At 36.6% G+C, this 57,671-nt stretch carries 56 protein-coding genes; 49 read left to right on the top strand and 7 right to left on the bottom strand.

The genetic code is table 11. The features are described from left to right. Positions 1 to 250 precede the first annotated feature (250 nt). The 5 genes from FF52_RS05860 to FF52_RS05840 form a co-directional block, all read right to left on the bottom strand. Entirely contained in the window at positions 251 to 679 is a 429-nt protein-coding gene (locus tag FF52_RS05860) for a DUF6527 family protein (protein ID WP_235023017.1), read from the bottom strand. After that, entirely contained in the window at positions 666 to 1,844 is a 1,179-nt protein-coding gene (locus FF52_RS05855) for a ThiF family adenylyltransferase (RefSeq protein ID WP_008463774.1), read from the bottom strand. Before FF52_RS05855 ends, FF52_RS05860 begins: the two co-directional genes overlap by 14 nt. Continuing rightward, on the bottom strand, positions 1,819 to 2,538 hold the full coding sequence (locus FF52_RS05850) for a multiubiquitin domain-containing protein (RefSeq protein WP_008463773.1): 720 nt from the start codon (positions 2,536 to 2,538) through the stop codon (positions 1,819 to 1,821). The genes FF52_RS05855 and FF52_RS05850 overlap by 26 nt, the downstream gene beginning before the upstream one ends. Before the next feature lie 251 nt (positions 2,539 to 2,789). Further along, a complete protein-coding gene (locus FF52_RS05845; RefSeq protein WP_008463772.1) occupies positions 2,790 to 5,162 on the bottom strand; it encodes a S8 family peptidase in 2,373 nt (790 codons plus the stop codon). A 7-nt stretch (positions 5,163 to 5,169) separates the two neighbouring features. Next, entirely contained in the window at positions 5,170 to 6,261 is a 1,092-nt protein-coding gene (locus FF52_RS05840) for an AAA family ATPase (RefSeq protein ID WP_008463771.1), read from the bottom strand. A 601-nt stretch (positions 6,262 to 6,862) separates the two neighbouring features. Here FF52_RS05840 and FF52_RS05835 point away from each other — a divergent pair. The 41 genes from FF52_RS05835 (at position 6,863) to FF52_RS05645 (ending at position 46,119) form a co-directional block, all read left to right on the top strand. Further along, positions 6,863 to 7,255 carry a single-stranded DNA-binding protein gene (locus FF52_RS05835; RefSeq protein WP_008463770.1) on the top strand — a complete coding sequence of 131 codons (393 nt, stop codon included), beginning with the start codon at positions 6,863 to 6,865 and terminating at the stop codon, positions 7,253 to 7,255. A 44-nt stretch (positions 7,256 to 7,299) separates the two neighbouring features. After that, positions 7,300 to 7,662 carry a hypothetical protein gene (locus FF52_RS05830; RefSeq protein WP_008463769.1) on the top strand — a complete coding sequence of 121 codons (363 nt, stop codon included), beginning with the start codon at positions 7,300 to 7,302 and terminating at the stop codon, positions 7,660 to 7,662. Positions 7,663 to 7,685: 23 nt separating this feature from the next. Next, positions 7,686 to 8,069, top strand: a complete 384-nt coding sequence (locus FF52_RS05825) for a PcfK-like family protein (protein WP_008463766.1) — start codon at positions 7,686 to 7,688, stop codon at positions 8,067 to 8,069. After that, positions 8,066 to 9,373, top strand: coding sequence for a PcfJ domain-containing protein (locus tag FF52_RS05820; protein ID WP_008463765.1), 1,308 nt, complete (start codon positions 8,066 to 8,068; stop codon positions 9,371 to 9,373). Before FF52_RS05825 ends, FF52_RS05820 begins: the two co-directional genes overlap by 4 nt. Positions 9,374 to 9,647: 274 nt before the next feature. Further along, positions 9,648 to 10,019, top strand: a complete 372-nt coding sequence (locus tag FF52_RS05815) for a hypothetical protein (RefSeq protein WP_035690951.1) — start codon at positions 9,648 to 9,650, stop codon at positions 10,017 to 10,019. Between the two features lie 149 nt (positions 10,020 to 10,168). After that, positions 10,169 to 11,020 (top strand): DUF3347 domain-containing protein, encoded by an 852-nt coding sequence (locus tag FF52_RS05810; RefSeq protein ID WP_008463764.1) that lies wholly within the window; start codon positions 10,169 to 10,171, stop codon positions 11,018 to 11,020. Positions 11,021 to 11,034: 14 nt separating this feature from the next. Continuing rightward, positions 11,035 to 12,105, top strand: a complete 1,071-nt coding sequence (locus FF52_RS05805) for a hypothetical protein (RefSeq protein ID WP_008463763.1) — start codon at positions 11,035 to 11,037, stop codon at positions 12,103 to 12,105. 131 nt (positions 12,106 to 12,236) lie between these two features. After that, on the top strand, positions 12,237 to 12,929 hold the full coding sequence (locus tag FF52_RS05800; RefSeq protein WP_008463762.1) for a DUF3347 domain-containing protein: 693 nt from the start codon (positions 12,237 to 12,239) through the stop codon (positions 12,927 to 12,929). 239 nt (positions 12,930 to 13,168) lie between these two features. Further along, the gene (locus tag FF52_RS05795) at positions 13,169 to 13,681 is read left to right on the top strand and encodes a DUF3347 domain-containing protein (RefSeq protein ID WP_008463761.1); all 513 of its coding nucleotides are present in this window, start codon (positions 13,169 to 13,171) and stop codon (positions 13,679 to 13,681) included. 1 nt (position 13,682) lies between these two features. Beyond that, the gene (locus tag FF52_RS05790) at positions 13,683 to 14,153 is read left to right on the top strand and encodes a heme-binding domain-containing protein (protein ID WP_008463760.1); all 471 of its coding nucleotides are present in this window, start codon (positions 13,683 to 13,685) and stop codon (positions 14,151 to 14,153) included. Between the two features lie 4 nt (positions 14,154 to 14,157). After that, on the top strand, positions 14,158 to 15,468 hold the full coding sequence (locus tag FF52_RS05785; RefSeq protein WP_008463756.1) for an efflux RND transporter permease subunit: 1,311 nt from the start codon (positions 14,158 to 14,160) through the stop codon (positions 15,466 to 15,468). Continuing rightward, complete coding sequence (locus FF52_RS05780; protein WP_008463755.1) at positions 15,455 to 17,389, top strand: efflux RND transporter permease subunit; 1,935 nt, start codon at positions 15,455 to 15,457, stop codon at positions 17,387 to 17,389. The genes FF52_RS05785 and FF52_RS05780 overlap by 14 nt, the downstream gene beginning before the upstream one ends. Beyond that, complete coding sequence (locus FF52_RS05775) at positions 17,340 to 18,623, top strand: TolC family protein (protein WP_008463753.1); 1,284 nt, start codon at positions 17,340 to 17,342, stop codon at positions 18,621 to 18,623. The genes FF52_RS05780 and FF52_RS05775 overlap by 50 nt, the downstream gene beginning before the upstream one ends. Then, the gene (locus FF52_RS05770) at positions 18,601 to 19,941 is read left to right on the top strand and encodes an efflux RND transporter periplasmic adaptor subunit (RefSeq protein WP_008463751.1); all 1,341 of its coding nucleotides are present in this window, start codon (positions 18,601 to 18,603) and stop codon (positions 19,939 to 19,941) included. Before FF52_RS05775 ends, FF52_RS05770 begins: the two co-directional genes overlap by 23 nt. Before the next feature lie 3 nt (positions 19,942 to 19,944). Beyond that, positions 19,945 to 21,159 (top strand): efflux RND transporter periplasmic adaptor subunit, encoded by a 1,215-nt coding sequence (locus FF52_RS05765; RefSeq protein WP_008463746.1) that lies wholly within the window; start codon positions 19,945 to 19,947, stop codon positions 21,157 to 21,159. Between the two features lie 18 nt (positions 21,160 to 21,177). Continuing rightward, the gene (locus FF52_RS05760) at positions 21,178 to 21,717 is read left to right on the top strand and encodes a DUF3347 domain-containing protein (RefSeq protein WP_008463745.1); all 540 of its coding nucleotides are present in this window, start codon (positions 21,178 to 21,180) and stop codon (positions 21,715 to 21,717) included. A gap of 86 nt (positions 21,718 to 21,803) precedes the next feature. Beyond that, on the top strand, positions 21,804 to 24,341 hold the full coding sequence (locus FF52_RS05755) for a heavy metal translocating P-type ATPase (protein ID WP_008463744.1): 2,538 nt from the start codon (positions 21,804 to 21,806) through the stop codon (positions 24,339 to 24,341). A 28-nt stretch (positions 24,342 to 24,369) separates the two neighbouring features. Then, positions 24,370 to 25,614 carry a hypothetical protein gene (locus FF52_RS05750; protein WP_008463743.1) on the top strand — a complete coding sequence of 415 codons (1,245 nt, stop codon included), beginning with the start codon at positions 24,370 to 24,372 and terminating at the stop codon, positions 25,612 to 25,614. Positions 25,615 to 25,626: 12 nt separating this feature from the next. Then, positions 25,627 to 26,499, top strand: coding sequence for a DUF2911 domain-containing protein (locus FF52_RS05745; protein WP_008463742.1), 873 nt, complete (start codon positions 25,627 to 25,629; stop codon positions 26,497 to 26,499). Between the two features lie 148 nt (positions 26,500 to 26,647). Beyond that, positions 26,648 to 27,136 carry a DUF305 domain-containing protein gene (locus tag FF52_RS05740; RefSeq protein ID WP_235023018.1) on the top strand — a complete coding sequence of 163 codons (489 nt, stop codon included), beginning with the start codon at positions 26,648 to 26,650 and terminating at the stop codon, positions 27,134 to 27,136. A 27-nt stretch (positions 27,137 to 27,163) separates the two neighbouring features. After that, positions 27,164 to 29,779, top strand: coding sequence for a multicopper oxidase domain-containing protein (locus tag FF52_RS05735; protein WP_008463737.1), 2,616 nt, complete (start codon positions 27,164 to 27,166; stop codon positions 29,777 to 29,779). 465 nt (positions 29,780 to 30,244) lie between these two features. Further along, the gene (locus FF52_RS05730) at positions 30,245 to 30,577 is read left to right on the top strand and encodes an ArsR/SmtB family transcription factor (protein ID WP_008463735.1); all 333 of its coding nucleotides are present in this window, start codon (positions 30,245 to 30,247) and stop codon (positions 30,575 to 30,577) included. Then, positions 30,568 to 31,074: a GNAT family N-acetyltransferase gene (locus FF52_RS05725; protein ID WP_008463732.1), complete on the top strand. Its 507-nt coding sequence runs from the start codon at positions 30,568 to 30,570 to the stop codon at positions 31,072 to 31,074. The genes FF52_RS05730 and FF52_RS05725 overlap by 10 nt, the downstream gene beginning before the upstream one ends. A gap of 33 nt (positions 31,075 to 31,107) precedes the next feature. Next, positions 31,108 to 31,581 carry a DUF6428 family protein gene (locus tag FF52_RS05720; protein ID WP_008463724.1) on the top strand — a complete coding sequence of 158 codons (474 nt, stop codon included), beginning with the start codon at positions 31,108 to 31,110 and terminating at the stop codon, positions 31,579 to 31,581. Positions 31,582 to 31,623: 42 nt separating this feature from the next. Then, on the top strand, positions 31,624 to 32,238 hold the full coding sequence (locus FF52_RS05715; RefSeq protein ID WP_008463718.1) for a low molecular weight phosphatase family protein: 615 nt from the start codon (positions 31,624 to 31,626) through the stop codon (positions 32,236 to 32,238). 1 nt (position 32,239) lies between these two features. After that, positions 32,240 to 33,325 (top strand): ACR3 family arsenite efflux transporter, encoded by a 1,086-nt coding sequence (gene arsB, locus FF52_RS05710; protein ID WP_008463717.1) that lies wholly within the window; start codon positions 32,240 to 32,242, stop codon positions 33,323 to 33,325. A 6-nt stretch (positions 33,326 to 33,331) separates the two neighbouring features. Continuing rightward, positions 33,332 to 34,066: a metallophosphoesterase family protein gene (locus tag FF52_RS05705; protein WP_008463716.1), complete on the top strand. Its 735-nt coding sequence runs from the start codon at positions 33,332 to 33,334 to the stop codon at positions 34,064 to 34,066. Between the two features lie 21 nt (positions 34,067 to 34,087). After that, entirely contained in the window at positions 34,088 to 34,660 is a 573-nt protein-coding gene (locus FF52_RS05700; protein ID WP_008463715.1) for a Crp/Fnr family transcriptional regulator, read from the top strand. A 73-nt stretch (positions 34,661 to 34,733) separates the two neighbouring features. Further along, positions 34,734 to 35,297, top strand: a complete 564-nt coding sequence (locus FF52_RS05695) for a hypothetical protein (protein ID WP_008463714.1) — start codon at positions 34,734 to 34,736, stop codon at positions 35,295 to 35,297. A 33-nt stretch (positions 35,298 to 35,330) separates the two neighbouring features. Further along, positions 35,331 to 35,894, top strand: coding sequence for an RNA polymerase sigma factor SigZ (gene sigZ / locus FF52_RS05690; RefSeq protein ID WP_008463713.1), 564 nt, complete (start codon positions 35,331 to 35,333; stop codon positions 35,892 to 35,894). A 129-nt stretch (positions 35,895 to 36,023) separates the two neighbouring features. Further along, positions 36,024 to 36,197 (top strand): hypothetical protein, encoded by a 174-nt coding sequence (locus tag FF52_RS23595; protein ID WP_157498527.1) that lies wholly within the window; start codon positions 36,024 to 36,026, stop codon positions 36,195 to 36,197. 133 nt (positions 36,198 to 36,330) lie between these two features. After that, the gene (locus FF52_RS05680; RefSeq protein ID WP_008463711.1) at positions 36,331 to 36,705 is read left to right on the top strand and encodes an ArsR/SmtB family transcription factor; all 375 of its coding nucleotides are present in this window, start codon (positions 36,331 to 36,333) and stop codon (positions 36,703 to 36,705) included. Continuing rightward, positions 36,702 to 37,301, top strand: a complete 600-nt coding sequence (merTP, locus tag FF52_RS05675; RefSeq protein ID WP_008463709.1) for a mercuric transport protein MerTP — start codon at positions 36,702 to 36,704, stop codon at positions 37,299 to 37,301. Before FF52_RS05680 ends, merTP begins: the two co-directional genes overlap by 4 nt. Continuing rightward, complete coding sequence (locus FF52_RS23855) at positions 37,298 to 37,504, top strand: GDCCVxC domain-containing (seleno)protein (RefSeq protein ID WP_012025078.1); 207 nt, start codon at positions 37,298 to 37,300, stop codon at positions 37,502 to 37,504. The genes merTP and FF52_RS23855 overlap by 4 nt, the downstream gene beginning before the upstream one ends. A 563-nt stretch (positions 37,505 to 38,067) precedes the next feature. Beyond that, positions 38,068 to 38,391 (top strand): DUF6660 family protein, encoded by a 324-nt coding sequence (locus FF52_RS05670; RefSeq protein ID WP_012025079.1) that lies wholly within the window; start codon positions 38,068 to 38,070, stop codon positions 38,389 to 38,391. 73 nt (positions 38,392 to 38,464) lie between these two features. Next, complete coding sequence (locus FF52_RS05665; protein WP_008463705.1) at positions 38,465 to 40,645, top strand: TonB-dependent receptor; 2,181 nt, start codon at positions 38,465 to 38,467, stop codon at positions 40,643 to 40,645. Positions 40,646 to 40,649: 4 nt separating this feature from the next. Further along, positions 40,650 to 41,438: a cation transporter gene (locus FF52_RS05660; protein WP_035691042.1), complete on the top strand. Its 789-nt coding sequence runs from the start codon at positions 40,650 to 40,652 to the stop codon at positions 41,436 to 41,438. A 464-nt stretch (positions 41,439 to 41,902) separates the two neighbouring features. Continuing rightward, a complete protein-coding gene (locus FF52_RS23110) occupies positions 41,903 to 42,511 on the top strand; it encodes a hypothetical protein (protein WP_052017586.1) in 609 nt (202 codons plus the stop codon). A gap of 96 nt (positions 42,512 to 42,607) precedes the next feature. Next, positions 42,608 to 43,099 (top strand): hypothetical protein, encoded by a 492-nt coding sequence (locus tag FF52_RS23105; RefSeq protein ID WP_012025082.1) that lies wholly within the window; start codon positions 42,608 to 42,610, stop codon positions 43,097 to 43,099. A gap of 913 nt (positions 43,100 to 44,012) precedes the next feature. Beyond that, a complete protein-coding gene (locus FF52_RS05650; protein WP_008463702.1) occupies positions 44,013 to 44,630 on the top strand; it encodes a GNAT family N-acetyltransferase in 618 nt (205 codons plus the stop codon). Positions 44,631 to 45,333: 703 nt separating this feature from the next. Continuing rightward, positions 45,334 to 46,119, top strand: coding sequence for a hypothetical protein (locus tag FF52_RS05645; protein ID WP_157498525.1), 786 nt, complete (start codon positions 45,334 to 45,336; stop codon positions 46,117 to 46,119). A 206-nt stretch (positions 46,120 to 46,325) separates the two neighbouring features. Here FF52_RS05645 and FF52_RS05640 read toward each other — a convergent pair whose 3' ends face one another. Next, entirely contained in the window at positions 46,326 to 47,663 is a 1,338-nt protein-coding gene (locus FF52_RS05640) for a DUF1214 domain-containing protein (RefSeq protein ID WP_157498523.1), read from the bottom strand. A 585-nt stretch (positions 47,664 to 48,248) separates the two neighbouring features. Further along, complete coding sequence (locus FF52_RS05635; RefSeq protein WP_008463699.1) at positions 48,249 to 50,639, bottom strand: arylsulfatase; 2,391 nt, start codon at positions 50,637 to 50,639, stop codon at positions 48,249 to 48,251. A 505-nt stretch (positions 50,640 to 51,144) separates the two neighbouring features. On the opposite strand from FF52_RS05635, the gene FF52_RS05630 reads away from it, so the two are divergent. The 8 genes from FF52_RS05630 (at position 51,145) to arsB (FF52_RS05595) (ending at position 57,179) form a co-directional block, all read left to right on the top strand. Further along, positions 51,145 to 51,624 carry a transporter gene (locus tag FF52_RS05630; RefSeq protein ID WP_008463698.1) on the top strand — a complete coding sequence of 160 codons (480 nt, stop codon included), beginning with the start codon at positions 51,145 to 51,147 and terminating at the stop codon, positions 51,622 to 51,624. 77 nt (positions 51,625 to 51,701) lie between these two features. Next, positions 51,702 to 51,986, top strand: a complete 285-nt coding sequence (locus FF52_RS05625; protein WP_008463697.1) for a hypothetical protein — start codon at positions 51,702 to 51,704, stop codon at positions 51,984 to 51,986. A gap of 15 nt (positions 51,987 to 52,001) precedes the next feature. Further along, on the top strand, positions 52,002 to 53,468 hold the full coding sequence (locus tag FF52_RS05620; protein WP_237718530.1) for an arylsulfatase: 1,467 nt from the start codon (positions 52,002 to 52,004) through the stop codon (positions 53,466 to 53,468). Between the two features lie 611 nt (positions 53,469 to 54,079). Next, positions 54,080 to 54,412: an ArsR/SmtB family transcription factor gene (locus tag FF52_RS05615; RefSeq protein ID WP_008463695.1), complete on the top strand. Its 333-nt coding sequence runs from the start codon at positions 54,080 to 54,082 to the stop codon at positions 54,410 to 54,412. A 10-nt stretch (positions 54,413 to 54,422) separates the two neighbouring features. Further along, positions 54,423 to 54,908 carry a GNAT family N-acetyltransferase gene (locus tag FF52_RS05610; protein WP_008463694.1) on the top strand — a complete coding sequence of 162 codons (486 nt, stop codon included), beginning with the start codon at positions 54,423 to 54,425 and terminating at the stop codon, positions 54,906 to 54,908. A gap of 34 nt (positions 54,909 to 54,942) precedes the next feature. Beyond that, positions 54,943 to 55,416 carry a DUF6428 family protein gene (locus FF52_RS05605; protein WP_008463692.1) on the top strand — a complete coding sequence of 158 codons (474 nt, stop codon included), beginning with the start codon at positions 54,943 to 54,945 and terminating at the stop codon, positions 55,414 to 55,416. Positions 55,417 to 55,486: 70 nt separating this feature from the next. Further along, a complete protein-coding gene (locus FF52_RS05600) occupies positions 55,487 to 56,101 on the top strand; it encodes a low molecular weight phosphatase family protein (RefSeq protein WP_008463690.1) in 615 nt (204 codons plus the stop codon). A 1-nt stretch (position 56,102) separates the two neighbouring features. Then, positions 56,103 to 57,179: an ACR3 family arsenite efflux transporter gene (gene arsB / locus FF52_RS05595; protein ID WP_008463688.1), complete on the top strand. Its 1,077-nt coding sequence runs from the start codon at positions 56,103 to 56,105 to the stop codon at positions 57,177 to 57,179. Positions 57,180 to 57,671 lie beyond the last annotated feature (492 nt).

Raw genomic sequence — 57,671 nt, 5'->3', positions numbered from 1 at the left:
GTCATCTAACTGCAATACAACCTTACATCTACATTTATTATACAAGAACATGTACTCAAATGAGCAGGCAATTTTAGCATAATGAATATATTACAAATCTAAAATTTAAAAAATAAAAGTAATAAGTTCAATTTAATTTAAAAGAACTTATTACTTAAAACTTATAATCTGCTTCTCATTTTATGATTAACATTTCTTTTAAGTAGAAGTACCAATTATCATATTCTGCAAATGAATTTTAAACTGATTATTAAAATTTATAAAAAAAATTAAAAAAGTGCCTTAAGTTCCAATGTCTCGACTTGGGCTTATCTAATATTTCTTCTGTCTTATCTAATCTTTTATCTGCAGAAAAATAAAAATCATCTTTCATTTTCAAATCATTATCCCTGCCTTCTTGTATTTCATCCTGATTCCACTTTATTGCATGCTTAATTTCATTTTTTTTAATCCAATAATGCGATTGACAATCAAAATTCCAGTTTCCAATAGAAGGAGATAATGAGATCGATTTACCGTCAAATTCAAGTTGCCAGCCAGTAGGAGAAATTGGGGTCACTACCTTATTGCCGCAGCCACACACGCATTTGTGTATGGCTGTACAATATTCCATGGAAACATACAAGACTCCGTCTTCCAATATTTCCGGTATAAATTCAACGAATCTATACTGTAGCATCTTCATTGAAAATTTTAGAAACACCAATTGAATAGGAACTGTGATGCTCCCCCTCCAGATCGACGTAAAAACCACTGAGCTTCTTCCATTTTATTACCGCTAATGCAGCGTTAAGACAGTTCAAATCCGCGATTTGTATATTGGTGACATAATCATTATTATCATTGTCCTCGCTAAATATCCTATCGGGCAAATGATCACTTTTTTCTGCTGTTGCGGATGTTACGCGAACTGCTCCCATAAGTTTATTACCCACCACATTTACCCCTAGTCCTACATCAATGAATGATATGCCTTTACTTGCAAGATAATCAGATATAGATTTTCTGACACTGTTTTTGTCAACACAAATAAATACATAAGACATATTATCAAGTTCGCTATAAATATCTTTCCTTACATAGTAAGGGTGAGAAATTATTCTCCTGTGCATTTTAGAATAGGTTGTACCATAAAACTCTGCCTTCTTCAAATTTGCACGAAGATCTTCAATGGAGCTTGCACCAGGCGAGCGGAAAGCATTATGCTGATCAAAACTGTCACCATCATAGATATGCACTTCGGCTACTGGTGTTTTGGCTACCAAATCTAAAATATACGCTCCGGTACCGCCTAAACCAATAATGGCTATCTTTTGGTTAGAGAATGTATTATTAAGCATATCTATATTTGCTCTGCTTGAATTAGTATCCAAATAATGAAATACACCCTGATTATCATGATCAGTTATAACTTTAAATGTCTTCTCGGTAAGCGAGGGGTTTAAAAATTTAGCTGGCGCCGAAATAATATCCGCATAACGTTTTACCTTCTCATAGTAATTAGGATAACCTGCGGCAGGCTTATTAGAAAAAGAACGATTCACCGTTATTCCATCACGGAGCGTTGCATCAACGTTACTGTGCTGAATAGCCGTTATTAGGGAGCCGTCTTCATTACATGGGTTCTCACCAATGAAGTAAATCACATGATTATCAGGCACGCCAGTAGTCTCATTGTTCTTTAAGGTCAATGTACTTACCAATATTCCTAAAAGATGTTCCCTCTTATCATTCAAATAAGGTATATGGTGGACTAATAAAAATCCACCATTTACTTCAATTTCATATCCTTCGTCTCTAAGACGCTTCAGATCTACACTATGACTTATCAGTTGCTGTGACATCGAAAATCATTTTATGTTTAACCCTAACCACCGAATTCTTAACCATCGTTCCCTCTGGTTTAGGATCATGACCTCTACTGTAAGTAACCGTGTATCCCTTATTTGGATTATCATCATACAATCCAAATGCCAGCACAACAACTTCCTGAAAGGATATGGTTCTTTTTTTCCATTCTTTTGGAGCTGCATTTACAATAATTATGAAATCAGCCTTTGCTGGCTTGGAAAAAAAATGTTCCTCACCAGGGCGCGCAAGATCTACAATCTCATCATCAGTAATAAAATCATCTTCATAGCCTTCTTTGATGTCGAGATACAAATCGTCATTGGGATCAATATTGCCTAATTCCCTAATCTTGGCACCATTGATAAATTGCTTATACCAAATAAAGGGTATTTTGTTTATGGTGAAATGCAATTTCTTCTTCACAAAAAAATACTCTGTTTCTGGTCTGGCAAGATTGACCTTCGTATCGTTATCAATTAATTCATCACTGTAAGGCTTGCGTATGGACAGGTAAAGTTCTGTTTCAAGAGGAATACCTGCTTCTGCTTTTAATTCCTTACCGGTCTTATACTGGTCTTTTGTGAAATAGTCTTTTCCTTCAATTACATATTTAAGGACAGAGCCTGAGTTTTTATCCTCATGCTTATTTGGTTCTACATGACCGCTTTTATTATTGGAGTTTTCCATTGTACTTGTGTTTTATTATTTATATAAAATTTCCTCTAAAGACTTTAAGAACTTCCAAGAGGTGGAAGAACCAGACTTTTGTTGTTAAAATTTTGTTTTTGATAAAAAAACAACTTAGTTTTACACAACAAATGCAGGGATACAGAGGTGATAAGCCTCTATATAGAAGTCGAACAAACTTATTCCCTAACCCAATCCGCACCGCCAAGTTCTGATTGGGTTTTTTTATGTTTATCAATTATCTCATTTTATTAATTTTTATTATCAACTCTCACTTCAACTTCTTGTCTAATTTTAACATTGCCATGGATAAAGCTAAAACTATTCAATAGCTGAGTAACTTCATTATAAATATTACCGCGCTTCTTTGTGTCTTTTATTGTTATTATGCAGCAAAATTCCTGACTAGGTGTAAAATTCTGAGCTTCTGCCTTCGCCTCGGTATAATGTCTGAACAAACCTTCGAGTTTTAAATACCAGTTTTTAGGGCCTTTTAAATAATGCTCTTTATTGGCAGGAGTGAAATCATCAAAATTAACGCACCACTTTTTGACCGGCTGAAATTTATTTCCGTAAGAAATAAGCATACGCTCTGTTGAAAATTTATCCGTTACAGATTTATGCGTTTTTCGTGAATAAAGATTAGGCGCCAAAAGATTTTGTCGATTATCTGCTCCAATTGGGTTTTTAATCGTTTTCTGGGTAATGTCCCTGGCTACTTTAGTATCATAACTGCCAAACATAACATCTATATTACTTTGGCAGTATTCTACTCCTTGTGAAACTTCGAGAATTGGAGAAGTTACCAGCGTAACTGTAACTTCTCCATAATAATATCCATCCTCATCAATCATACTCTGAGGAAATGGAAAATCCAAAATATCAATAAAGCTTCCCTTTTCTAAGTTATCCTGCAGAATTAATGTAATCTCATTTGGTTCATTATACAAGATATCATCAATATTGGTAGGCAGACCAAATCCGGCATGATTTAATTTTTCCGCAAGCTCCATCTTCATCTCATCTGGATATTTCGCAGAATGTATGATTAAGCCCTTAAGCAGCGTTGGGCTAAACATTTCGTTTAGCTTAAAATTTAAACCCGCAGCAATAGCTGTAATACGCGGTGTCGAAAAACTTGTACCGACATTATGAGCTACCCCTCCAGAGGTCGAAAATGACTTAACAGTATTGTAAATTGCAGTATTTCTAGAATTCAAACCTGCATTTCCTCCAATATGAGTAAGATCAGGCTTTATCGTATAGGAAGGCCCGGGACCTTTTCTGGAAAAAGGCGAAGGATTATGCTTTCCTACCTGATCCGTTGCATTCTGATCATGTGAAATCGATCCCACTACCAGCCCTCTAACCGTATCAGCTGAATTAGCGATTCTTGATTTTGGTGCTTTGAATTTAAAATTTTCACAATTTCCTGCCGATTTGCAAATCAGCACATCGTTGTGATCCTGAATTTCATCCAATGCTTTTCCAAAATCTGAAAACTCATATAAATCTGCTTCTGTAGCAGTACCAAGTGAGAGATTCCAAATTTTTATATGATTATTTCTGCTTACCGCATCCCTGATGTTTTCAATGAGCTCATCTTCAGAAATAGCCTGTTTGTTTTTATCTGCAATAACGATAGCCTCATAAATTTTGCACCCTTCAAGACCGGTATATTTATTACCCTGGAAATCATCTCCATACAACAGTACGCCTGCAACAAAAGTTCCATGCCCCTTATTAATAACATCATCAATAAAATAAGTGCTGCGGTCATTCTCCAACCATGGCTCGAAATGCGGAATGTTTGCCACACCCGAATCCAGTATCCCTACTATCGGATATTCTTTTCCAGCTTTTGGATATTTTATGGGAATTTCGTCTTCACCGATCATTTCATCAAAAGTAATGTCATAAGTAGGCATTTCTGTTATCATTTGTATTCCATCGAAATCCTGCAGCAAATCAAGAGCATCTTCAGTAATAGAAGCGATACTATATATGTTGAGGTCTGCAGAATAAACAGTTTGTTCTGCATCAATATCATTGTTTTGGCAGAAAGATTCAAAGTTCTGGATAAGAATTCTATTTAATTCACTGTCTCCATAATTAAACAGCTTAACTTTTATCTTAGATTCGGTATTTGGATTAACATTAATTAATGGATGATAAACTTCAATATTCTCAATAGCATCGATACCCATTATAATTGAATCTGAAATAAAATTCTGATCTGCTTTTGCAAAATTATCGATCATCTTCTTAACATCACGTGCATTGTCCACTTTAACCAGTAATTCACTTTCTGAATTGAAACCTATTAAATTAAGTTTTTTATCCACATTGAAGATCAAAGCTATTTCTTTACGAAATCTCTTGGCAAGTGCGTCTTCGTTGACTTTAAGTCTTAAAACAGTTGGAGTATAATTATCCGAACTTACTTTTCGTTTCAAAAGCTGGTCAACCTCAATCAATTTCTCTCTAAAAATTATAGATTTTCCAGCGATGTTGTCCTTATTTACCCATTTAGGCATAGGACCTCCTCCGGCACCTTCAGTTCCGGATTCATCTTTTTCTCTTTTCTGGAAAAACTTAATTGGTAAATTTCTTTCGGTTGCCATATCTTAATTATTTATTTAGATAATTTCTTACCTGTCTTAATGAAACATTCATTTTATCTGCAATTGCTGTTTGTGAAATACCATTATCATTTAAAAATTCAATCATTTTGTCATAAGAAAAAGATCCGTGATTATTAAATTCAAAAATTTCAAAAAGTAGCTCATCATAAGTTAGTACCTCTTTCTCATGAATAATAACCTGTGACTTTGAATTATTAACTATTGTTTTTATATCTGATGGGGATTTACCCTCCAATAATTTTATTAGTCTGTCGTATTTCTTTTTATCATCAAAAAAATCAGTTTTAAAATCGTTTACAAACTCTTTTAATAATTCACTGATTTCATTTTCCTTTGGCATTCCGACCTCTATTACATGATTAAATCTTCTCCAAATCGCTTTATCTAATAATTCAGGATGATTTGTTGCCGCAATAAGTATGTTACTTGATGAAAAACTATCAATATTCTGTAATAAACTATTTATTACCCTTTTTAACTCACCAAGTTCATGCTGGTCGTCTCGTGCTTTTGCAATTGCATCAAATTCATCTAAAAACAAAATACAGGGTTTATTATCAGCAAAATCAAATATTTTTCTGATATTTTTTCCGGTATTCCCAAGTAGAGAAGATACAATTGCATCAAATCTTGCAATAACTAAAGGCAGGCCTGTCTGCTGAGAAATATATCTCGCAAGAGTTGTCTTTCCGCCTCCAGGCATACCATACAACAACAAAGTATTAGAAGTTTCGATTCCGTGTCCAATTAACTTATTCTGATGCTTAACTGCACTTATAAAATCCAAAATTTTATTGTGCATCAATGGGGGCAGCACAATTGGACTGGCGTTTTTATTTGGAATCTCAATATCAACAATACTCATTCTGCTTTCATGATCTACAGGCACAGTCAATAACTCATCCATAGTCACAGCCACACTGGGCTCTTTTTTCTCGATTACTTTTAAAATCATTTTTGACATCTTTTCATCACCGTCTTTCATGACTTTATCAGCAAGAAGCTTAGCATAACTATAAACTTTGCTAGAGTCTTTCGACAATCCTCCTTCTATGATTCTTAATATTTCAGTGTACATTTTCTGTTTTTTTATTGTAGGTTATGGTACAAATTTAATAAATTTTGATATTCAAAACACAAAAAGTGTAATATTTTTTTAAAAAATCGTATTTTTTTTACGGTTAACCGTAATATTACCACACAAACAAACCTATAAAACCTCGCTAATATTGGACTTCAGCAGTATTCAGAGCATATCTAAAAAATTTACTTAAAGATTACAATCAATTCTCTTTCAAAATAACTCCCATATAGCTAGCTGACCATAACCCATCCTAATAACGAATCCAGCCAGTACCCTAAAGATGAGAATTCAAGTCCTGCCACATTTGTTGTAGTAAAACCAACTGCATAAAACTTTAAAAATCAGCAAATAGATAAGTATTCATTTTCATTCGAAACGGCATAAAAAGGCAGCCAAGATAGTGCCCGCCGTATGCTGCATGCGCATAATGGCGCCGCTTTCGCTTGCCACCCTTCGGGACTTATAGCACTCCGCATCCTCATAACCGGTCACTTGATTCTTGCTTTCTTTTTTCCCGTTTTTTCTTTTGAAAACAATTTTTGGGAGTGCAGGGAGAAAGAAATTTTAAATAACAGTAACGCTAAAATTTAAAATCATGGAAATCACAGGACGTATTACAAAAGATGCATTAGCCCGTAAAGTGGGAAATAAAAAACAGGTCGTTAACTTCTCCATTGCCATCAATGATAGCTACAAACCCAAAGGAAGCACCGAGTACAAACAGATTACAACTTTTATCGACTGCTCGTATTGGCTCAATGCCAAACTTGCCGAATGGCTTAAAAAAGGGACGCTAGTTCAGCTCTTCGGGCGTGTGGGGCTGAGTACTTATATCGGTCACGACGGCTCGGCTATGGGGTCTTTAACCTTTCACATCAACAGCCTTAAGATTTTGGCTTTTGCCAAAAAAGAGGACACATCTGCGAGCGCAGTTTCTGCACCTAAAAAACAAAATTCCTCAGACGATCCCGATGACCTGCCTTTCTAAGGCAGATACTAGGATTGTATTTATAAACGCCAAAAAATCACATTATGAAAGCCTTAGACAAAAACGAGTATACGGACTACGATGTAAGCCATGTATTCAACGAAATCATTTTAAGCCATTTGGATAGCTATAACGGAAAGAAAAAACAGCAGTTGAAGTCTTTCCTCGAAGACTTACAGAAAGGGGGCTGTATCAGCGGTATGATAGGGGAATTTATCTACCACAACGACTGCAAAGCTTTTTACATCAAACACATTGAAGATTTGGAAGGCATCAAAGAGGACTTGGAAGAAGCATTCGGAGAGCCTGTAGCCAACCGCTATAAACTGCCCCACTATACTTTTTTATGCTGGCTCTGCTTTGAGGAGTACTGCTACGGCATTTACAGAGATGTCTTTGAACAATAGCTATTAATCAAACTTTTTCCATCATGAAACCATCTGAAGACTTTAAAACTGCTATAGAGAATTATCTCAATACAACTGCGCAGGGCGATTCAGCCTTTGCCCAAAGCCTTGCCAAAGAAACCAAAAACATCGAGAGCTGTTGCAGTTACATTTTTGGCGAGGTCAAAAAAACAGGATTGTGCGCCTTTGACAATCAGGAAATCTTTGATATGGCACTCAAATATTATAACGATGACAGTATTGGTGCGCCTGCACCAATCAACTGTAAAGTGGTGGTAAATCAGCCTGTAAAGGCTGATTTATTCAGCTCTGCTCCTGAAATGACTCCGCAGGTCGCAAGACCTGAAACTGTAGTGTTGCATACAGCGAAACCCGTACAGCAAACCTTAACACTTTTTGACTTATGAAACCGCATACCGCCATAGAAAAACAGATAGTCGCATTAAGCGAATCCCTTGCGCCCATTACCCCCGAAATACACTCATGGGCAGAAAAGACCATTTTTCTGAAATGGGGCGTTTTATCACGTGGAAAATTTCACTGTCTGGACTGTGGAAACGCTTGGAAACCCGAATCCGAAAAACAGTCTGCGAAATTTACGGCTTGCTTAGCCTGTAAAGGAAAACTTAAAATGCACGGTTGCAATCAAGTGCATTTCAAGGAAATAGAATACAGCGCAGTAGTAACTTGTCTTTCGGATTTTCAAATAGTGCGCATCATTTGTTCGACCAAACAGATGAAGAAGAACTGTCTGCCCTCCTATTCCCATACCGAAGTGATGCAGCATTGGATAAACCCAAAAGGCGAAGTGCGCACCATGTCACGCAGTACAAATGTTTTTTCGCACGCATACGATGCATGGCAGTACTATTCGCCCCTTGAAATCCGCCCAAAGGATTTTCAGAACTCTCCCAAGTACCGAATCAACCCCTACAGGTTTTATCCACGCTTGAAAGTGCTTCCCGTATTGAAACGAAATGGCTTTAAGACAAGTTTTTATGAGGTAGCACCTCAGGTGTTGCTTTCATCATTATTAAAAGACCACTGTGCTGAAACTCTGCTGAAAACTAGGCAGATTTCATGGCTCCGCTATTACCTTGAATCTCCCCATCAGCATGTCCTGCGCAACTGGCAGGCCGTAAAAATATGTCTTAAAAAGAATTATACAGTTTCCGATTTTGGAATTTGGGAGGATTATATCGAACTTTTGCGTTGGTTTAAAAAAGACATAACCTCCGCCCTGCTCGTCTGTCCTGCTGATTTACACTTGGAGCATGACAGATTGGTGGAGAAAAAACAGCAGTTGCTGAGAAAAAAATATCTTGTGAAAATGCGTGCGGAAATAGAAAAAGCGCAAGGTCTGTATGCTGAGGAGAAAAAACAGTTTTTCGGGTTATGCTTTTCAGGGGCAGGAATTACTATTTCAGTATTGGAGAATGTTTCTGAATTTATGACCGAAGGCGACAGCCTGAGACACTGTGTTTTTACCAATGAGTATTTCAAAAAGATAGATTCCCTGCTCTTCTCTGCACGCATTGACAACAAACCAATCGAAACTATAGAGGTTTCTCTTTCTAAAATGGAAATAGCACAGTGCCGTGGTTTGAGGAATCACAATTCAAAACATCATAAAGCTATTTTCAGTTTGATGAAAAAAAACCTTTATCAGATTCGCTCCCGAATGAAAAAGAAGAAAGCAGAACAATGCTAAAAGCGGAAAAACCGAAGAACTTTCGGTTTTTCCGCTTTATAACATTTCAGACACTGAAATTTTCCTTGCTGATTTATAGCAATCTTCCTCTTAGATTGTTCAAATCAAAAAAAAATAATTACTGTTCAATAGCGTACTGCCTTCAATGCAGACTATTAAACAGGGGAAGAAAAATCCATTTCTAAATAAACTATGAAAAAATAACAATTTTAACATTTCATTTATAAACAGAGATATTTTTATAATTATCTTTGTTTACGATTTTACATGTCTTATGAAAAGATTCCACATCATAGTAATTATTACCTTAGGTTTCTTCTTGATGCCAATGGCTACTTTTGCTTGTGGAAAACTTTCTGGAAAGATTTCTTATACTAAAGAAGCTTCCAAAAATCATGACAATGATTGCTGCTCGAAAGATGGCAGTCATTCCAAAAAAAATAATGATGGCTGCTGCGGTCATAAATGTGGGCACAAGTCATGCGGTTGTGTCTCAATCTGTAACGGAGGAATTACTTTCTTTAACCAACTTGACTTTAAAAACATCACTATAAGTGTTTTTTCTAAAAAACAAAAATTCCACAGTTCAGAAACCTCCATTCTCTCTGGTTTCTATACTATCTGGCTTATCCCTAAAATAAGCTAAATACCTTTTTTGACAGCCATACGTGTGTCAAAAAAGGAAGCCTAACTGCTTCATTTTTTTATTTTTCGCTTTTTGTAGAATAATTCTCTATACAGTTCTTGTATGCAATTATTTCTCAAAAGCAATATTCACTTCAAATACATTTTAAAATGAAATCAATTCAAAAAGGATTGATGGCAATCACTCTATTGCTGTCAGTCATAGTGTTTGGCGCACCTATAAAAAATGCAAAAAACATAAATGCAAAAATTTATGGTAATTGTTTAATGTGCAAAACTGCTATTGAAAAAGCAGGAAACATCAAAAATATCGCTTCGGTAAACTGGAATGAAAACACCAAAATAGCGGCTATTACCTATGATGAGAAGAAAACAAATCAGGATGAAGTCCTGAAAAGAATTGCCTTAGCAGGATATGACAGCGACCAGTTCTTAGCTCCTGGTGACGCCTATGCAAAACTTCCACAATGCTGCCAATATGAAAGAACAAATATGGCGGCTCCAATAAAAAAATCCGAAATGGATATGGGTAAAATGGATCATTCACAGCATACAGCCGCAGTTCCTGCAGATGCACAAGAAAACAGTCCTTTTAAAGCAATTTTCGACAGCTACTTTGATGTAAAAGATGCTTTGGTGAAAACAGATGCTAAAACTGCCGCATTGAAATCTAAAGAGCTCCTTACTGCAATCAATGCTATTAAAATGGAGAACCTAAAGCCAAAAGAACATACTGCATGGATGAATGCAATGAAAAGTTTAGCTTCAGATGCCACAAATATTTCTGAAAACCAAGATGTAAAAAAGCAAAGGGAATCCTTTAAAAGCCTTTCCAAAAACACGTACGATCTTATAAAAACTGCTGATCAGCCGCAGCCGGTTTATTATAATCATTGTCCAATGGTTGATGCGAATTGGCTCAGCAAAGAAAGCGGCATCAAGAATCCGTATTACGGTTCACAGATGTTAAGCTGTGGATCAACTATAGAAACAATCAAATAATCCCAAATCAAAAAATGAAAAATATAATAACCGTTAGTTCAATGCTTGGAGTTTTAATTTTAGGGACCGTTTCGCTGTTTTCTTGCAGTAAAATGGATGATATGAATATGTCCGATCCAAAACTGAATATAAACTATCCTGCCGCTTATGTGGTCAATGGTCAGGACGGCACAATTTCAGTAATCAAATTGGAAACTAATGAAGTTACAGAAACCTTAAGCCTAATGGGCAGCGGCAACGATATGATCATGTGGCCGCACCACATTTCTTTACATTCCAATCATCTGGCTATCGGTGTACCCGGAATGGACTTCTCTGCAGGCCATACCGCAGGTATGGGAGGAATGACAGGTAAACTCCTTGTAATTGACCCAGCCAGTGGGGCAACAGTAAAAAATATCAGCCTGCCAATGATGAACCACAACACAATATACAGCCCAAATGGTTCAGAAATCTGGGTGCCGCAAATGGACATCAATGGAAAAGTTCTGGTTTATGACGCCTTAACATACGCATTGAAAAGCACCATTGCAGTTGGCATGATGCCCGCTGAGCTTACCTTTTCTTCTGATGGGACTAAGGCTTATATTGCTAATGGAGATGACAATACTGTGTCAGTTATAAATACCGCAACCAAGCAGGTTACAGCCACAGTTGCTGTGGGAAAAAACCCTGTGGGTGCCTGGACAGGAACTGACGCCAGAATGTATGTTGATAATGAAGACGGGCAATCTATCTCGGTAATCAATGTGGCAACCGATGCCGTAGGCCAAACCATTGATCTAGGATTTATGCCTGGAATAGCGTCTCACAATGGAAATAAGAAAGAACTTTGGGTAAGTGATCCTGTCAATGCAAAAGTCCATTATTGGACCTGGGACCAGACTAAGATGATGTGGGTTCATGGAGGTGTATTCACTACTGGTGCCGGTGCACATGCTATAACATTTACAGCAGATGGAAATACTGCCTATGTGACCAATCAGACCGCCAATACGGTCTCTGTTGTTAATGTATCAAACCATACGGTCTCTAAAACGATTAATGTCGGTAGAAAACCCAACGGATTGGTGCTGAAAATATAAATCTGATATAAAGGCATTTAAAAGGCAAAATAGAGATTGGATTTGCAATCAAAAAAAGAATAATTCTTATAACACTCAAACAAAGGAATGTTAGACAAAAAAACATTCATTAGAGATAAAAACTAAAAAAAATGAAAAAACTAATTTTCTCAACCCTTGTAATGGCAATTGTACTTACAGCTTGTAATTCAAAAAACAAAGAAACTGCAGCTCCTGAAGCGGCTTCCGGGACAGCTCAGAATGACTCGCAATTGTATGCCTGTTCCATGCATCCTGAAATTACAGGAAAAAAAGGAGACAAATGTTCCAAATGCGGAATGGAATTAACCGAGCCAGTAAAGGAAACGGCCGGAAAAAGTGCAGAAGTAGAAACAGCCCAGACTGCTCAAGGAACATTTTCTATAAACGAAATCGTGAGTAATTATCTGTCCCTAAAAAATGCATTAACCAAAGATGATACAAAAGGAGCTGCAGATGCAGGCAAGGCATTATATGCAGTTTTTAACAGTGTAAATCCCAATTCGATAGATGCGAAATTAAAAGCAGAATATCTTGATATTGCTGATGATGCCAAAGAACACGCAGAACATATTGGAGCTAACGGCGGAAATATTGAACACCAGAGAGAGCATTTTGCCGTGTTAAGTAAAGACATGAATGATTTGATAAAATCTTTCAAATCAGAACAAAAATTGTATCAGGACTTTTGTCCTATGTATGATGGCGGAAAAGGAGCTATTTGGATAAGCGAAACCAAGGAGATCAAAAACCCATATCAAGGAAAAAAAATGTTAACCTGTGGTTCTATGAAAAAAGAACTATAGTACAGCTAAGTACTAATAAATTTATCGGGCTGTTTACATAATGACCACTCAATTTTCTCGTGACTAATGATGTTCATAATTTATTGAAATGTATCTAATTTTTTTAGACTACGCCGTGCGATACTCTTTGCTGAATATTCACTTATTTCCCATGTGTTTATTGTGTAGACAGTCCAATAGATATTTAGAAAAAAAATCAATAGCAACCTATTTTTTAAACAATTTAAAATATAATTAAAATGAAAAATACAATTCTTTCAGCCATATTAATGGTATGCGTAATGGTTTCTGGCAATGCGCAAAGCAAAAAAACAGAAGCAAAATTTTCAACTCAGCAAATTGTTGCAGATTATTTAGCGTTAAAAAATGCACTCGCAAAAGATGACAGCAACGGGGCCGCTAAAGCTGGCAAGGCACTGTATTCGGCTTTCAAAACCACAAATGTAAAATCGATAAATCCAAAATCCAAAGCTGAATATCTTGATATAGCTGACGATGCCAAAGAGCATGCAGAACATATTGGGGCCAATGGCGGTAATATTGAGCATCAAAGAGAGCATTTCGCTCTATTGAGTAAAGACATAAATGATTTGATCAAAACTTTTGGAGCTGCAAAAACACTATATCAGGATTCTTGCCCTATGTATGATGGTGGAAAAGGAGCTATCTGGATCAGTGAAACAAAAGAGATAAAAAACCCTTACTATGGTTCTAAAATGCTTACCTGCGGTTCAATGAAAAAACAATTGTAAAATGAAACGGTTCATCAGAAAGATTCTTTTTATTGGGTTAATTATTTTTCTACTGATGCAATTGTATCAGCCTGCCCGCAATTCCGATTACGGGCAGGTTTTACCAATTCACATTTCAAAAGTCTATCCCATTCCCAAAAATATACAAACGATTCTTAAGACTTCTTGTTACGATTGTCACAGCAGCAACACGCAATATCCATGGTACTCCTACATCCAGCCGGCACGTACCTTTATGGAAGGACATATCAAGGAAGGAAAAGAAAATTTGAATTTCAGCCAATGGGGAAGTTATTCGAAACGAAAACAGGAAAATAAATTAGACCGAATTGCCAAGCAGATAAAAGCCAATCAAATGCCTTTGGCTTCCTATACGCTGATCCATAAAGATGCAGTACTGAATACTGTTCAGAAAGAACAGCTACTCAATTGGATTGAAAAAGTAAGTGATAGTCTTTCAAAAATAAATTAAATCTATGGTACACAAATTAATAGAATGGTCCCTGCGCAACCGTTTCATCATATTACTATTATCAGCAGGAATATTTGTTTGGGGTATTATCTCTATTCAAAAAAATCCTATTGATGCTATTCCAGATCTATCTGAAAATCAGGTAATCGTTTTTACAGAATGGATGGGACGTGCTCCACAGCTCGTTGAAGACCAGATCACCTATCCCTTGGTTACCAACCTTCAGGGATTGCCTAAAATTAAATATGTAAGGGCTGCTTCCATGTTTGGAATGAGTTTTATCTATGTCATTTTTGAGGATGATGTTGATGTATACTGGGCAAGATCAAGAGTACTGGAAAGGCTCAGTACAATTAGCAGCACCCTGCCCAAAGGAGTTGCACCGCAATTGGGACCCGATGGAACCGGAGTTGGCCATATACTCTGGTATACTTTGGACGCTCCCGGCATTGACCTTGGCGAACAAAGGGCACTGCAGGACTGGTATGTCAAATTTGCTTTGCAAAATGTCCCCGGAGTAAGTGAAATTGCTTCTTTTGGAGGATTTCAAAAAGAATACCAGGTTACCATTGATCCAAACAAACTGCTATATTATAAGCTGTCTGTCCCTGAGGTTATAAGCGCCGTACGAGCCAATAATAACGAAAGCGGCGGAAGAAAATTCGACATGAGTGATATTGGCTATATCATTAAGACATCCGGTTATCTGAAATCCATAAAAGAAATTGAGGATATTCCACTGAAAAACCAGAATGGTATCCCTATAAAAGTCAGCGATATAGGAACAGTCCAGATGAGCGGAGAAACCCGATTGGGAATCTTTGATCATAATGGTACAGGCGAAGCTGTTGGAGGCATCGTCGTGATGCGTTACGGTGAAAACGCCGATGCCGTTATTGATAATGTGAAAGAAAAGATGAAAGAAGTCGCAAAAGGGCTTCCTAAAGGGGTAAAATTCAATATTGTATATGACCGAGGGCATCTGATCAAAGAGTCTATTGATTCGGTTAAGCGCACCTTAATTGAAGAGATGATTGTGGTTTCGCTTATCGTTATTATTTTTCTTTTCCATTGGCGCAGCGCATTAAGTATCATAATCCAGATCCCAATTACAATTGCCGCGAGTTTCATACTTCTAAATGCCTTTGGAATATCCTCCAATATCATGTCCCTTACCGGTATCGCACTTGCCATTGGGGTAATAGTTGACAACGGTATTATTATGAGTGAAAATGCCTACCAGCATCTCTCACAACGGTATGCACAATGGGAATCCGAACAAAAAACTGAAACAAACTCTGATGAAAAGAATTAAAAATATATTTCGCAAAAAAACACAGTGGATATCCGAAGAGGAAAGGCTTAAAGTAATTGAGAAAAGCAGCAAGCAGGTTTCTCGCGGGGTATTCTTTGCCACCATAATTATAATTACTTCTTTCCTGCCTGTATTTATGCTTACCGGACAGGAAGGAAAGCTATTCCATCCCTTGGCTTATACAAAAACTTTCATACTGATTGTGGATGCCTTGTTGGTACTTACATTAGCTCCGGTACTGATCTCTTTTTTTATGAAAGGGAAATTCCGTCCAACTGATGCACATCCCGTAAATCGTTTTTTGGAAAAAGGTTATGAGCCTATCATACGCTGGGTCCTAAAATGGAGAAAAACAACCCTTACGGTTAATATTTTGGCGTTATTGATTTCCATTCCATTATTGATGCGGCTGGGAACAGAGTTCATGCCCCCACTGGATGAGCAGAGCATTTTATTTATGCCTGTTACCCTGCCTGATGTATCCAATGGAGAAATCAAACGCATCTTGCAGGTACAGGATAAAATAATAAAATCAGTTCCCGAAGTAGAAAGTGTTTTAGGCAAAGCCGGACGGGCTAATACAGCTACCGATAATTCCCCAATGAGCATGATTGAGACCATTATCATGCTAAAACCAAAATCAGAATGGCGTAAAGGAATAGACAAAAAAGACATTATTAAGGAACTCGATACCAAACTGCAGATCCCGGGTGTGGTAAACGGTTGGACACAGCCTATCATCAACCGTATCAATATGCTCGCTACAGGAATTCGTACCGACGTGGGTATTAAAGTCTACGGTCAAAATCTCGATACCATTGCGCGAGTATCAGAAAGAGTAAAAATGGCTTTAGAGGGAACCCCTGGAGTGTCTGACTTATTTGTGGATCCTATTACTGGTGGCAAATACCTGGATGTTGATGTCAATCGTTCCGAACTGGCCCGTTATGGACTCACTGTAGATGACGTAAACCAAACCGTGGAATTTGCCTTAGGAGGAGCGTCCATCGGCAATACCGTTGAAGGACGAAGACGATTTTCAATAAGCGTTCGTATGGCACAGGACTATAGAAATAGCGTAGAACGCATTAAACGCATTCCCCTGCAGTCTCCAACCTTTGGAGAGGTGCCCCTATCTTCTGTTGCCGATATTAAATTCGTAGATGGCCCTCCAATGATTAGTTCAGAAAATGCACTCCTTCGCGGGGCAGTCATGTTCAACATACGTGATCGTGATATGGGGGGAACCGTACAGGAAGCTATGAAAAAATTAGAAAGTGCCAAAAATATACTTCCCGAAGGGTACTTTATAGAATGGAGCGGACAATATGAGAACCTGATCAGCGGAGAAAAGACCCTTAAAATCATTGCACCGATAGTATTGCTTATTATTTTCTTCTCCCTCTATTTTGCCTTTAATTCCCTTAGAGAAGCCTTCTTAAGTCTTATAACAGTGCCTTTTGCTTTGATTGGAGGTGCCTATATAATTTTTTTCTGGGATGTCAATCTATCAGTGGCAGTAGCTGTAGGTTTTATAGCCTTGTTTGGTATTGCCGTGGAAACCGGAATTGTGATGGTTATCTATCTCAATGATGCAATGGAGCAGCTTATCAAGGCCAAAGGTAATTCAAGAGAAACCATTACTAAAGACGATCTCAGAGAATATGTGGTACACGGCGCCGCAAAGAGATTACGCCCAAAACTAATGACCGTCTGTGTCTCATTATTTGGATTAGTGCCTGTCCTTTGGTCCAATGGTGTCGGAATGGATGTAATGAAACCAATCGTATTGCCTATGATTGGCGGCGTATTTACCTCTGCCGTACATATCTTATTAGTAACCCCGCTTATTTTCCTAATGTCTAAAGAATATGAATTACGAAAATATGGCAAACTTGAAGTACATGATGTCAAACATTAAAATACTGGCAGTACTATTGCTTTTACTGCCATTACAGCTATTGAGCCAGACCCAACAGGTCTTGTCTCTTGATACAATCCTTCACAGGATTGATAAAAAAAACGTGCTCCTGCAAAGCTATAGCCTAAAGGCTGAAGGGTACAAATATAGTGCTGATGCCGCAACGGCATGGATGGCACCAATGGTGGGTGTTGGGACATTTATGACACCCTATCCTTTTCAGGAAGTTATGGATGACCGCGACAAAGGATCTTTAATGTTCAGAGTTGAACAAGATATCCCCAATATAGGAAAGCTAAACAAGAAGAAAAAATTTATCCAGTCCCAAGGAAATATTGAGAACGCTACGCGGACCGTTACCCTTAACGACTATAAAGCGCAGGCCAAACAGCTCTACTACAGCTGGATGGTAGCCGAAGAGCGAATGAAAGTTTTGGATCAGAACGAAAAGATAATGTTGACCATGAAAAAGATTGAGGAAGTACGCTATCCTTACAATCAGTCGCAATTGGGTAATGTATACAAGATTGACGCAAGGATTGAAGAGAACAAAAATATGATCCGCATGCAGGAAGGTGAAATCGCAAAAGCAAGAGCATGGCTCAACAGCTTGATGAACCAGCCTGGCAATGCTGATTTTTCAATCGACACAAGTATTACTCCTGTCTTCAACCCTGCTTTGCACGACACCACAAGTCTTGCTGCTGTGCGGGGAGATATTAAAAAGATGGATGCGGGAATTGAATCGATGCAGCTCAGTATTCAGGCGATGAAAGCGGAGAAAAATCCCTCTTTTAAAATCCAGTTTGACCACATGAATTCTTTCGATAAAATGATGCCCAAAGCCTATTCGGTAATGGCAATGATGTCTATTCCTATTGCTCCATGGTCATCAAAAATGTATAAATCAGATGTTAAAGCAATGCAATATAATGTACAGGCAATGGAGAAAGAGAAATCCGCCATGCTGCAGGAAACCCAGGGTATGTTATATGGTATGCAATATGAAATACTGACCATGCAAAAAAGAATCCAGGGACTCGAAACAAAAATAATCCCTTCAATGCAAAAATCGCTGGATGTAAACTTTCTGAACTATCAGGAAAACAAACTGCAGATTCCTGTAGTAATTGACTCCTGGGAAGCTTTAAATATGCTGCAGAATAACTTATTAGATGAAAAATTAAAACTATATCAAATGATTGTCGATTATGAAAAAGAACTCTATCGCTAAGTTAGTCGGATTGTTATTCGTTTCGATATTATTATTGACAGCCTGTAACAAGAAAACCGAGCCTAACAATAAGCCAGCACACCAGCATAGTACAAATCAGGAATATACCTGTCCAATGCATCCCGAAGTTATCCAGGATAAGCCCGGCAGCTGTCCAATATGCGGGATGGAATTGGTCCCAAGGCATACCGCTGGAACGGAAACAGCCATAGACAGCAGCTTAAAACACCTGCTAAAACCAGTTAACGAACAAGTCGTTTCAAATATATCTGTCATAAAAGCTGACCAGAGTACTAAAATATTCTCCATGCATGTACAGGGAATTATTACCTACGATACCCGTGACCAGACCAGCATTTCCAGCAGGGTAAGCGGAAGGATTGAGCGTCTGCTGATTAATTATAATTACCAGCCCGTAAAAAAAGGACAGTTGATCATGGAAATCTATTCCCCTGATCTGGCTGCCGCGCAAAGAGAGTTGTTGTTTATTTATCAATCTGACCCAAACAATCCGATGCTTCAAAAAGCAAAAGACAGACTGTCTCTCCTGGGTATGCAGCAGGGGCAAATTCAACAGGTATTAAAAACAGGTAAAATCTCCTATCGCATTCCTGTTTACAGTAATGCCACCGGGTACATCTTAGACAACACGGCAGCGGCAAATGCTTCTACAGCAGCTCCTGCGGCTTCGCCTCAAAGCGCACCGTCAGATGATGGCATGGGCGCAATGGGTTCAAGTAGCAGTGCAGCATCAAATAGCAGCGCATCTACCCCTACTTCCTCTGCTATTATGCTAAGAGAAGGACAATATGTTGGTGCAGGACAATCTCTTTTTACAATTTATACCAACAAAAACCTTATCGCTGAGTTTGCTTTTGATCCATCGGTATCATCCCAGATTAAAAAAGGACAAAAGTTGGTGTTTTATGAACCCTCAGATAAGCAAACCGTGTATACTGGTACTATCGGACTCATTCAACCCGTCTTTAAAGAGGGAAGCAACTTTACCATAGCACGGATTTATTTGCAGGATAATAAATTTCAGACCGGAAAATTAGTAACTGCAGCCATTCCTATTGTCAGTAAAGGCTGGTGGCTTCCGCAAAGCGCCGTTCTTAATTTAGGAAATAAATCCATCGTTTTCAAAAAAGAGCAGGACGTGTTTGTTCCCAGAGAAGTTAAAACGAAAAATAATGGTGATGGAATGGTGCTAATAGACCAAGACATCAGTAATTGGAATATCGCCAGTAATGCGGCTTATATGATAGACAGTGAGAGTTTTATCAAGACAGCTTCAGAAAATAAATTAAAAAATTAAGCCATGAACAATAAATTAATAATTCGTACTATTTTGCTCATTGCAATGGTTTTTCCACTTCTATTTACAGCATGTGCCCAAAAAGAAGAAAAAAAAACCAGTCAGGAAAAAGCTCAAACCTATACCTGCCCCATGCATCCGCAAATTGTAAAAGATGGCCCCGGCTCATGCCCGATCTGTGGAATGGATTTAGTGCCTTTCGAAAAAAACAACGCACAGGACTTTCTAACCTTGGGACCGAGCCAGCAGGCACTAGCTAATCTGACTACAATAACTGCTGGGGAAAATGAATTTTCAAATTCTTCTCATCTTAACGGACGTTTGGTTACTGACCCTGAGCAAACTATTTACATTTCAAGTCGCGTGGCAGGAAGGATTGAAGAGTTGTATGTAAAAGAAACTGGTGTTCCCGTTCGAAAAGGCCAGCCTTTGTACAAAATATATTCAGAGCAGCTTTCAGCCCTGCAGCAGGAGTACCTTCTAGCTACGGCACAGGCTGCAAGCTTTACTGAGGATAAACGATTTGCCCAAATAAAAAATGCTGCAAAACAAAAACTATTATTATATGGACAATCTGAAGCACAGCTTAATGAATTATTAAAAAAACAAAAAGCTTCTCCTTATGTTGTTTATTATGCCCCGTATTCAGGAATAGTTGCAGAACTTTCCATAACAGAAGGCCAATATGTAGCAGAAGGAGGCTCTATTATGAAACTGGAAGATTATACCCGTTTATGGGTCGAAGCTGATGTCTATCCTGCAGATGCCGGTAAAGTTAAAATAGGCCAAAAAGTAAAAGTTATTGTCTCGGGTTATGAAGATCAGCCCCAAACAATGACGGTAGATTTTATAAATCCTGCCCTGCAGACAAGCAAACAGCTCATACAGCTGCGAGGTGCTATTGCCAATCCAAACAAGCAATGGCAGGCAGGTCAACAGGCAATTGTTTTACTGCCTTCATCAGAACAAAAAATGAAATTAACCATACCTGTAGATGCCGTAATAAGAGACGGCAGCGGTACACATGTGTGGATTGAAATTGAAAAAGGCAAGTATCAGCCTAAAATGGTGGCTATTGGTTCTGAAACCTTCGATGAAGTGGAAATTACTAGCGGTTTAAAAAAAGGAGATATCGTCGTTGCATCCGGTGCCTATCTTTTGTACAGTGAATTTATATTAAAGAAAGGCAAAAACCCTATGTCAGGAATGAAAATGTAATAATCAATCACACAGACAATGAAAAAATTAATCAAAATCGGAATTCCAATAGCCTCACTCTTCCTGCTTATTGCGTGCGGTAACGGTGAAAACAATAAGAAAGAGGTTCAGCAGAATAATAAAGCCTCTGTCCCAATTTTAAAGGATCCCGCAATCAGGATAAATGATGATATTTTAAACGCGATATACAGCCACTATGCCCATTTAACAGTAGCCCTTGCCCAAGATAATGTCGCTGAAGCAAAACTGGCGGCGAATGCAATTGAAGCGGGAGCACGGGAAATCAGCAGCAACAGCAATCTTGCAGCAAGTGCTACGGCAATCGTTTCAGCTCCCGATATCGATAAGCAGCGAGCTGCTTATTCTAATCTAAGTAATGAAATGGTCAGCCTGGTAAAAAAAGCAGGAATGGCTGAGGCTGAGCTCTACTTAGAATATTGTCCAATGGCTTTCGACAATAAAGGGGCCGTATGGATTAGTTCTACCAAAGAAGTGCGCAATCCGTACTTTGGAGAAAAAATGCTCAAGTGCGGCGAGGTGAAAGAAATAATTAAATAATTAGAATATGCAGATTGGCTTAAAAAAAATCACTAACTTTCTATATATTAAAGAAATAACGCATCGGAACTGTAAAAAATAACCTTATGACACACACCTATACAATATCGGGAATGACTTGCGATGGATGTCGTACAAAAGTAGAAAAAACGTTAAATGCTGTAGAGGGAATAAAAGCAAAGGTCTCCTTAGATCCTCCATTGGCAACTATTACAATGGAAAATCATATTGCGACCGAAGAGCTCCAAGAAGCATTGACTGCGGTTGGAAAGTACACCATTGAAATGACTCAAACCACGCATTCGCACGAAAAAAAAACGGAGAAATCATGCTGTAGCACTGCTGAGAATCATGGACACAAACATGATCATAAAACGACAGCCGTACCTCACAATGATGCGGGTGGGAAATATTATTGCCCGATGCATTGTGAAGGTGATAAAATGTATGATAAAGCAGGAGATTGTCCTGTATGCGGAATGCATTTGGTACAAGAACCTGCTGCTGCCCGGGTTCAGCAGTATACCTGTTCAATGCATCCGGAAGTTATAACCGATTCACCAGGTTCATGTCCTATTTGCGGAATGGATCTGGTGCCACTGGAGCCAAGTGAAAACGAAGACCAAAGAATTTACAAGGATTTGGTTAAGAAAATGAAAATAGCGGTAGTATTTACTGTTCCCATTTTCGCTATAGCTATGATAGAAATGGCTCACAAGAATCCTCTACTACAATTAATGGATGCCTCTAAATGGAACTGGGTACAACTTATCTTATCACTTCCTGTTGTCTTTTATGCGTGTTGGATATTTTTTGTACGGGCTTGGAAGTCAATAATTACATGGAACTTAAATATGTTTACCCTTATCGGAATTGGTACAGGAGTGGCATTTTTATTTAGTTTGGCAGGAATGTTTTTCCCAGACGTTTTTCCTAGTGAATTTAAGACCGAACACGGAACAGTGCTGCTATACTTTGAGGCCACAACGGTTATTCTAACTTTGGTTTTGTTAGGACAATTACTCGAGGCAAGAGCACATAGTCAAACCAGTGGTGCTATAAAAGAATTATTAAAACTGGCTCCTACCCAAGCTACTTTGGTAATTGATGGCGGTGATAAAATAATCTCAATCCATGATATCAAAAAAGGTAATTTATTACGGGTAAAACCCGGAGACAAAATTCCTGTAGACGGGAAGATTACTGATGGTGAAAGCACAGTAGACGAATCGATGATTACCGGCGAACCAATTCCTGTAGATAAAAAAATAGGTGATATGGTGTCTTCAGGGACTATAAACGGAAACAAATCCTTTATTATGGTTGCCGAAAAAGTTGGTTCGGAAACCTTGCTTTCGCAAATTATACAAATGGTTAATAATGCAAGTCGTTCCAGAGCACCAATTCAGAAACTAGCCGATAGCATCGCTAAATATTTTGTGCCCATTGTTGTCGTTATTTCCATTCTTACCTTTTTCATTTGGGCAAAATTTGGTCCGGAACCAGCAATGGTTTATGGATTTATAAATGCTATTGCAGTATTAATAATTGCTTGCCCTTGTGCATTAGGTTTAGCAACGCCCATGTCTGTAATGGTAGGAGTTGGAAAAGGCGCTCAATCGGGAATTCTGATAAAAAATGCCGAAGCTTTGGAAAAAATGGACAAAGTAAATGTTCTCATTACGGATAAAACAGGAACAATTACGGAGGGCAAACCTTCGGTAGAAAAAATCGTAGCGCTGCAATATTCAGAAGATGAACTGCTGCAATACATAGCGTCTTTAAATCAGTACAGTGAGCATCCTCTTGCGGAGGCTGTAGTGAAATTTGCAAAAGCTAAAAATGTTTCTTTGACCAAAGTAGATGATTTTGAAAACATCGCCGGAAAAGGAGTTATCGGAACTGCTATTGATAAAAAGATGGCATTAGGGAATAAAAAATTAATGGAGCAAGCAGGGGCAGCTATTTCTGCCACAATTGAAGAAAAAATTATTGCAGAACAAAAATTAGGAAAAACAGTTTCTTATATCGCTGTAGATAAAAATGTAGTGGGATTTGTAACGATAACCGATGCTATAAAAGAAACAAGTGCTGCAGCTATAAAAGAATTAATGCGCCAAGGGGTTGAAGTAATCATGCTTACGGGAGATAATGTAAATACAGCCAAAGCGGTTGCAGACGAATTGCATTTAACCTCTTTTCAGGCAGGTTGTTTACCCGAGGATAAATTAAAAGTAATCGAGAAACTTCAAGCCGAAGGAAAAATTGTAGCTATGGCGGGAGATGGAATAAATGATGCGCCAGCTTTGGCTCAATCGGACATTGGAATTGCGATGGGAACAGGAACAGATGTTGCGATCGAAAGCGCCAAGATTACTTTGGTAAAAGGAGATCTGCAAGGAATTGTAAAAGCAAAAAATCTGAGCCACGCTGTAATGAGCAACATCAAGCAAAACCTATTCTTTGCTTTTGTATATAATGTCTTAGGCGTACCAGTTGCTGCGGGTGTTTTATATCCATTTTTCGGAATATTACTTTCTCCTATGATTGCTGCCTTGGCAATGAGTTTTAGTTCGGTATCTGTTATTGTGAATGCATTGCGATTGAGAAGTTTAAAACTCTAAAGAATAAATAATTTTACTATACAAACAAATGACCAATCTAGGACAAATTATTCTGCAGTATAAAAACGATAACGAAAGTGTCTATAATACCTGGTTTATAGATAACAACCAACGGTTAAAAGCATTTCGGACTATTAGACGCGGTGTTCTGCAAGTCATTGAGGATATTAAAAACAAGAACTTTCCTAATGATTTTAAAGAAAGCAGCTTAGAATTTGTTTTGAGCTGCATAGCCGAACAAAAACAAGTCTTTGCAGGGGTTTCCCATCCGTTTTATTGGAAACCCAAATTACGTATTCCTGACATCTATGAGAATCAAAACAATAAATTGGCTTTTGGTCAGTTCCTTGAAAATTGCATCAATGCTAAGTATGAAGAACAGGTTGTAAAAGAAATTATAAAACTAGATGAATTAAAAATTAAAGGATTAGGGCCTGCTGTTGCCAGTATTTTATATTTCATACACCCAACCTGGTTCCCACCTTTTAACACCGCTATTCTCAATGGTTTTAATTTTCTTTTTAAAGACAAAAAAAAATTAGGAAGCTGGACTGAGTATCTTAAAATCCGAGAAACTTTATTGAAAACTAATAGTCTACATAAATCACAGCTCTCAAATGATTTGGGTGCCATTGCAGGATTGTGTTTTGAAATTGGAACTCAGAAAATGCTGATCGGCAATGATGAATATTTAAGCGAGGCAGAACGTTCAAGATTCGAAAAAAACGTACACAAGCGCCAAAAAGAAATACTCGAAGAAAAACTGGAGGAAAATCTTCATAGTGAGATGCAGTACCATTTATTAAAAATTGGAGTTTCATTGGGTTTTGATGTCACCCCAGCGAGTAACGACAAAAGCAAATCGTTTGGAGGACAAAATTTTTCATTTATATCAATAAATAAATTTCCCGAACTCCCTACAGACAAGGACACACAAAATACTATCAAGCTTATTGATGTACTCTGGTTCGAAAAAGGCACAAACAAGATTATAGGTGCCTTTGAAGTAGAAAAAAGCACTAGTATTTATTCCGGCATACTTCGCTTGTCTGACCTATATTTTAGTATCTCAAGCGGACATGAAGTTTTTTACATTATTATTCCGGATAACCGGGAAAAAGATGTGGTTCTTCAGCTTAATAGGCCCGTTATAAAAAACTCAAATATGAATATCAAATATATCCTGTTTTCTGAATTAAGAGCTAATTGTGATGCTATCTGCAAATTTGGAACCGACCATTCAATAATGGAAAAAATATCAAAATCAATTTAAAATTAACAAAATATGAAAAAAATAATTCTGCTAAGCTTCATTATTATACAATCGTTATCAATTTCTGCACAAGAAAAAGTTCAAATTAAACTTACTTCTGCAAGCCCTTCGGCATCATTTCAACAAGAAATCGGAAGCTCAACAGTCAAAATATCCTATAGCAGGCCCTTAGTAAGAGGGCGAAAAATATTTGGCGAATTAGTGCCTTTTGGTAAGCTCTGGCGAACAGGCGCCAGCGATTGTACGACCATAAGTACTAATGAAGATATCGCTTTTGGAAATAATATTTTGAAAGCAGGAACTTATTCTGTATTCTCAATTCCTTCAGAAAATGAGTGGACTATCATTATCAATAGTGATATTACTTTACATGGCGAAACTGGTTATGATGAGAAAAAAGATGTTATGCGTTTTACCGTTCCTACAGAAAAAACGATTGATTTTTACGAAACTTTTACCATTGAATTAAATGACATCAACAGTAAAGGAGAAGGCTTCCTTAAAATAGAATGGGAAAATACCATGGTTAAAATACCTATGAAAAGCAAAGCTGACAAAGAAATTTTAGCTCTAATTGACAAATATATTATTAAAGAAAAAAGTCAAAATGCTACTTTATTGTTTCAGGCAGCAAATTATTATTCAGCCACGGGTAGAGCAAACAATCAAGCAGTATCGTGGTTAGCTGAAGCTGAAAAATTAGATCCCGAAAATTTTTATTATCCCACTTTAAGACAGAAAGTATCTTTAGAACTGAAGGATTATCCCAATGCTATTGAGGCAGCAAAAAAAGCCTTAACAATTGCAGAACAGAAAAAAATGAAGGGTACTGAAAAATTAAAAAATCAGATTGAAGAGTTACAATTATTACTTAAAAGTAAATAAATAATAAGTATTACAATATCACATTGAAAACTACAGAAGCATAAAAATCCTTGCCATTTAAACCGATCCAGTGTTATAGTAGCATTAGACTTGTTTTGTTCAGGGAAATAGATAAATCTAAATAACTTTTAAAGCTAAAAATATGAAAATGGAACACGCAACACAGCAGTATTCAAAAGAGGTAGACTCCAAAATGTACAAAAAATTAGCCATTATGATCGTATTGTCATTTATTTCTATGTACATATTGATGTATTCGATGGTCGATATTTTTGCTAATGTCATTCCCAATGTAAACCAATTTTACATGGCAGGACTAATGACTATGCCAATGCTCGTAATTGAAATTATTGTTATGGGTCGTATGTATATTAATAAAAAATGGAACATAATGTTACTTATAACAGGCAGCCTTATCGCGATCATTTTTTTTTCCTGTATAAGAGAGCAAGCAGCTGTTGGAGATAAACAATTTTTAAAATCAATGATACCGCACCATGCAGCAGCAATACTAATGGCTCAGAAGGCTTCTCTTCACGATCCTGAAATAAGCCAGCTTGCCAAGGACATTATAAAAGCACAACAAACTGAAATTGCACAGATGAAGGCCAAGTTAAATGAGATGGAAAAAAAATAATAGAACACTATTCTTTAAAAAAGCAATATGAAAAACATACTTATAATACTCGTATTTATCATGCTTCCTGTCCTGATTCAAGCCCAGGATATGAAAATGGCAATAGATAAAAAGTCTGTCAAAGAAGAGTCGAATCCTGCTACCTATACTTGTCCAATGCATCCCGATATCCATGAATCCAAACCAGGAAAATGCCCAAAATGCGGCATGGCATTAGTGAAAGAAAAGTCTAAAATCACTAAGCCGAAGGCAGCTGCAAAACCTAAAACTGTAACTGCTGTTAAAGAGGAAATGCCTAAAAAGGCTAAATCTTCCTCTGCGGATAAGATCAATATGCATCAGGCGCATAATAAGACAAACATGGAAAAGAAAACAGCGAGCCCCCCAGTAAAAAAAATGATGGTAAATGATGAGCCACCTAAAGTTGTAAGGTACGATTTATATGTTCGCGATACGGTGGTAAATTTCTCAGGGAAATCAAAAAGAGCGATAGCGGTAAATGGCCAGATACCAATGCCTACATTAACCTTTACAGAAGGTGATACCGCAGAAATTTATGTTCATAATGAACTTGACGAAGAAACGTCATTACACTGGCATGGTTTGTTTCTACCCAATAAAGAAGACGGTGTGCCTAACCTTACCCAAATGCCGATAAAAGCACACAGTACCTACAAATATTCTTTTCCCATCAGGCAGCATGGGACCCATTGGTACCATAGCCATTCTGGTTTGCAGGAACAAATAGGAATGTACGGTTCTTTTGTGATGAACAAACGAAGCTCCGATCCAAACTTCAGGGCAGGGATAGATGACCTACCGACAATTCCGATTGTGCTGAGCGAATGGACCGATATCGACCCGGAGAACGTTCATAGAATGCTGCATAATGCCTCCGATTGGTTTGCAATAAAAAAAGGCACGACCCAAAGTTATGGCGAAGCTATAAAACAAGGCTATTTAAAAACCAAGGTCCTCAATGAGTGGAAGCGTATGAACGCTATGGATGTAAGCGATGTCTATTATGAGAAATTTTTAATTAATGGGAAAAACGAAAGCCAGCTTTCGCAGTTCAAAGCCGGTGATAAGGTAAGATTACGCGTCTCTAATGGCGGTGCATCCAGTAATTTTTGGCTTACCTATGCCGGAGGCAAAATTACAGTAGTGGCCAGTGATGGTAATGATGTTGAGCCTGTTGAAGTAGACCGTCTACTTATTGCAGTTTCTGAAACTTATGACCTTGTTTTAAGCATTCCGGCAGAAAATACATCTTATGAGTTTTTGGCAACACCAGAAGACCGGACAAAATCGGCGTCCCTCTACATTGGAAATGGCATCAAACAGCTCACCTCCCCTTTACCCAAACTGAAATACTTTGAAGGGATGCAAATGATGAACGATATGATGAAAATGAACGGAGACCTAAATGATATGGGGATGAAGATGTCGCTGAATCAGATGGATATGAACTCGGTAATGTATCCTGAAATTACAGGCCCACAAACAAAAGGAAGTAAAGACATGCCAATGGAGATGGACAAAGAAGAAACCAAATTGGATACCCCTGATAAAATGCACGACATGCACAATATGGAAAATAAGTACAATGCCAATGCTCTTGCCGATATTGTGACATTAAATTATGCGATGCTAAAATCTCCAACAAGCACGGCATTGTCAAAAGATGCTCCAGTGAGGGAGCTCAAATTCGAGCTTACCGGAAATATGAATCGCTATGTGTGGAGCCTGGATAACAAGGTCGTTTCCGAAGCTGATAAAATCCTGATCAAGAAAGGAGAAATTTTACGTATCGTCCTGCATAATAATTCAATGATGCGCCATCCAATGCATTTGCATGGCCATGATTTCAGGGTCATCAATGGGCAAGGTGATTTTGCGCCTTTGAAAAATATCATCGACATCATGCCAATGGAAACAGATACTATTGAATTCGCCGCAAGCGAAGATGGCGGCGACTGGTTTTTCCACTGTCATATTCTCTACCATATGATGGCTGGTATGGGCAGAATTTTTTCTTATGAAAATTCACCTCCAAATCCAGAAATACCAAACCCTAAACTGGCTCAACGAAAATTGTTTGCTGACGACAGAAAATTCCACTTTATGGCAGAAAATGATTTTGCCACCAATGGAAATGACGGTGAAGCAATGTATCAAAGTACACGCTGGAGCATTGGAACCGAATGGAGGTTAGGATACAATGACATGCATGGTTATGAAACAGAAACACATATTGGTCGATATATTGGAAAAATGCAATGGTTAATGCCTTTTATAGGATTTGACTGGAGATATAGAAGAATGGGAGAAGATATACAAGAAAATAATCTTTTTGGACAAACCAATACTAAGGATAAACGTGCAGTGGTAAGTCTAGGGGTTAACTACATCCTACCTATGTTAATAGTAGCACAAGCTGAAGTTTTTACCGATGGTAAAGTCAGATTACAATTTGAACGTAAAGACATTCCCGTTTCTAAACGGCTTAGAATGAATTTGATGTGGAATACAGACAAGGAATATATGGCAGGACTACGCTATATAATTACCAGATGGGGTTCTTTGTCTTCACACTATGACAGTGATATGGGCTTTGGTGCAGGATTTATTTTAAATTACTAGCTTATAAGTACAATAGTAAATTATTGTAAGACCAAATTCTAGAATTAAGATTAATCGGTTAATATTGAAGGATATCAATTTTTTTAAATTGTCTTTCATTTGAACGGTGTGGAAGTCCATTCAAATTAATGATCGAAATTGAACCAGTATGAAAATCTAATAATACCAATTTTAAATTTAAAATTGGTATTATTAATAACAAATAACTGCAAATGCTGAACATCTTTCTAATTATGGGTTGTTCAGTTTGTATTGTATTTATATAATATCAGCTAACGATAAACCATGTAATTATTGCTTTATACATTGGTTTGATAAAACTAGCATTCGGGTAACAAACAATATTATAAAACCATATGCATCGAATCTTTTTCTTAGCCGATGCCTTCATCTTCATAAAAATAAATCTTTATATTTTTTTTTATTTAAATTATTATCGTAATATTGCAATATAAATATAAAACGATGGGAGCAACAAAAACAGATCACTTTACAGAAAGCCAGAACGAGCTGGCTGTTTTAGCCAAAGCATTAGGCCATCCTGCGCGTATTGCTATTATGGAATATTTATTAAAAGTGGATGCCTGCATCTGCGGAGATATTGTAAACGAACTCCCCCTTTCACAGCCGACCGTTTCACAGCATCTGAAAGAATTGAAAAATGCAGGTTTGATTAAAGGAAGCATCGAAGGAAACTCGATCTGCTACTGCATCAATGAACCTGGACTGGAAAAGATAAAAGGCTTCTTTCAGCACATATCAGATCATTTGGCAAAAAAGAGAAGCGAATGCTGCTAATCTATAAAAATATGGAAATCAGAAAACTTTCGGACAAACACTGGGATGAGGTAAAAATAATTTACCAAAAAGGGATAGACACCGGCAATGCAACTTTCCAGACCAGTGCCCCTTCATGGGAAGACTGGGACCAGTCGCATCTTAAGTCCTGCCGGGTTGTGATGCAGGAAGATGGCAAGGTAATTGGATGGGCTGCCCTTACACCTGTTTCATCACGCTGCGTTTATGCAGGGGTTGCAGAGGTGAGCGTATATGTGGATCCTGCACATTCGGGAAAAGGAATCGGGCTTACCCTTTTAAAGGAACTTGTACGACAGAGCGAAACTGAAGGAATCTGGACGCTTCAGGCAGGGATCTTTCCTGAGAATACGGCAAGCCTCCGAATCCATGAAAAAGCAGGTTTCAGAATACTGGGAACAAGAGAAAAAATCGGAAAACAGAATGGTATCTGGAGAGATACTGCGCTTCTTGAAAGAAGAAGCTCCGTTATTAATTAATAAAAAATATAGTTTAACTAAATATAAAAAATTATGAAACTTTCAGAAATTAAAGAAGTGCTTAAAACAGTGGAAGCTGTAAATTTTGAACTGCCGGACGGCACATTTGTACCGGAATATTTTCACGTAACTGAAGTAGGCTTGGTTACCAAAAACTTCATCGACTGCGGAGGAACAGTAAGAAAAGAAACAGTTGTAAACTTCCAGCTTTGGGATGCCAACGACTACGAGCACAGGCTTAAACCTCAGAAACTGATCCACATCATTGAGCTTTCAGAAAAAGTGTTAGGAATTGAAGACAATGAAATTGAAGTGGAATACCAGAACACTACTATCGGCAAATACGATTTAGATTTTAACGGTAAAAACTTCACTCTGCTTAATAAACAGACAGCCTGTCTTGCTCAGGAGCAGTGCGGTATTCCATCTGATAAGCCTAAAGTAAAATTATCTCAGTTAAATACTGACAATGCTAATTCATGCACTCCGGGCGGAGGATGCTGCTAATCATTAAACAGATAATCAATAAACCTTTACAGCCAAAAAACTATGTTATATCCACAAATTGAGAATACCGTTAAATCATTTGATTTTAAGCAGATCTCCGAGGATCGCAAAACAGTCCTGCAGCCATTAATCGACTTCATTCAGACTAAAGTGGACAGTAAGCTGGAAACCAGACTAAACCTAATCTGCACGCACAATTCCAGAAGAAGCCATCTTTCGCAGGTTTGGGCTCAGACTGCTGCCGCCTATTACGGCATCAAAAACGTTTCATGCTATTCAGGAGGAACAGAGGCTACCGCCCTTTTCCCAATGGCAGCGGAGACTTTGAAGGATTCAGGATTCAACATCAAAACGCTTTCAGAGGGATCAAACCCGGTTTATTCAATAAAATATTCAGCTGACGAACTTCCTGTCATCGGTTTTTCCAAAACCTATGATGATGACTTCAATCCTGAAAGCGGATTCGCCGCAATAATGACCTGCTCGCAGGCTGACGGCGGATGCCCCTTTATAGCAGGTGCTGAGAAAAGAATCCCGATTACCTTTGAAGATCCAAAAATTTCCGACGGAACGCCTCAGCAGAAAGAAACTTATCTGGAGCGAAGCCTGCAGATAGGAACTGAAATGTTTTACGTATTCTCACAAATAAAAAAATAAAATGTCAGCAAATAACTGTGCACCAGCCGTCGGACGCAAAAAATTAAGCTTCCTTGACCGCTTCTTGACCCTTTGGATTTTCCTTGCTATGGCAATAGGCGTGGCAATAGGATACTTTATTCCTTCCAGCGGAGATTTCATCAATTCTTTCTCCAGCGGAACAACAAACATTCCATTGGCAATAGGGCTTATCCTGATGATGTATCCGCCTCTGGCAAAAGTAAAATACGAACAGATGGGTCAGGTTTTCAAAAACACTAAAGTCTTAGGTGCTTCTTTATTCCTGAACTGGATCGTAGGCCCTGTTTTGATGTTTTTATTGGCGCTCCTGTTTTTGAACGGATATCCTGAATACATGATCGGGGTGATCCTGATCGGTCTGGCACGCTGTATCGCAATGGTTGTGGTATGGAACGATCTGGCAGACGGAAACCGTGAGTATGCAGCTGGACTTATTGCCCTTAACAGCATCTTTCAGGTACTGCTTTACAGTGTATATGCTTATATTTTTATAACCGTTCTCCCTCCCTATTTTGGATATGATGGTTTTGAAGTCAATATCAGCATTGGACAGATTGCCGAGAGTGTCGGTATCTATTTAGGAATTCCATTTGCCTTGGGAATCATAAGCCGTTATGCTTTGATAGCCTTAAAAGGTTCTGAATGGTTTGAGAATAAGTACGTGCCGTTTATCTCGCCAATTACACTTATTTCATTGCTTTTTACAATTATTGTAATGTTCAGCCTGAAAGGGGAACTTATTGTTCAGATCCCTATGGACGTTGTTCGTATTGCAATACCGCTTGTGATTTACTTTACTTTAATGTTTGTCATCAGTTTTTTCACGGGTAAATATTTTGGGGCTGACTATTCAAAAGCGACCTCTATAGCATTTACAGCAACAGGGAATAATTTCGAGCTTGCCATTGCTGTGGCAATCGGCGTGTTTGGAATAAACAGCGGACAGGCTTTTGCAGGTGTTATAGGCCCTCTGGTAGAAGTGCCTGCTCTTATAGCACTGGTAAACCTTGCCTTCTGGTTCCGAAAAAAGTATTTCACAAAACAGGTAGCTGCAGAAACTGCTTAAGAAAATATGAGAATTGCAATAATATCGGATATACATGCGAACTTCCCCGCACTGGAGCAGACTTTAAAAAGTATTGAAGAGCAGAATATTGATGCCGTTTACTGCTTAGGGGATTTAGTCGGCTACAATTTATGCCCCAATGCCGTGATAAATGAGATCCGTAAAAAGCATATCCCTACCCTTGCAGGAAATCACGATGTCAAAGCTGTAGAAATACACAATGACGGCTCAAATGACATTGAAAGCTACGCATATCAGATTGTGGGTAAAGAGCAGATCAAATATCTTTCTGCTCTTCCTGCCCATATTAAACTTGAATACCAGACATCCAACAAACTCATTAAGATACTTATGGTTCATGGCAGTCCTTACAGCAACAGGGAATATCTGCTTGAGGATAAAAATGAGAAAGATTTCACTAACATCTTTCTTGATTCCAATACAGACATTCTTATCTGCGGACATTCTCATCTGCCGTATCATCGCATACTGGAAAATCCCAATAAAAAAGGCAGCTATTTTCATGCCATTAATGCAGGGTCGGTTGGAAAGCCAAAAGATAGAAATCCGGACTGCTGCTATGCAGTGGTAACCATTGAAAAAACCAGTAATCTTTCCAAAAAAGACGGCATAAAGGTGGAATTCGTAAGAGTTCCTTATGATATTGAAAAAGCAGCCCGTGCTATTGAAGAGAGTCCTCTTCCGGACGTTTACGCGTTTATGCTTAGAAAAGCATATTAATGTATTGAAATAAAACCCGCTATGGAAAGTTTTAAATTATTTTTAAAGAGTATCGTCCCTCTCAGCGATCAGGAATTTGAAAAGTACAGTCCGTATTTCAAAACAAGGACATTAACCCGAAACAGTTATTTTGCAGAGATCGGCAAAACCTCACATGAAGCCGCTTTTATAAAAAAAGGGCTCCTCAGGACATATTACATAAATGAAAAATCCGAAGAAGTGACTTCCTGCTTCTGCGCAGAAAATAATTTGACGGCTTCCTACAAGAGCTTTATTTCGCAGCTGCCTTCGGAACTTTCCATTCAGGCTGTAGAAGATACCGAACTTATAACAATCAGTTACAATGACCTGCAGATTCTCTATCAGAAGAGTGCTCTCTGGCAGAATATCGGAAGGTCAATTGCCGAGCGGCAGTATATGGTGATGGAGCAGTATGCCAGTGTTTTGTGCAATGAAAGCGCAAAGGAAAAATACATGCGCATGCTTGAGGAACAGCCTGCCGTTATAAACAAAGCTTCAGTAAATGATATTGCAAGCTATCTAGGAATAACACGCAGGACGCTGAGCAGGATCAGAAAAGAAATTACCCAGTAAATTCGAGGACATTTGTCCTTTTTGCTGATTATACTTTCCAATAGTTTTGCTTTTATAACCAATTTAAAATAAAATGGAAACAGCAATTATCATTTCATCCTTCTTTCTTGTCCTATTTGCAGTCTTAGCCTTATATGATGGCGTTTATCTGCATATTTTCAAATACCAGCTCCATAATCGGGAAGAAAGCAAAACCGAGCATATTACCCATACTTTGAGAGCTGTTTTCTTTCCGGCAATCCTTTATTTTCTGTTCTTGAAACAGGATAATCATACTAGTTTTGTAATAGGTTTAACCATAGTTCTTTTGGATATAATGGTGCTAGGGTACGACGCTTTTATAGAGAAAGACAGCAGGCAGTTTATGGGAGGGCTTCCGCGCTGGGAATATATTGTCCATTTATTCGTAAATGGGTTTCATTTTGCGTCAATTGCAGTTTACCTCTCCATCAGACTTACTTTTCAAAATGGGGAAATAATGATTTCTAATATCAATCAATCTCCAGGCTTCTTCAATTTGTTAATTGTAAATCTTTTACCCGGAACTATCGCAATGGCAATTCTTCATGTTTTCTTATGCATGCCAAAAACAGCCCATATCTGGAATAATTTCAGAGCTAAAATCAATTGTTGCTAATCCTGCTTTCTTAATAAACAGAACATAAAATCTATGAGTTTGGAAATAAATACTATTCACAATCAGTTTTATATCATTTTGGGCAGGTATATTAAGGCTCATATTAATGATACCGACGATGCATCTGATGTTTTGCAGGAAGTTTTTATAAAGATAAACGAGAATTTAGGATCACTAACTGACGAAGGCAAACTAAAAAGCTGGATTTTCACGATCACAAGAAATTCCATTATTGACTATTATAGAAAAAATTCCAATAATAAAAAATCAGAGCTGACCGATTGTATGATGCAAAAAATAATGCATGAAACAGATCTTGATACTTCGGAAGGCCTGGACTGTTGTCTGATAAAATTCATTGAACGGTTGCCGGAAGACTATCGGGACATTATCATGGATAGCGAAATACATGGAATTAAACAGAAAGACTTAACAGAAAAATACAGCCTTGCCTACCCTTCCATCCGTTCTAGAGTGCAAAGAGGCAGATCCAAATTAAAGGAAATGCTTCTGGATTGCTGCAGTATTGAATTAGACCGCCGTGGAAATATTATGAACGTTACCTCTAAAAAATCATGCAGCGGAGGAAAATGCTGATAACACCGAATCATTTTTGAAAACTTCATATATAGAAAATTCAGGCTGTTAAAAAAAAAAAATCAGCAAAGCCTGCATCATTTTTAGATTAGTGCGTCTTAAGTAGTATTAATCATTAAAATTAAAATTATGAAAAACAAAATGTACATTACTCTTGCAGCATTGGTATTGTCTGCTGGAAGTATCTTCGCTTATGCGAACTTATCAAAAACTGATGCAAAGAAAAACTGCACTGAAAAATGTTCTACGCATTGCTGTAGTGACGATTCGGGAACTTGTGCTCCGAAAGATTGCAAAAAGTAATATTTCGCTTTACTGTTTAAAAGACAACTCAAAAAGTTGTCTTTTTTTATGGGCAGGAATCATTCAAAATTTTAATTCAATTATTTTGTATTTTAGCATTTGCTTAAATAAGCAAAAAGTATAAATTTGCATTATGGAAGATATAATTTGTATACGACAGCAAGCAGATATTAAACAAATAATCCGCTGTAAAGACAGAGTATCAGAACTCAATACCTCATTTGACTATTTATCAAGTGGGCTTGAATTGGCTGGCAATAATGTGAGATTAAGAATTCTCTTTTTACTTTATGAAGAAAAACAGCTCTGTGTCTGTGACATAAGTGATATTCTTGAAATGAGTATTTCTGCAATTTCACAGCACTTACGGAAACTAAAAGACAGAAAACTTATTGAAACTAAACGGGAAGCGCAGACCATTTTCTATTCATTGACAAAGGAATATGAAAAAATGCTGAAACCTTTCTTCGAAATTTTAGCACAAAATGAAATTTTAGAAAAAATATGAAAACAGAGAATAAAATGATCGGAGCCGGATTTTTCACAGCATTAGCTGCTTCATTGTGCTGCATTACTCCCATATTAGCATTAGTTGCCGGAACAAGCGGGATTGCTTCTGCTTTTTCATGGCTTGAACCAATGAGGCCTTATTTCATCGGCCTGACTGTTATAATTATTGGTTTATCTTGGTATCAAAAGCTGAAAACTAAAAAGCTGATAGACTGTAACTGCGATAGAGAAGAAAATACGAAATTCGTTAATTCAAAAATGTTTTTAGGAATAATTACAGTAATTGCAGCCCTCATGCTTTCGTTTCCTTACTACTCAAGCATTTTTTATCCAAATACAGAAAAGAAAGTCTTGGTCGTGAAAAAGACCAGCACTCAAAAAGCTGAGTTTAGAATAAGCGGAATGACTTGTGCCAGCTGTGAAAAACACGTGAATCACGAAGTGAATAAATTGATTGGAATAATAAATTCAAATGTAAATTATACTAATGGTAACGCAATTGTAGAATTTGATAATTCCAAAACTACTATTAATGAAATTGAAAAAGCAATAAATTCAACAGGCTATACAGTAACTAACAAAAAATTAAAATGAAAATCGTTCTACAATCAATAATAACCTGCCCCCTTTGCTCCCACAGTAAAGAAGAAACTATGCCAACTGATGCATGCCAATTTTTTTACGAATGTGAGAACTGCAAACAAACTCTTAAACCAAATCAAGGTGATTGCTGTGTATATTGCAGTTATGGAACTGTGCCATGTCCACCAATTCAGCAAGATAAAAAATGTTGCTAAATTGAATAATTTCTAATGGACAATAGATTATCATATACAAATTTTGATTATAAAATTTTAAGAATAATAATTTAAATTTACTGATGACATTTTTTTTCGCTCTCTTCAACTTAAATCTATAAGTTATTATGACAGAAATCACATCTATTACTGAATTAACGATTTTTAACATTTAACCCTTACGATACATACAAACCGCTTATCAACAAACTTTTAAAATAATTATCTTACAAATTCACTTGAAAATAAGCTAATTTCTTTAAATCGTTCATAAAATGATTTGTAAATTGTGAACTAAACGTCACTTCTTAAAAAAACGTTAATTCCGAGGAATTAGCGTTTTTTTTATGCTTTTAAATTGTATTTAACCAGACTTTTACCTATAAATATATATGGTTTGAATATTTTAAAAGGTGACTTGACAGAATACAAACCACTTTAATCCTTGTTATATAAGACTAGCACAATAATTTTATATTTATATTAACAAAAAAACAGAAAACTTAGCCGAAAGAAAAACAATTACATGAAATTACTAAGTAAAATATTTATAATTTTGACGCGTGAAAATATGGGTAACAATATTATCGTTCATTGTACTGTTTCTTTCGACAGTACCTTGCTCTGCGTTTGCTAAACACTCTGAGTGTAGAGTGGAAAAAAACTGCAAGGGTGAGTCTCATGACTGCGGTGATGAATGCAATGGAAAATGTTCGCCATTTTATTCCTGTGGAACCTGTATTGGTTTTACAATAAACTTTAATTCTTCAATTATTACCGAAAAATTAGAATTCACAATTGAAGAAGCTTCACAGACACTATCATACTATAAATTTGTCGATTCTTCTTTCATCTGCAAAATCTGGCAGCCTCCTAAAATTTCTTAATAAAATACCGCTTTTACCTGCTTAACTTCAATTAAGCGGGCTTATCACCTTTATTAACATTAAGAAATCACAAATGTTTAAATATATTTTATTGATTGTGGCAATAGCATCTATTGGCACTGTACAGGCACAGAATAAAATCACATTCCATATAAAAAATACATCAACCAATGAACCTGTAAAAGGTGCTTCAGCTAAAATTGAAGAAACCAATGAAGTTTTGTCATCAGATAATAATGGTAACATCATTATCGAAAACCTTAAAAATGGAGACTACACATTATCGATCTCAATAGAGGGTTATGCTCCCAATAAAACACTTTTTAAAGTGCCTGCAGCTGTCAATTTTATAGAAATTGCATTGCAAAGTGAAATGGAAGAAGAAGCCGAAGAAATGAAAGAAATAGTGGTAACTTCTACAAGAGGTACAAGAACAATCAGCAATATTCCAACCAGAGTTGAGTTTATAGCAGGAGAAGAACTTGAAGAAAAAGCAAATATGAAACCGGGGGATATCCGTATGATGCTTAATGAAAGTACCGGAATCCAGACCCAGCAGACTTCAGCTACTTCTGGAAATTCTTCAATCAGAATTCAGGGACTAGACGGACGATATACACAAATCTTAAAAGATGGTTTTCCTGTATACTCAGGTGCATCAAGCGGACTGGGATTGCTGCAGACTCCTCCGTTAGATTTAAAACAGGTTGAGATAATTAAAGGTTCTGCCTCTACCCTTTACGGAGGTGGTGCAATTGCAGGTTTGGTTAATCTTGTATCTAAAACCCCTACCGAAGAAAGAGAATTGCGATTTCTAATTAATGGGACTTCCGCTCTTGGTTTGAATATTAATGGTTTTTATTCCCAGCAGTTTGATAAAATTGGATTGACTGTTTTTGCATCTCATGACCGAAACGCTCCTTATGACCCTGCTGATATACAGCTTACTGCGATTCCAAAATTCGAACGCTTTAATTTTAATCCAAAACTTTTTGTCAATTTTAATGAAAACACTAAACTAAATTTTGGCATTAATACAGTTTTTGAAAATCGTATCGGCGGGAATATTGACTATATAAAAGACGAAAATAAATACCCTGACAGTTATTTCGAAAAAAATAAAACGCAGAGAATAAGCACTCAGTTCACCCTTACTCATAAATTTAATGATCAGGAATCTATTACCATTAAAAACAGTTTTAATAATTTCAGCCGCATTATAACTATTCCTGACTATATTTTTGATGGCCTGCAGAACAGTACTTTCTCAGAAATCAGCTATTCTAAAAATGGAGAAATTGCAGAATGGGTTGCTGGTGGAAATTTATATACTGACAAGTTTACTGAAAACAGCCAGACAGCTTTTCCATTAAGAAACTATAATCAGATCACTTATGGTGCTTTTGTTCAGAATACCGTCAAAGCTAAAGAATGGCTGGATATCGAGACTGGTCTTCGAGGTGATTATGTTGTTGATTACGGATTCTCATTATTACCTAGAATCTCAGCTTTATTTAAAATTAATTCCAAACTTACTTCACGACTTGGTGGCGGTTTAGGCTACAAAACACCAACTATTTTTACCGAAGAAAGCGAGCGTATTCAATATCAAAATGTACTCCCTATTAATAGTGATTTCAATAAACTTGAAAAAAGTTACGGACTTAACTTTGATGTGAATTATAAAACTAAAATTACCGAAGATATTTCATTATCATTGAATCAATTATTCTTTTATACAAATGTTGATAATCCACTGATTTTAACTTCGCTTCCTAATGACCTTTACCAATTTGTAAATATTAATGGATATTTAGATACAAAAGGAACAGAAACAAATGTGAAATTAGGCTATAAAGATTTTAAACTATTTGTTGGGTACACTTTTACTGATGCTTCGATAGACAACAATGGCATAAAATCTCAAAATCCTTTAACTGCTAAACACAGATTAAATAATGTTTTGATGTATGAAGTCGAAGATAAATGGAAAGCTGGTTTAGAAGCTTATTATTACAGTCCTCAAAAGTTAAGTGATGGTACAACTGGAAGGGAATATTGGATTTTCGGCTTCATGGTAGAAAAGCTTTGGGAAAATTTTTCAATTTTTGCCAATTTTGAAAATTTTACTGATACCAGACAGACAAAATTTGGAAGTATCTACACAGGACCAATTTCAAATCCTGTTTTCAAAGATATTTATGCACCGTTAGACGGATTTGTTGTAAATGCAGGTATTAAGATTAAAATATAGTCTTATGAAAAAAAGTATATATAATATAAGAAAAATGGATTGTCCCAGTGAGGAACAATTAATACGAATGAAGCTCGCTGGTTTAGAACAAATCAAACAGCTTGATTTTGACATTGCAAACAGAAGATTAAAGATCTATCATACGGACGACGACACTCTTATAACAAATGCAATTGATACTCTTAATCTGGACAGCACTCTGCTGGCATCAGAACATACATCAGAACATGTAGAGACAAACAGTGACTCACAGCAAAGTAAGTTATTATGGCAGGTTCTCATTGTAAACTTTTCATTCTTTCTAATAGAGATAATTACAGGTTTTATATCCAATTCGATGGGATTGGTTGCCGACAGTTTGGATATGTTCGCCGATAGCATTGTATATGGTTTAGCTCTGTTTGCTGTCGGGAGCACAGCTTCAAGAAAAGGAAGTGTAGCAAAAATAAGTGGTTATTTTCAGATTGGTCTTGCAGTTTTGGGACTTATTGAAGTTTTAAGAAGATTTGTAGACTCAGACCATATTCCTGCATACGGAACTATGATAATAGTTTCATTATTTGCACTTGTAGGTAATTCGTTATGCCTTTACCTGCTTCAAAAATCTAAAAGTAAAGAGGCACATATGGAAGCTAGTATGATTTTTACTTCGAATGATATTGTAATTAATATGGGAGTCATAATTGCTGGTATATTAGTATACTTTACTAATTCAATGGTACCCGATCTTATTATTGGTGTTTGTGTGTTTTTCATAGTCGCTAGAGGAGCATTAAAAATATTACAGTTATGATATTTGGTAATTTAAAAGTATAGAATGTTCTTCAAAATTATTTTTTTTATCGCTGCACCAATAGAGAAACCAAAAAAAATCTGTTTCACACAAATTGTGAGACAGATTTTGATCTTCTTTAACAGCGACGGGCAGTATTTTCCAGCTTAACATTGCTGCATGCATGGAGTATTGGTAATAATCATCGTTCAGGCTTTTGCATTTGTCATAGATTCTTTGGTAGAAGTGCCGGCTCTAATCGCATTACTGATTTAACAGAACAAATTATAAATGCGGATTATCAAACGTAATTATAATATTGTAAATATGAATACTATTATTACTTTTATACACTAATTCTATAGGATATTAGAAGTATGATAGTCAAAATACTTGCGAGTAAAAAAATCTTATTACTTTTTATTAATTTATGTGTATTTCAATTATACGCACAGCAAAAAAATAGCTTATCCCAACAGTTTCTAATGAATATTGAAATCAGACCAAGAGTCGAATATACTTCAAATTATTTTCTTCCTCCCAACGATTCAATTGATCCTTATTTTATTATTACCCAGAGAAACAGAATTTCTATGCAGTATGCTAGAGAAAAATGGCTTATTAAATCCGATTTACAGGAAATTCATCTTTGGGATGAAAACAGCAAAGCTTCCAAAGTTGGAAGCATTAATTTTTATCAATTGTATTTTGAGACTAAGATTAAATCTCTAAATGTACGATTGGGAAGGCAAAGTGTTTTATTAGATAATGGCAGATTATTTTCTGATGCTCCTTGGGCACAGCAAGGGAGAGCCCATGAAGGAATACGGATAATGAAATACTCAAAATATTTCTCTAATGATTTTTTCTTTTTGTTTACCAGAAACTACAGCACTGAATTTGAGTCAGCCTACTCTCCTGTTGCATCAAATAGGTATAAATACCTGTTGATAAATAGTCTCAATTACAATAACAATCATGGATTTTCATTTAATTCATTGAATGCTGTTGATTTTTTAGAAAACTCAAGTTCAGGGAAATTGTATACTCGTGCAACAGCAGGCGGAAGAATAGAATTTAAAACGAAACAATAGTATTATACTTTAAATTCATATTGGCAGTTTGGACGTAATTCAAAAGGTCAAAAATTATTTACTTACTATTTTCAACCTGAAGTTAAATTATCTCTATTGAAATCTACTTGGCGTTTAGGTGCAGAAATAATTAGTGGCAGCAGTCCTAATCTATCAGATAATAGTTCGGGAGATTTTGATGTCTTATATGGCGTGACATGGAAGTTCAATGGAAATATGAATGTCTTTACCCGTTTTCCCTCCGACGTTAACGGAAAAGGTTTAGTAAATCCTTATCTATTTACCGTAATTCCCTTAAATAGTAAACTATCTCTTCGTTCTGATTTTCACCTTTTTTATACTCGATACCCGCTTTTAAATAATTTGGGTCAAAAAATGACAAAGTTTCTTGGATATGAAAATGATTTTTCTTTGAAGTACTTACCTGTCAAAGAACTGGAAATTAATTATGCCTTTTCTTTTTATAAATCAACAAACGCAATGCAATATCTGCCAAAAATACAAGATGAAAATAAACTTGCTATTTGGAGCTACTTAATGATTTCATATTCTTTTAACGCGATCAATTTAAAGCATTATAAAAATTAAATAAAATAATATCCTGTATTAAATCTTACACAATTAAAAAATCTAAAGTTTGTTTTATCTGAAAGGTTGAATTATATCATCAACAAATTTTGATATTCATTTTCTTAAATAAATATTTTATTTTTAATCACTATATTTTATCTGGATATGCAAGTATCTACCCAACAAATAATTATTACAGCTAAAAGATAAAAGCATAAAGTTATTTAACGTTTTTCAATACATACCCTAACGATACATGCAAACCGCTTCAAAACAAAAAATCAAAAAATTATCTTACAAATTCACTTGAAAATAAGCCAATTTCTTTAAATCGTTCATAAAATGGTTTGTAAATTGTTCAGTAAGGTCACTTAAGGAGACAACTAGACAATAGTTGTCTCTTTTTTTATGCCCAAACATATAGATTTTTCAAGCCTTCACAGCCTAATATTTGCGGTTCGATTTTTTCACAAGAAATTCTTAGTCTGTTTGAAATAAACAGTCTTAAAGTGGCGCTATCAGAGATTTAATCGAAGCTGAACGGTGGTTCGAAATCCCATTAAGGATATAGGATTTTTTTCTCTTTTGGTTTATCGTAATTTTTTGATATTAAATATTGTTGCGCAACATAGATTAAAAGTTGATTTATTTCTGATTAAAAAAAAGACTATTGCCTAGTTTTTTTTTGATATTTTATCCTCAGAGGAGTTTATAAAAAAACGATAACAATTTTTCAACAAGAATGTTAAAACAAAAAAATAAAGCCCAAAATATTAAACTAATTAACTTATAATTTGACACAAAAGCTAAGTAGCTAAGATTCGTATTTTTAGCTTTTATTTCATATTATGGTTATCTGAAAAATTAAAAAATCTCACTATATATTCATACTTTTACTGTATATTTTTGCAAAACTGTAATTCCAAAAACCGTGAATTTTTTATTTGAAAACGATATACAGCTTGAGAACGACTTTGCGCTACTAAGACCATTAATGGAAAATGATCTAATAAATCTTTTTGCTGCTGCTACAGCTGATACAGATTTACTGCAATATTCTCCCTCTCCTATTTATAATAAAGAGTTATTAGAAAAATATATTGGAAAAGCGTTAGAAAATAGATTATCTAAAAATCGTTATACGTTTTGCGTATTTGATAAAATTAGAAATAAATATGCAGGCTGTACAAGTTATCTTAATATTTCCAATGCAGATGACAGACTGGAGATTGGAGGCACATGGTATGCCAAAGAATTTCAAAAGACAGGTTTAAACAGAAATTGTAAATTCCTGCTGTTAGAATATGCTTTTGAGATCCTTGGAGCTGAAAGAATTGAATTCAAAACTGACGAAAGGAACATAGCATCTCGAACAGCGATTGAAAAAATAGGAGGAAAATTTGAAGGAATATTAAGGAACCATACGCTAATGTCTGACGGATTTAGACGAAATACCGTTTCTTACAGCATGTTAAAAGATGAATGGGAAAAAATTAAAAAGGATGAAGTATTTAATTCAATTCCAAAAAAAAAGAACATTTGTAAGTAAAAAGGTAAACACTATCTTCACCTTTTTACTTTAACCTTAAGATAGATTTTTAATAAGCGAAAGGGACGACTTTTGCGACACAAATCCTAAATCGCATAAAGTAATTCATAGAGCCAAAGAAAGACAATCCTGCCTTAACTTAGAACATTCTTTTAAAATCCTCCATAAATTTTGTAAATTTATATATCAGTTTAATGCGATAAATCAATTGAGTTTTTACAATTTTTGCATCAATCCTCAACGGTACATCTAAACCAAAATTATAAAGCCAATGAAAGACAGGCTTTACATGTAGTAAGCCAATCTCTTCAAATCTTCCAAAAAATTTATTGTAATTTGTCCCGTAGAGGTCACTTGAAATCCCTATGTATTTGATACATAGGGATTTACTTGTTTATACTAGGATTCAAACATAGTTACAAGCAATACTCGCAAACACTTGATTTACAACATATTAACTTAAAATAAAGATTTTATATTGCGCAAATATAGAATCGTTACTTCCCAAAAACTTCCCAGTATTTTAAAAAAAACACATTCATTTATTAAAAAACAATGATTAATTTAAAACAAACTAATTGAACGATTAGAAAGACATTAGCTTCTTTCACAATAATATACTCGTACTATGCTAGAAAAACTACCCATTACTGAAAATTATTACTATGTTGCCATTATTGCCATTTTTACATTTGTTTTAACAATGATTACAGCAAAAGGAAGCTTAACAGATCATAGATATAAATGGTACAAGTGGAAAAGATATACTCCTAGAGGCAAGCAAGCAATTGGCTTCGGTTTTCTCGTCGCGTTAGCACTTTTTTTGCAAGACATAAACAATCGAAATATTTCAAAAGAAAATGATAAAAAGCTAGACCAAAAAGAAGCATCAAGAACAAAAGAAATTAAAGCAGGTGTAAAAGATGCAACAGATCAAATTTTTGATGGACTTTCATTAGCTTTCAAAAAACAAGGTCTGCAGTATGACACAATTAAAAATCAAGTTTTAAAATTAAGAGACTCTGTTAGAGTGACAAATAATTATGGAGAAACTCCATTATTAACTTTAAAAGCTTTAAAAATAATTGACAGTACAACTTTTGGTGGCAAAACATATAAAATTGAGTATGAAATTTTTTCAGAAGATGCAAAAAGTTTAAATATAGACGTTAAATTTGATGTTTTTGCTTTTACTCCAAATTTAGAAATAAGAACACTTATTCGAAATTTTAGACCTTTATACAAGGGTGAAAATATTGGAAAAGAAAAGGGGTTGAAAAATTGGTTAATTGTGCCAAAAGATGATCCCTATTATGATCATTATGCCTTTAGACTTAAAGGATCATACTCATCAAGTACAAATGTTATTCATTATATTGATAAATTCTTCTTAATTAAACCTCGATTACAAAAAGATTATTTTGGTAATCCTAGCCAAGCTTATGAAGATTTATTGAGAGCAAACCTAATAAAATTTCAAATTAATTAACCAGTTCCCACAAACTTCCCACTACAAAACTATGACAATTGATATACAATACATTACCGCGTATGTTTGTTTCCTGTCGAGGTCACAAAGCCAAATGGCGCCAAATGAAGACAATTGGCGCCATTTTTTTTATACTATTGCTATTATTAGTAAAAGCAAATCTTTTCTACTCTTATTAACTTAGCCCCGAGATCATATAATTATAGTTAATTAATTTTTGACGTTTGTTGCTTTAGTAAATCCGGCGGAGAATAACTGCCATCGATTATATCCTGCGATGGTCCATAATATCTAAAAGTTAGGTTGTATTTTTTACCCTCAGGCGTCGGTATCCAGTTGGATTCCGGCAAATTTTGAGGTTTTTTAGGACTATAAATAATAGTCAGTGAACCATCATTATTGAATTTTAATGGTGATTGATTATTTAAAAGATATCTTTTCAGAGGATTTGGAATCACCTTAAACTCTTTTCCGTCAACACAGATCACAGACCAGAAATATTTTACTTTGGACTGAGGCAGCTCATTTTTAGCAAAAGTCTGAGTGTAGACTGCACTTCCATCATTTCCCGTTCTGATAAAGTAAATGGCTTCTTGTAAATTATTAGCCCAGATTCCTCCCAGATTAACCACGGTTCGGGTTTTAAAGTTTGATCCATAATTTCCTATTCCAACAGGATGCGACCATCCATTTTGTTTTTCTCCGGGCGTTTTAATTAATTCAGCAAGCTCCTTTAATGACTTCTGTTTAATTATTTGATCCACTCTGGTTCTAGCTTCACTTCCTGATTTTACCAATTTTTCTACCTCATTAACTTTAGCTCGTACACTTTCCATTCCTTTATTAATATCTGGCTCGCTGTTTAAAATTCCACTGGCGTCATCAAATAGTTCTGCTCCCGGCAATTTATCATTTGTAAAGTGAGCTAACTTATAAAATGGCCTTATCTGTGGTTTGCCACTTTCAATTAGTTTAAACTGCTTTTCAAGAATTACCGCCTCCTGAATATTTTTACCTAGTTCCAAACGCGCCAAAACCCGCGATGTTTTCACGGGAAGATCAACTCGAAGTGCATCACCCGGTATTTTTTGATTACTGCCTTTCAAGCATAAAGCATATTTACCGTAAGGTTTTTGAGGAAAGGTTCTCTCGTTAATATTAAGTATGGTTTCTCCCCATCCATTTAGCATATGCCAGGTGTAATAACGTCCCTCAATTTTAGGAATTTCCAATATCACATAATTATTCTCATCAACCGCTATCCAGGCTTCCATGTAGACTACGTCCAAATTTGGATTCGCCCAGTTAACTCCACCCGGTGCGCGATACTGAATTTTATTCCATTGAAAACCTTCTTTTTCAAAATCAAGACGCTGTTGTCTAAGTACAAATGCTCTCCCAAGCAGATATAAATAGGCATCTGAAATATCATTATCTGATAATGCTTCGACTTTAGATACATTATTATTATCAATTACTTTTTGTTCTTTTTTACAAGACAGTAATAGCAAAAACATAGAGAGGTATAGAAATGATTTTTTCATAAAAATATTTTAAATAGTTAAATATCAAAATCATTAGTTAAAATTATTTATAAAAGTTAACTTACCCTTGCAAATTGAAAAAAAATATGTTTCATCTTATAAAATGAAACAAAATATTTGGTCATTCTAATTTTTCTGGCAAAATAGTGGCATGCAAATATTAGAGTTGCTTCTGATTTTGCCATAAAAAAGCTAAGGCGGTTTTAATAAAATTAGGATAATATTTTATTTTTTTGATGCTACATTTTCCACAAATCCCCAACAGGACATCTAAACCAACTTACCAAAGCCACTTGAGGACAGATAACTACATATAATAAACCAATTTCTTCAAATCATCCAAAAAAAATGTTGAAATTTATCCCGTCGGGGTCACAAAGCCAAATAGCGCCAATTGAAGACAATTGGCTCCATTTTTTTTATGCTATTGCTATTATTATTAACAGCAAATCTTTTAAAAATTTATTTCAGCAGCTGATACAGAAGTTATATAATTAGCCTTCCCTTTTACTAAAAAATAGGTTGAAGTTATTTGGTCTTGCTAATTTTTGTGACAAATGTGTGTTATTTTTTTGACTTATATTTTCATTCTTTAGCCATTTTTACTTTAAATTCATTTTCTAGATTCTGGTAGCTGTCATTCCCCACATCATAAATCACCTTTATGATGCTGCCTCCTGCAAAATCAAATTTAGATGTATACTGCCTACTTACTGGGTCACCGCTGTCTCTGCCAACACACAATCCCTCTCCAGATAAGGAATAACGTCCGGACTGCGTGCGAAATGGCTGCTGCTGTACCATTTTTCCATCAATGTAAAGCTTCATGGTTCCCAGTGTTTCATTCTTCTCGGTCATTTTCTCCTTCACAAATTCTACCCCTACAGTATGCAGACCGCTGGAAGGCAGCGGTGAAGTCAATACCTGTTCCGGCTCATTTCCTAAGAAATTGTAAACGTATACCAGTCTGCCGTCTTTTGCAAATAAGCTGTAGCCGCCAAAACGGGAGCCCTGAGAAACGATTACTCCTTTTGTATTTTTATTTAAATTTACTTCTGCCAGAATCTTAAACGAACGGCCAAGAGTCGGGGCTGCAGAAGCTTCTGGCACTTCTGTTGTCCCTGGATAGTAAATAAATCTGCCGTCAGCAGGATTTTCCTTATGATACTGAAGTCCGTGAAAGGCAGGGATAGATAAATCATTTAGGGGTAATACATTATTCTTTTTTGCTTCTTCAAGCCAGACTTTTTGAAGCTCTTTCACCTTTTCAGGATATTTCCCTGAAACGTCATCGGACTCCGATCGGTCGATATCCGTATTGTAAAGCTGCCATTTATCTTTATCAAAGTTTCCTATATCAACAGGTGCCGGACCATGGAGCGCAACAGCTTTCCATCCGTTATTCCAGATGCCTCGTGTTCCAATCATTTCATAATATTGCACTTTTTTTGCAGTAGGTGCTTTTACATTATCAAAACTATACTTCATCGATACCCCTGCAAGCGGTGTCTGTCTAACCCCGTCTACTACGTCGGGCATAGCCACTCCGCATACTTCCAAAATTGTAGGGACTATGTCGGTGCAGTGATGGTACTGATCCCTGATTTCTCCTTTTGCTTTAATGCCTTTTGGCCAGCAGATTACCAGAGGATCTGCTGTACCTCCGCTGTAGCCTGAATATCTTTTAAACATTTTAAAGGGTGTTGAAAAGGCAACAGCCCATCCAGTAGGATAATGATTGTACGTATCCTGTGAACCTAACTTATCGATCATTTTTAAATTTACATTTAAATCGTCTGGATACGCATTAAAGAAATTATTTTCGTTTACAGATCCATTTGGCGATCCCTCACCAGAAGCTCCATTGTCTGCGCAGTACATGATCAGTGTATTATCAAATTGACCTGAATCTTTTAAGTATTTGATAACGCGTCCAACTTCTGCATCTGTATATTCCGAGAAAGCGGCATATACTTCTGCCATTCGGCTGAACAATTTTTTCTCTTCCGGTGAAAGAGTATTCCAAGGCCGGACAGCATCATCCTTAGAGAATGTTTCCGGCGGCATAGGATTCAAAGGAGTCAGTTTAGTTCCTTTTGGCACAATTCCCCTGTCAGTCATTCGTTTAAGTACCCAGTCACGATACGCTTCGTAGCCATCATCAAATTTGCCTTTGTATTTGGCAATATAGTCTGCAGGGGCATGATGCGGGGCATGGTTGGCTCCTGGATTGTACCACATAAACCACGGTTTGTCAGGTTTAGACTGTTTGGAATCCTGTATATAAGCTATCGCTTTATCTGCAAGATCTTTACTTAAGTGATAGCCGTTCTCAGGCTGCTGGGGCTGTTCTATAAAGTGGTTATCCTCAATAAGGCTGGGATACCATTGATTAGTTTCTCCGCCAATAAAGCCATAGAAACGGTCAAATCCAAGTCCAAGCGGCCAGCGCTCTTTTGAAGATGCCATATCAAGTGCGTCTACAGGTACGTTATGGTTTTTTCCTATCCAGAATGTAGACCATCCTGCCTGACGGAGAACTGTGGCCAGAGTAGCATTTTCTTTTGGAATATGTCCGCTGTATCCAGGGAATCCCACAGCTGATTCTGAAATAGAGCCAAATCCGTTCTGATGATGATTTCTCCCTGTGAGCAGCGTGGAGCGGGTCGGTGAACATACCGATGTAGTGTGCCACTGGGTATAAGTGATACCGTTTTTGGCCAACTCATCCATTGTCGGCATATTAATACGTCCTCCATAAGGCGACCATGCAGCAAAACCAGTATCGTCATACAATATTATTAGAACATTAGGTGCGTCTTTTGGTGCCTTTGTCTCCAGAAATACGGGCCAGTCGCCTTTTGAATCACGAATGTCCAGCTTGATTTCGCCTTTAAAGTTTTTTGGCGGATTCTGTGCTGATACTAGATGAGAAAATATACAAAGTGCTATAATTAGTTTTAATCCTGCTTTCATAATTTTGATTTGAGTGATTACTAATAAAAAAAGTCTTATAAAATTATAATCTACACCAATAAAAAAGATTTTAAAATTGAATTATTATGTTGCAAATTATAAAATGCAACCAATTTTTACACAGCAGTTATCATTTTACCACTCTTGATTTTAGTTATATTAATTGAGAAGGAAATGTTGAAACCTATAGATAAATTCATATTGATAAATTAGCTTTTAGTTTGCAGCATGGAGCTGATTCCTTTTTATGCGATAAAATTTGAATGGTATCTTTATTTTATATAGTCACACAATATGAAAAGATCTAGTAAATCAAATCAATCGCATAGTAATCCCAAAAGAACATCAATACAAAAACACTGAAAAACATATAAAGGCAGTCCGCACCTGCGTATGATTACACAGATTGAATAATGCAGTGATATCTCATTATTATTTAAAACATGTTGCAAATTATAATTTGCAACCAATTACCCATTCCACTATATAATACTATCCCTCTTTCATGCCTGCTTTAGCCTTATATGATTATCAGACTTCCAAGCTTTTCAACGCTGATGGGGACAAACTTAGTATTCCAGATATTAATATGTTTCTAGTGGGTTTTGGAGGAAATTTTGTAACTAACTTGAAAATACTCGGCGGCAACTATGGAGGTTCTGTTTTAGTAGCTTTTGCCTCTAGCAGAATTGAAGGTGATATTATTTCTACTAAATCATCACTTGCTTTTACCGATATATATGTACAACCTATGCAATTAGGCTGGCACACCAAAAAGGCAGATTTTACCGTTGGCTATGCCTTATATCTTCCCACAGGAAAATATGAATTGGGAGGAAATGACAATTCTGGAATGGGTATTTTAACCAATGAATTCTCTGCTGGGAGTACATATTATTTTGACACCAAAAAAGAATGGAATATTTCAGCTTTGCTTTCCTATGCCTTAAACAGTAAAAAAAAGATACTGGAAACAACGAAATAAAACCTGGAAGCCTCCTTGCCATTGAAGGCGGTCTGGGAAAAACCTGGGAAAAAACCGTAAAGGATAACCCGCTTCCGATGATCATTAATGCCGGGATGGTCTACTATATGCAGTTTAAAACAGGACAAGACGAAATGACTATTCCACAGATCAATAGCAGCACTTTTGAACTTAAAAACAAGGATAAAATTTATGCGCTGGGTGCTGAGGCTAACATCTTTATTCCTTCTATAAAATCAAGCATAGGCATTCGCTGGCTGTCTGAACTCGGAGCAATTAATCGTACACAGGGAAATTCTTTCTTTATCACATTGGCACCATGCGTAAAATTCTTTGCACCAAAAAGTCCTGGTAAGCAATAAGCCCAAAATTTATTTTTGACATTAACAAAAGCTCTTTATATGTTAACAAGCAAATCAAAAACAATCATTATTTCTCTGATAGTATCTTTTTGTGGAGGAATAAATCTCACAGCACAGCAAAAACCATCCGCATTTTCAGCAAAACCAAACATTGTTTTTATCCTGATGGATAATCTTGGTTATGGCGAATTAGGGTGTTACGGAGGCGGCGAAATACAAGGAGCTGCTACACCGCGGATAGATAAGCTGGCTGCAGAAGGCACTCGTTTAACAAATTTCAATGTTGAAGCGCAATGTACCCCCAGCCGTTCGGCTATCTTAACCGGACGCTTCGCCATTCGATCAGGCACTCATTCTGTTCCGCTGCCAGGTTTGCCTGATGGCCTTACACAATGGGAAGTAACTCTTGCAGAGTTGCTTTCTAGTGCAGGCTATGCAACAGGACATTTTGGCAAATGGCATCTAGGAAGTGATCAATCCCGGCTTCCAAACAATCAGGGTTTTGATGAGTGGTACGGAATTCCACGGACAACAGATGAATCGATGTTTCCCTCCCAGCCCGGAGCAAAAGCATTAGGTATGCCTTTCATGCAGGTTATGGAGGGACGCAAAGGCGAAAAGAGCCGAGATATTGCGGTCTATGATCTGGATAAACGTCGAACAATTGATGCTGAAATTACCCATCATACTATCGATTTTATGCAGCGAAGCGTACAGGCAGGGAAACCATTCTACGCTTACATACCTTTTACCCTGGTTCATTTTCCAGCTCTGCCGAATCCACAGTTTAGCGGTAAGACGGGAAACGGTGACTTTCCAGACGTACTTGCTGAAATGGACAGTCATGTAGGTGAAATAATTGATGCCGTTGAAAGGCTTGGAATTCGTGACAACACCATTTTTGTATTTACAAGTGATAACGGTCCTGATCCTACAGCTCCTTCACAAGGATCTTCCGGTCCTTGGAGCGGCTATTATTTTACCCATATGGAAGGTTCGCTGCGGACACCTTTCATCATCCGATGGCCTGGAAAGATTCCAGCAGGCCGCGTAAGCAATGAGATTGTACACGAAGTGGACACATTTGTAACATTTGCAAAAATTGCGGGTGCTGCTAAACCTGTCGACCGCCCAATTGATGGCGTGGACCAATCTGATTTTTTCCTTGGCAAAACAGCATCAAATCGTGATGGATTCCCGGTCTTTGTTGCGGATCGGTTAGAAGCCGTTAAGTGGAAAAATTATAAAATGGCTTTTTACCAGCCTGAAAGGGATTGGTGGAGCGCAGCAGTCAAACTCGGAGTACCGCAAATATTTGATCTGTATACTGATCCCAAAGAAGAGTACCCTGTAAGTTTAACTCCAAATGCTTGGGTAGTCGGACCAATGATGAAAATTGTAGGAGAATTTGAAAAGAGCACTGCTCAATATCCTCTCATTAAACCTGGGACACCCGATCCATTCAAGAATCCTAAACTATAACTCAATTTTTAAGAATACTTGCATTGCCGCAATTTTACCACAAAAAAGATAAGGCAGTCTTAAAGATAAATTATAGTCAAAATATTATGACATAATAGTTGTACACGAGTATCTTTTGAAAATAGAAAATAAACGCTGATCCGGACTGACTGATTTGAATTTGATCTGCAACTCTTATTAAAAGTTATATACAATTTACATTAATCCCTAACAGGACATCCAAACCAAATTCATAAAGCCACTGGAAGACAGATGACTACATATAATAAGCCAATTTCTTCAAATCATGCAAAAAAAATGCTGAAATTTGTCGCATCGGGGTAACCCTTAAAAAACGCTAAAACTTATGTTTTAGCGTTTTTTTATGCGCATTTCGTAATATACCCAAGTCTTTACGGACAGAAAATAAGCGGTTTTAATGTCACATTCGGTGACTAGTGAGGATTCAAACCGCTGTAACACCCATTAACCACAAGGGATCCTAATAATACATTAAAGATATTTTAAGAACTTCAAAAAAATTGACCATTAAATATCAAGCAAGTTAAAAAATATAAAAATCTTTGACTATTAAATTTTATATCGTAATATTGCAATATAAATATAATACAATGGGAGCAACAAAAACAGATTATTTTACAGAAAGCCAGAACGAGCTGGCTGTTTTAGCCAAAGCGTTAGGCCATCCTGCGCGTATTGCTATTATGGAATATTTATTAAAAGTGGATGCATGCATCTGCGGGGATATCGTAAACGAACTTCCTCTTTCACAACCCACAGTTTCACAGCATTTGAAAGAATTGAAAAATGCAGACTTGATCAAAGGAAGCATTGAAGGAAATTCTATCTGCTACTGTATCAATGAACCTGGACTTGAAAAGATAAAAGGTTTCTTTGAGCATATTTCAGATCACCTTGCTAAAAAGAAAAACGAATGCTGTTAATTTAAAAGATATGGAAATAAGAAAACTTTTAGCCGAAGACTGGGATCAGGTTAAATTAATCTACCAAAAAGGAATTGACACTGGTAATGCCACGTTTCAAACTAGTGCTCCATCATGGGAAGACTGGGACCAGTCACATCTCGTATCCTGTAGAATTGCAATGCAGGAAGATAGTAAAGTAGTCGGATGGGCTGCCCTTACCCCTGTTTCTTCTCGCTGCGTTTATGCAGGTGTTGCAGAAGTAAGTGTATATGTTGATCCTGCACATTCAGGAAAAGGAATCGGGCTTAACCTTTTAAATGAACTTGTACGACAGAGTGAAGCAGAAGGAATCTGGACCCTCCAGGCAGGAATATTTCCTGAAAATGCAGCAAGTCTTAGTATCCATGAAAAAGCAGGCTTCAAGATACTTGGAACAAGGGAGAAAATAGGAAAACAAAATGGTATATGGAGAGATACTGTTCTTCTTGAAAGAAGAAGTCCTGTTATTATTTAATAAAAAAATATAGTTTAACTAAATATAAAAAATTATGAAACTTTCAGAAATTAAAGAAGTACTTAAAACTGTGGAAGCAGTAAATTTTGAACTGCCTGACGGCACATTTGTACCAGAATATTTTCACGTAACTGAAGTAGGATTGGTTACCAAAAACTTCATCGACTGTGGTGGAACAGTGAGAAAGGAAACTGTTGTGAACTTTCAGCTTTGGGATGCTAACGATTACGAACACAGGCTTAAACCGCAGAAGCTGATCCACATCATTGAGCTTTCAGAAAAAGTACTAGGAATTGAAGATCATGAAATTGAAGTTGAATACCAGAATACTACTATTGGCAAATATGATTTGGATTTTAACGGCCGAAACTTCACTTTAGTCAATAAAAAGACAGCCTGTCTAGCTCAGGAACAGTGCGGTATTCCGTCAGATAAACCTAAAGTGAAATTATCACAGTTAAATATTGACAACGGTTCTTCATGTACTCCAGGCGGAGGATGTTGTTAATATCTTAATTAATAATTGATAATTGATAATTGATAATTGATAATTGATAAAACATTACAGCCAAAAAACTATGTTATATCCAGAAATTGAGAATACGGTTAAATCATTTGATTTTAAACAGATCTCCGAAGAACGCAAAGCGATCCTGCAGCCACTAATTGACTTTATTCAGACTAAAGCAGACAGTAATCTGGGAATCAGACTAAACCTAATCTGCACGCACAATTCAAGAAGAAGTCATCTGTCTCAGGTATGGGCGCAGACTGCCGCTACCTATTACGATATAAAAAATGTCTCATGCTATTCAGGAGGAACCGAAGCTACTGCCCTATTCCCGATGGTGGCCCAAACTTTAGGTGATTTAGGATTTAAGATAAAAACTCTTTCAGAGGAAACAAACCCTATCTATTCAATAAAATATTCAGCTAATGAACTTCCTGTTATCGGTTTTTCTAAAACTTATGATGATGATTTCAATCCTGAAAGTGGATTTGCCGCAATAATGACCTGTTCGCAGGCTGATGGCGGATGCCCGTTTATAGCAGGCGCTGAGAAAAGAATCCCGATTACCTTTGAAGATCCAAAAATTTCTGACGGTACGCCTCAGCAGAAAGAAACTTATCTGAAGCGCAGCCTTCAGATTGGAACTGAAATGTTTTACGTATTCTCACAAATAAAAAAATAAAATGTCAGCAAATAAATGTGCTCCAGCCGTCGAACGTAAAAAACTAGGCGTCCTAGACCGCTTCTTAACCATTTGGATTTTCCTTGCTATGGCAATAGGCGTGGCAATAGGATACTTTATTCCTTCAAGCGGAGACTTCATTAATTCTTTTTCCAGCGGCACAACAAACATTCCATTGGCAATAGGGCTTATCCTGATGATGTATCCGCCTTTGGCTAAAGTTAAATACGAGCAGATGGGACAGGTTTTCAAAAACACAAAAATCTTATGTGCCTCTTTATTCTTAAACTGGATTGTAGGACCTGTATTAATGTTTTTATTAGCCCTGCTCTTTTTAAATGGATATCCCGAATATATGATCGGGGTAATTCTTATCGGTCTGGCACGCTGTATTGCAATGGTTGTGGTATGGAACGATCTGGCAGACGGAAACCGTGAATATGCAGCAGGACTTATTGCTCTTAACAGTATTTTTCAGGTGTTGCTCTACAGTGTATATGCTTACATTTTTATCACCATTCTCCCTCCCTATTTTGGATATGATGGTTTTGAGGTGAATATCAGCATTGCTCAGATTGCCGAGAGTGTGGGCATTTATTTGGGTATTCCATTTGCTCTGGGAATCATAAGCCGTTATACTTTGATAGCTTTGAAAGGTTCTGAATGGTTTAACACTAAATACGTGCCTTTTATATCGCCGATTACACTTATTTCACTGCTCTTTACAATAATTGTAATGTTCAGTCTTAAAGGAGAACTGATTGTTCAGATTCCGATGGATGTTGTACGTATTGCCATTCCGCTTGTGGTTTACTTTACTTTAATGTTTATCATCAGCTTTTTCATCGGTAAATATTTTGGAGCTGACTATTCAAAGACGACCTCTATAGCTTTTACGGCAACCGGCAATAATTTTGAATTAGCCATTGCTGTGGCAATCGGCGTATTTGGTATAAACAGCGGCCAAGCTTTTGCAGGCGTTATAGGCCCTTTGGTAGAAGTCCCTGCTCTTATAGCATTAGTTAACCTAGCATTTTGGTTCAGAAAGAAGCACTTCACAAAACAGGCACTATCATAAGCCACTTAAAATAATTATTAAAATATTTTAAAAAAAAAAACAGGTTTGAAAATAAACAACATTGAAGGGCTAAGCTACATGAGATCAGCTGAAGAAAAAATTTTAAGTTAAACATTTCTGAAATGAATGACCGAAATATATTGAAAAGTAAGCAATTATTTTATTTTTTATATAACCATGTTATTTCCTACAAAAGTAAACAAGCAGATAAAAAAACTGTTGCAACAACAGTTTCATGTTGCAAATTATAAAATGAAACAATATTTAACAGTACTGTTTAGCAACAAAAAACTAATGTTCTAAGATCTAAAGCATTTAAACTCTAGTATTTTTTTTTATAATAATCATAGTAAGGTGTTTAAAAAATAAAATTGGGGCACAAAGTGAGATTAGTATTCATTTTTTAATGATTTTTAAAATTTTATTTTCAAATGCAAGAAAATCAATTAAAATGCACTTTAAATTTTAGTAAAAAAAACTGCCCAAACATCT

Source organism: Flavobacterium sp. F52 (assembly GCF_000278705.1).
Taxonomy (GTDB): domain Bacteria; phylum Bacteroidota; class Bacteroidia; order Flavobacteriales; family Flavobacteriaceae; genus Flavobacterium; species Flavobacterium anhuiense.
Note: the sequence above shows the minus strand (reverse complement) of the source record. Positions and strands in the feature narration are given on the sequence as shown.

What these genes read in the sequence shown, in the direction of transcription:
- FF52_RS05860 (WP_235023017.1), bottom strand. Translation starts at nt 679, where the DNA reads ATGCTACAGTATAGATTCGTTGAATTTATACCGGAAATATTGGAAGAC.
- FF52_RS05855 (WP_008463774.1), bottom strand. Translation starts at nt 1,844, where the DNA reads ATGTCACAGCAACTGATAAGTCATAGTGTAGATCTGAAGCGTCTTAGA.
- FF52_RS05850 (WP_008463773.1), bottom strand. Translation starts at nt 2,538, where the DNA reads ATGGAAAACTCCAATAATAAAAGCGGTCATGTAGAACCAAATAAGCAT.
- FF52_RS05845 (WP_008463772.1), bottom strand. Translation starts at nt 5,162, where the DNA reads ATGGCAACCGAAAGAAATTTACCAATTAAGTTTTTCCAGAAAAGAGAA.
- FF52_RS05840 (WP_008463771.1), bottom strand. Translation starts at nt 6,261, where the DNA reads ATGTACACTGAAATATTAAGAATCATAGAAGGAGGATTGTCGAAAGAC.
- FF52_RS05835 (WP_008463770.1), top strand. Translation starts at nt 6,863, where the DNA reads ATGGAAATCACAGGACGTATTACAAAAGATGCATTAGCCCGTAAAGTG.
- FF52_RS05830 (WP_008463769.1), top strand. Translation starts at nt 7,300, where the DNA reads ATGAAAGCCTTAGACAAAAACGAGTATACGGACTACGATGTAAGCCAT.
- FF52_RS05825 (WP_008463766.1), top strand. Translation starts at nt 7,686, where the DNA reads ATGAAACCATCTGAAGACTTTAAAACTGCTATAGAGAATTATCTCAAT.
- FF52_RS05820 (WP_008463765.1), top strand. Translation starts at nt 8,066, where the DNA reads ATGAAACCGCATACCGCCATAGAAAAACAGATAGTCGCATTAAGCGAA.
- FF52_RS05815 (WP_035690951.1), top strand. Translation starts at nt 9,648, where the DNA reads ATGAAAAGATTCCACATCATAGTAATTATTACCTTAGGTTTCTTCTTG.
- FF52_RS05810 (WP_008463764.1), top strand. Translation starts at nt 10,169, where the DNA reads ATGAAATCAATTCAAAAAGGATTGATGGCAATCACTCTATTGCTGTCA.
- FF52_RS05805 (WP_008463763.1), top strand. Translation starts at nt 11,035, where the DNA reads ATGAAAAATATAATAACCGTTAGTTCAATGCTTGGAGTTTTAATTTTA.
- FF52_RS05800 (WP_008463762.1), top strand. Translation starts at nt 12,237, where the DNA reads ATGAAAAAACTAATTTTCTCAACCCTTGTAATGGCAATTGTACTTACA.
- FF52_RS05795 (WP_008463761.1), top strand. Translation starts at nt 13,169, where the DNA reads ATGAAAAATACAATTCTTTCAGCCATATTAATGGTATGCGTAATGGTT.
- FF52_RS05790 (WP_008463760.1), top strand. Translation starts at nt 13,683, where the DNA reads ATGAAACGGTTCATCAGAAAGATTCTTTTTATTGGGTTAATTATTTTT.
- FF52_RS05785 (WP_008463756.1), top strand. Translation starts at nt 14,158, where the DNA reads ATGGTACACAAATTAATAGAATGGTCCCTGCGCAACCGTTTCATCATA.
- FF52_RS05780 (WP_008463755.1), top strand. Translation starts at nt 15,455, where the DNA reads ATGAAAAGAATTAAAAATATATTTCGCAAAAAAACACAGTGGATATCC.
- FF52_RS05775 (WP_008463753.1), top strand. Translation starts at nt 17,340, where the DNA reads ATGAATTACGAAAATATGGCAAACTTGAAGTACATGATGTCAAACATT.
- FF52_RS05770 (WP_008463751.1), top strand. Translation starts at nt 18,601, where the DNA reads ATGAAAAAGAACTCTATCGCTAAGTTAGTCGGATTGTTATTCGTTTCG.
- FF52_RS05765 (WP_008463746.1), top strand. Translation starts at nt 19,945, where the DNA reads ATGAACAATAAATTAATAATTCGTACTATTTTGCTCATTGCAATGGTT.
- FF52_RS05760 (WP_008463745.1), top strand. Translation starts at nt 21,178, where the DNA reads ATGAAAAAATTAATCAAAATCGGAATTCCAATAGCCTCACTCTTCCTG.
- FF52_RS05755 (WP_008463744.1), top strand. Translation starts at nt 21,804, where the DNA reads ATGACACACACCTATACAATATCGGGAATGACTTGCGATGGATGTCGT.
- FF52_RS05750 (WP_008463743.1), top strand. Translation starts at nt 24,370, where the DNA reads ATGACCAATCTAGGACAAATTATTCTGCAGTATAAAAACGATAACGAA.
- FF52_RS05745 (WP_008463742.1), top strand. Translation starts at nt 25,627, where the DNA reads ATGAAAAAAATAATTCTGCTAAGCTTCATTATTATACAATCGTTATCA.
- FF52_RS05740 (WP_235023018.1), top strand. Translation starts at nt 26,648, where the DNA reads ATGGAACACGCAACACAGCAGTATTCAAAAGAGGTAGACTCCAAAATG.
- FF52_RS05735 (WP_008463737.1), top strand. Translation starts at nt 27,164, where the DNA reads ATGAAAAACATACTTATAATACTCGTATTTATCATGCTTCCTGTCCTG.
- FF52_RS05730 (WP_008463735.1), top strand. Translation starts at nt 30,245, where the DNA reads ATGGGAGCAACAAAAACAGATCACTTTACAGAAAGCCAGAACGAGCTG.
- FF52_RS05725 (WP_008463732.1), top strand. Translation starts at nt 30,568, where the DNA reads ATGCTGCTAATCTATAAAAATATGGAAATCAGAAAACTTTCGGACAAA.
- FF52_RS05720 (WP_008463724.1), top strand. Translation starts at nt 31,108, where the DNA reads ATGAAACTTTCAGAAATTAAAGAAGTGCTTAAAACAGTGGAAGCTGTA.
- FF52_RS05715 (WP_008463718.1), top strand. Translation starts at nt 31,624, where the DNA reads ATGTTATATCCACAAATTGAGAATACCGTTAAATCATTTGATTTTAAG.
- arsB (WP_008463717.1), top strand. Translation starts at nt 32,240, where the DNA reads ATGTCAGCAAATAACTGTGCACCAGCCGTCGGACGCAAAAAATTAAGC.
- FF52_RS05705 (WP_008463716.1), top strand. Translation starts at nt 33,332, where the DNA reads ATGAGAATTGCAATAATATCGGATATACATGCGAACTTCCCCGCACTG.
- FF52_RS05700 (WP_008463715.1), top strand. Translation starts at nt 34,088, where the DNA reads ATGGAAAGTTTTAAATTATTTTTAAAGAGTATCGTCCCTCTCAGCGAT.
- FF52_RS05695 (WP_008463714.1), top strand. Translation starts at nt 34,734, where the DNA reads ATGGAAACAGCAATTATCATTTCATCCTTCTTTCTTGTCCTATTTGCA.
- sigZ (WP_008463713.1), top strand. Translation starts at nt 35,331, where the DNA reads ATGAGTTTGGAAATAAATACTATTCACAATCAGTTTTATATCATTTTG.
- FF52_RS23595 (WP_157498527.1), top strand. Translation starts at nt 36,024, where the DNA reads ATGAAAAACAAAATGTACATTACTCTTGCAGCATTGGTATTGTCTGCT.
- FF52_RS05680 (WP_008463711.1), top strand. Translation starts at nt 36,331, where the DNA reads ATGGAAGATATAATTTGTATACGACAGCAAGCAGATATTAAACAAATA.
- merTP (WP_008463709.1), top strand. Translation starts at nt 36,702, where the DNA reads ATGAAAACAGAGAATAAAATGATCGGAGCCGGATTTTTCACAGCATTA.
- FF52_RS23855 (WP_012025078.1), top strand. Translation starts at nt 37,298, where the DNA reads ATGAAAATCGTTCTACAATCAATAATAACCTGCCCCCTTTGCTCCCAC.
- FF52_RS05665 (WP_008463705.1), top strand. Translation starts at nt 38,465, where the DNA reads ATGTTTAAATATATTTTATTGATTGTGGCAATAGCATCTATTGGCACT.
- FF52_RS05660 (WP_035691042.1), top strand. Translation starts at nt 40,650, where the DNA reads ATGAAAAAAAGTATATATAATATAAGAAAAATGGATTGTCCCAGTGAG.
- FF52_RS23110 (WP_052017586.1), top strand. Translation starts at nt 41,903, where the DNA reads ATGAATATTGAAATCAGACCAAGAGTCGAATATACTTCAAATTATTTT.
- FF52_RS05645 (WP_157498525.1), top strand. Translation starts at nt 45,334, where the DNA reads ATGATTACAGCAAAAGGAAGCTTAACAGATCATAGATATAAATGGTAC.
- FF52_RS05640 (WP_157498523.1), bottom strand. Translation starts at nt 47,663, where the DNA reads ATGAAAAAATCATTTCTATACCTCTCTATGTTTTTGCTATTACTGTCT.
- FF52_RS05635 (WP_008463699.1), bottom strand. Translation starts at nt 50,639, where the DNA reads ATGAAAGCAGGATTAAAACTAATTATAGCACTTTGTATATTTTCTCAT.
- FF52_RS05630 (WP_008463698.1), top strand. Translation starts at nt 51,145, where the DNA reads ATGCCTGCTTTAGCCTTATATGATTATCAGACTTCCAAGCTTTTCAAC.
- FF52_RS05625 (WP_008463697.1), top strand. Translation starts at nt 51,702, where the DNA reads ATGATCATTAATGCCGGGATGGTCTACTATATGCAGTTTAAAACAGGA.
- FF52_RS05615 (WP_008463695.1), top strand. Translation starts at nt 54,080, where the DNA reads ATGGGAGCAACAAAAACAGATTATTTTACAGAAAGCCAGAACGAGCTG.
- FF52_RS05610 (WP_008463694.1), top strand. Translation starts at nt 54,423, where the DNA reads ATGGAAATAAGAAAACTTTTAGCCGAAGACTGGGATCAGGTTAAATTA.
- FF52_RS05605 (WP_008463692.1), top strand. Translation starts at nt 54,943, where the DNA reads ATGAAACTTTCAGAAATTAAAGAAGTACTTAAAACTGTGGAAGCAGTA.
- FF52_RS05600 (WP_008463690.1), top strand. Translation starts at nt 55,487, where the DNA reads ATGTTATATCCAGAAATTGAGAATACGGTTAAATCATTTGATTTTAAA.
- arsB (WP_008463688.1), top strand. Translation starts at nt 56,103, where the DNA reads ATGTCAGCAAATAAATGTGCTCCAGCCGTCGAACGTAAAAAACTAGGC.